This is a genomic window from Oliverpabstia intestinalis, from assembly GCF_009696065.1.
Lineage (GTDB): Bacteria > Bacillota > Clostridia > Lachnospirales > Lachnospiraceae > Oliverpabstia > Oliverpabstia intestinalis.
Genome location: NZ_VUMS01000004.1, coordinates 57,672 through 115,006 on the forward strand (window position 1 = coordinate 57,672; position 57,335 = coordinate 115,006).

A 57,335-nucleotide genomic window follows, 5' to 3' on the forward strand; every position below is an offset into this window, starting at 1 on the left:
CCTGACTGTGATAGCAGTCTCCTTTTTCCGTATAGTAAACCAGGGCACTGTCACCGCCGCACCGTTCACAGACATGATATTTTCCTCCATATTCATTCCGTTTTTGCTCCACCTGTGTTTTTATTCCCCGATGAACCGAGAGATCCAGATGGGTACAAGATTCTGATGTATGATATACGCTCTCATACTCTGTCACATAAACCATTTCTCCGCCATCTGTTCCCTCGTTGTCTGTATTTTTCGGGTCATATCCGGTCCAGGCATGCACCACACTGCTGTTCGTCACCTTAAGTTTTGATACCGGAAGGATTGAAAATGGCAGTTGATACAACACTGTAGCTTTCAGTTGAATCTTATGATTTTCATATCGGGATCCGATCAGACTCACTGCTGCGCCATCCCCGAGCTCCGGAAGATGTGCTTTTGCGTAAGCGATGCAGACACCGGAAGAAAGTACTCCTGTCGGCGTGTTCACCCCGGAATCCCCGCTTTCCACACTGGCATACATACCAAGCTCCTGTGCGCTCTGATGCAGAGATGTTTTCACAAGTGCCTGCACCCGGTACAGATCCATTATTCCAAGCAAGGTACAGATTCCAAGCAGAAATAAAGGGATAACCAGAGCTGCTTCCACAGTAAGCACCGCCGGGATCTGCTGCTTTTTCCCCCGGGTCTTCCGAAAGAAACAAAGAAATACTCTCCGCTTGTTTTTGCAGATAGCCTGAAGAGATCCTTTACCTTTCTTTTGTTTTTTTATTTTCGGAGAGTATATCTTTATTCCTTTCTTTATGGCTGTCTTCATTCCTGTCCTTTCCATATCTGTATGTCCGTCTTTTTCAGACACCTTTCCATCAGTCACTTCCCATTGCATATCCGTAATCTCTTTGCAAAGAAAATCTCTTTTCCGCAAAAGTCACTCCCATGTCAACTTCCAGATAGATCACTCCCTGATCCAGACGAAAATTTTCTTTTCCTGACATTCCCCGTATCACCGCTTCCACTATATCCATCGTCCGCTCAGTCTGAACCTCTGACTTCCCTGTCATCAGTAAAATCCCAAGATATTCCTGATATGTCATGCCGTTTTGCTCCACAGCCCTGCTGTTTTTCAGTAACTCTGTAATCTTCGCCAGCTGATGAATCGATACCATCCAGGTGCTCCCTGTTTTTACCAGAGGAACCTTACCGCCCGCCAGCAACTGTCTTACATCCAGCAGACTCTCTCCGAAAGCCCAGGCTGCCTGCAGTGCAAGACTTACGATTCCTTCCAGCGCCGGAAATCCTATGGCAGCACAGATGACAAGTGCCATTTCATGAATCTCTGCCTGTCTGGTCGGATCCTGTAAAAGATACATCATATTGGCAGCTTCCCTGGCTGCCAGAAGACGGTATACCACCGCTTTCAGATTTTCCTGATCGGTGTTCTTTCCACCAATCACATACTCCAGCTGGTACCGCAACGGGTCTGTCGCATGCTCCATACTGGTATAATCAGTAAGATGCTGCATCATATACGCCTGAAAAATCCCTCTTGTCAGAACCGTATCCTCCTGCGCCCCATAAAACGGTATCCCCATACCGGTCTGCTTTTTCCGTCTGCTGAGTCGTTTTTCTTTTGGCAGTCCCTTCTGTGACAGCTCTTTTCCCGCCGGAACCACCAGTGCCAGAATGCTTTTTTTCTGTAACTGCCGGATCACATCCAGCGGATTGACAAAATCAGCCGGAACCTGGACCACGGCTGGTTGTTGTCCTGTATTGTCCGGATCCTGTCCCTGATTTTGACCGGCTTCTTTCCTGGCTTTTTCATAACTGTCCATAGACTGTTTTACATCGATGTCACTCCCTCTCTTTTCCTGTTGTTCAAAAATATCTTTCTGTTGTTCATATTTTTTCATAAGAAGCTGTATCCCCTGAATACCAAGTGTCTCCTTCATGTAGTCCACCGCCTGCGCACAATATCCGCGTCCATGCTCATCTGACATCAGTGTGTATGCAGTAATTGCCCCCGAGACAGACGAACATTTCCACAGATTTTCCCCACGAACACCTGATATTGCTCCATCCGGACGACAACTCTCTTCCATACATTTTTTTACCGTTTGATACATACACTCCGGCTTCCACACTCCGGTTCCATAACTTCCATCCACCATAAAAACATGATACCTTTCCAGCAGTTCCCGGTCATACCCGGCAAATACCGAATACAGACCTTCTTCCACACCGGTTTCCGCCTGTACGCGTCCTCCTCCAATCTGTACCGACTGTAGAAGTACCTGAAAGACCAGCAGAAAGACTGCCAGAAAAAGACTGGTGAATACCGTTATACTTCCTGATTTTTTCAAGGGATACCTTCTTTCTTTGGGAAATATGTCGTAACTGATATGTTTTCGTTGACAGATTACTTTTTAGATGCTGTTACTTTGCTTTGTTATTTTTGCAAGAATATTATTCACCAGACTGACCAGCTGTTTTTTAAAGATGGCAACCAGCCCGACGAGAACGACAATGATCAGAATCAATTCCACCGTTCCCAGTGCGTCTTCTTCCTGCATAAATCTCTGTAAGAGTGTCATATTTTTCCCTCCTTTCCGGCCCGGAGATATTTCTGATCGCCGAAACATCACAGATAAGACATGTTTCTGTTCTCCACCGTCAGACTGCGAATGTCAGCCATGCCGGCACCAGCAAAATCACAAACACCACGAGCAACATTAAAATCATCGGGAACAGCAGCCTGGCGGATGCCTGCTCCCCAAGGATCTGCGCCTGCTGCCTGCGAAGCCGCTGCGCCTGTTCTGCCTCTTTTGCCAGAATCTGCTCCACTCCAACGCTTCCTTTCTGCAGGCACTGTACCAGAATGGAAGACAATGTACGATAAGACAACAGTCCCCAACGCTCTCCCAGCTGTTCATAAGCCTCTTTTTCTCCAAGACCGCGTTCCATCTCTCCGCATACTTCCACAAGTATCTCATAAGCCTTTCTCACCTCCTCCCTGCGCATATAGGAAACATAATCACCGGCAATCCGTTCTACAGATTTTCGAAGATTCATCCCTGTACTTAACAGTAGCTGCAGTTTTGTCACGATCTCCGGATAGTCCTGCTGCATCTGTTGCTGTTCTTCCTTTTTATGCTCTTTTTCTTTCTGCTGCCGATGCAGAAGTACCATAACCGGAAGGGCGAATGCCAGCAGGGCTACTCCGTACTGCATGCCATCTCCTACTTTTTTCCATACCAGCTTTTCTCCATGCAGTGTTTTCGGAAGCTGCATCCACTCTGAACCTTTTTCTGTATCTGCATTTGCCTTTTCCACCATATCTTCTACCTGCCTTTTTTCATCAGATATTTCAGGAAATACCAGAATATCCCAGCTTTCATTCCGTTCCTGCCCCTGAAGTCCTATGATTGCTGTCAGCGTTACCGCTTCCCCATCTTCCCTGATGTTCTCTCCATGCTTTCCTTCCCAGTCAAGAATCTCCGGACGACTGCTGAACCATCGAACAGTCACCGGGTACTCCTGCAGTTCTTCCCGAAGATACAACGGATGATCTACATGCTTCAGCGATTCATTTTCTCCAAGTATCTCTTTTTCAATCGCGCCGCGCACCTTGGAAAAAATGGTTTCTATCTCCTTCTCAGACAATTGTTTTTCTATTACATCCACTGTCATGGATTCCTTTTTCCGGTTTCCCTGCTCATCTCTCCATTCTACTTCGAGATTTTCTTCCTGTATCCCCTGACCATATGCCGGCCGTCTTAACTGTGAAATCTCCTGACCGTTCTCTGCCTGCTCTGTCACTCCCGCTGCAATCAGAAGCACTCCTGCCACCAGCACTGCCAGCTCCGTCTGCCAGATACACTCCTCTGTCATCCATTCCGGAAGCTGCCAGCCATGTTTTCTTCCCCACCGTTGAATCCACCTGGCACCTTTTTGCTTCCGGTTTCCTTTCTCTCCGGAAACCACTATATAAAATATCCCTGTCAGCAGCAAAAAAGCACTTCCCAGTACTATATTCATACCTGAATCCTCACAATCTTTCTTCCCATTCGGAAACTGAAGAGATACACACCCAGACACCCTGTCATCACCAGTACTCCCGGCAGATTATGATATAAGACATCCAGAAATCCGCGGGAAGTCACCTGCATATAAAGGATCATCACTCCCGGAACCATACTCATCACCAGCTGTTCCAGCTTCTTTCCTGCGATCGCTACCTGAATCTCCCCGGTGACCCGTATCTTCTCTCCCAATACTTCTGCCAGATTCCCAAGAATTTTCCCGAGATTTCCACCGGAACGCCGCGCAATCAGAAAGATATCCCCAAAATTACGGATTTCCTCCACACCGGATCGCTGACCCAGATTCCAGAACAGCTGCTCCACCGGTACACCCACCTGCATCTGACTTTCCATATAGCGCAGTTCTCTCACCAGATCATCTCCATTCCCAAAAAGCCGTTCCATCTCTCTCCTGCATTCCGTCACCCCCTGTTCCATCGAATATCCTGCCCGCACCGCTGTCTGCAGCCCCTGCAACACCTCTTTAAAATGATTCCGGAGAATCCGCCGTCTCCGCTCTGCCAACTCCTTTTTTCTCCAGCGGACATACCAGATTCCAATCGGAATTCCCAGTCCCCATGCCCACCAGGATCGATAACAGAAAAAATTGATGATCCCTGTAATCCCGATACTCTGCAGGATACACAAGATCCATTCCTTCTCAGAAAGCACATATATTTTATAATTCTGCCTCACCGAAACAGCGTTCCAGTTTTTCCCTGTGCTGTAATTCTCCGATCTTTTTAAGCTGATCTTTTTCCCTTCTATACAGTCCATGCATCCGTACCTCTCCATCCTCATATCCCAGAATCTCTGCAATCTCTGCTACCTGTCGTTTTCCGTCTCTTGCCCTTTCCATATGCACCAGAAGTTCTACCCCGGAAGCAATCTGTCTTCGTACCGCTTCAAGTGGCAGTTCCATCCCCATCAGCACCATCGTTTCCACACGAGAAATCATATCTCCGGTACTGTTGGCATGTGCGGTTCCAAGGCTTCCGTCATGGCCGGTATTCCATGCCTGCAAAAGATCCACTGCCTCCTCACCGCGAATCTCACCCACGATGATTCTGTTTGGTGCCATACGAAGAGCTGTACGGATCAGATCCCGGATCGTAATAGCCCGGTTTCCTTCCATATTGGCAGGCTTTGCTTCCAGACGAACCAGATTTTCCACACCCTGGATCTGCAGTTCTGCCGAATCTTCAATTGTGATAATTCGTTCTTCATGGGGAATCGCGTTGGATAACGCATTCAGAAATGTCGTTTTACCGGAGGAAGTCCCTCCGCCGATCAGGATCGAATACCCTGCTTTTACCATCTGTTCCAGAAATGTTGCCGCCTCTCTTGTGATACTTTCTTTCGCGATCAGATCTTCCATCGTGATCGCATGCTCCGGAAAACGTCGAATCGTCAGAATCGGTCCATCCAGCGCCACCGGATAAATCACCGCATTCACACGGGATCCGTTTTCCAGCCTGGCATCTACAATAGGGGAATTTTCATTGATCACGCGGTTACATTTTCCGGCAATCTGCTGTACCACATCCTCCAGTTTTTCCTTTGACACAAATGACTTTTCCCATCTGCTCTTTTTTCCTTCCCGCTCCACGAAAATATTCTGATAGCCATTTACCATAATCTCCGTCACCCGGTCATCGTCCAGAAGTTCCTGCAAGATATCCAGCTTTCGCACCGAATAGAACAACTCTCTTCGGATCTCCTCTCTCTGCTTCACCGTCAGGCGGTTCTCTCTTGCCGTCTCCGATACAAGAAGATCGATCCTTTCCAGAATTTCTTCATCCGACCATTCTGCGCCCTGCCGCAGCTGCTCCATCAGCTTTACCCGTATACGGATAAATTGTTCCTGCTTCATTACCCGTCCTCCCTCTCTGTCCGAAGCATTTCTCTCACATAATCACCCAGTTCACTCCATACCAGATCATCCATATATCCGATCCCGGTTTTGGAGTTGCGGTGATAGGGAAGTTTAATCTTTCGGATCCGATCCAGCACCATCTGTTTCTCCCAGACCTGCAATGTGTGTTCAAACTGATGAATCTTCGCCTGTGAAACCGGATCTGCCCGGATCGGCATATAGATTCTGGTACACTGTTCCAGTACTTTATAAAGCTGGCTGACACTGTCACTGAGATCCAGAATGACTACATCATAATTACTGTAATCAATGATCTGCTGCAGAAGACTGATCCACTCCTGTGCCGTGGTACTCTGGATATCCTCCATGGAAAGTACCGGCGGCAGATAATCCAGATTGTTGACACTCTGTACAATAGATCCCATCTTCGTGATCAGCTGTTCCGATCCCAGACGCTGATAGTACAGCAGATCGCCAAGTGTCTGATCGAAGCTGCGTTCCAGAAGATATTCAAAACCGGAACAGGCTTCCAGGTTCAGATACAGGCAGGCTCTTTTCTTTGCCAGAATCTGCCCCAGCGTCAGTGCAAATGTTGTCTTCATCGTTCTGCCAACCGGTGAATACACTCCGATCACTTCCATTTTTTTCTTCTCCAGCTTCAGCGTCTGCGCTGTTGTTCCAACGCCGTCCCCATAGTGTTCCAACGCTTCCCGGATCACTTGATTAGAAGACTGATATTTGTAAATTGACGGATACTCTTCATACCCCTTTGACACCACTCCATCCGATAAGATCAGAATCTGCCCGATCTTCGCCTCACGGATCTCACTGTTCATCGCCTTTTCGGAAATCAAAAGCAGCTCTACCGGATGCTCCTTTACATATTCCCGGAAACCTGCGGCACTGGTAAATACCCGCACTTCAAAAGGGATATTTTTCTTTTTGCTCAGATACTCCATAAAATGATAGGCGTAATCCACATCCAGATCACACACTGCAAAAATATTGCGTTCGCTCATCCTTATCCTCCTAGATACAACAGCAGCACGCTGCCTAAAATTGGTATTGTAAAATGAATATTTTCCGGTCTTTTCCCCGGCACCAGATACGGTGGAAGTGATCGTTCAACGTATGCCCGCTGAAGATACTGAAAGAAATATAAGAACCGCTGCCGCCAGTCACAGCGAAAAAAAAGAAGAAAAAGGGATTCCACGGCACCCAGAAGAAATGCCGTCACGACGCAGAACAATATTTTCCGGGGTCCCAGTACGCTGCCGAGTACCGCCAGCACCTTGATATCTCCGGTTCCGATCATCTTCCCCAGAAACAAAGGAAAGAAAAGAAAAAGGACCAGAAATATTCCTCCCCAGAAGCGAATGACCGCACTGCCAAGCCCCTGTATCACCTCTCCGGACAGATGCTCCGCCATACTGATCTGAAGCCCGGCTATAATCCACAGATTGGGAACTTTCTCCCACTTACAGTCGAAAAACACTGCTCCCATGGTAAATACAATGCAAAAAAGCATAGAAAAACTCATAGCAATCTCCACTTGTCTGTATTTTATTAAACTTATATTTTGGAAATCTGCAGCTGAACCGCTGCATCTGGATTTGTTATGGGCTCATTATATCCACACTCTTTAGATTTGTCCAGTGTATTTTTCTGATTTTCTTCTTTTTGTCAAAAGTTGCTAAAATTGACGGGAAAATTTCAGTGGATATTGCCCTGAAGAAAAAAAATGTGTATAATCCTGTTGAGGTGATGAACATGAGCAAAGAAGTAAAAACAAATGCCATGCGTATGCTGGACAAACACCATATCCGGTACGACATGATTCAATATGAATGTGATGAATTTATCGACGGTCTTCATACCGCAGAAAAAACAGGTGCACCTGTAGAGCAGTCTTTCAAGACACTGGTGGCACAGGGAAAGAGCAAACAATATTATGTTTTTGTGGTTCCCATCGCTGAGGAAGTACAGTTAAAACAGGCTGCCAAAGTAGCCGGCGAAAAGTCCGTGGAACTGATTCCGGTAAAAGAAATCACAAAGATCACCGGCTATGTCCGGGGCGGCTGCAGTCCGCTGGGAATGAAGAAACTCTTCCCTACCTTCATCCATAACAGTGCGGAAAACTTCGATAAAATCTATGTCAGTGGCGGCCGAATCGGTACTACCATCTGCCTGGATCCAAAAGAACTGGCGGAAGTAACCCGGGCACAGTTTGCGGATATTATTGTCCACGAAGCCTGAGATAGTCTCTGCATAATATACCACACAATAAAATGCCTGAACGCTTGATTTACACCAGACGTTCAGGCATTTTTATTGCACTGCATATCAATAACCGATCCGGTGGACCAGTTTTGATTCTTCACTTATTCTTTATGATCAGCCAAATTCATATCCCGGAACGTTATTGTTCACATAGGAATTTCCTTCCAGAACATCCATGCCGCTCACCTGCATCTCTACAACCTTCGGCAGAGCATTCCAGTTATCCGGGAATGTAAATACAAGGTTTGTTCCGTCTTTTTCGGATACAGCCTTTGTTCCATCTTCCACAAACGTAGCCGTTCTGGTATCCAGAATCATCTGTTTGTTACCGTCTGTCAGCTGATATACAGCAAAATCAAAGGTCTGATCTGTAATATTTGACACTTCAATCTGACAATAAGAATCGCTCTCTCCACCCTCTGCAGTTGCCTCATAGATATTCATGTCATAATATGTTCCTGCATACACCTGATACTGTGCATTCACCGGTGTTACATCCTGCGGAGCTTCCTGCACTGTATCATTTTTCTGTGCTTCCTCATCCTCAGGAGTCTCTGTCACGGTCGGATCCTGTACTTCCTCTGTTTCCTCCTGAGACTCCTCAGGTGTGATCGTATCTGTATTTTCCTCTTCCTGTGTGGTATCTTCTTCCGCTTCCGGGGTATCCTCCTGTACAGTCGCAGCATCTTCCTGCTCTACCTCTGTAGATGCTTTGGAACCACATGCAGCAAATGTCATGCTCATCGCAAGCAGACATGCAAACCATATTCTTTTTCTCATAAATCTGTATCCTCCTCTCTATGATAAAAGATGTTTTTTATGTGCGTTCTTTTTTTCATTATCCCACAAAACCGTCCATATGGAAAGTATATTTTGTAAAATCCTTATTCTGCACATAATTGTTTTTATTTTTCCCGTTATTATGAGGCAAAATCCGGGCAGCAGATCCATTCCCCCTGGATCTGCTGCCCGGACTTTCCGACGCGGAAGTACTCCCCTCTTCTTTGCCGTTCATACTTTTGATTATGCAATTATCTGCCTTTTTTATTTACAACTATTATAACATCCCTTATTATACTATCCCTTTTCTTCTATCCTTGCCACTATCCTATGCTCTTATGCCTATAAAACAGATTCACATCCCATCACTCCAAAACATATTTTATAAAGCTATAACAATAGCATAATCCCTATCTTTCTTACTGCTCAAGCGAATCATAATAATCTATAATATCACCTTCCGGCCAGTTATTCAGATACCAGTTGCTTACATTTCCGTTGCCATCAATGCCAAACTCCAGACAATATTTATTACCACCGATGATTGTGATAAAAAGACCTCCGCCTTTAGTCTCACAATCCTTCCATCCATTGGCTGTCAACGTCTTTCCGGCTTGCTCCAGTCCATCACCTATTGAAATTCCATACACCTTAACAGATGGATTGCCATCGTTTCTCATGCTGTATATGTCTTTGTCCCATTCCAGATAGAAATTATTTGACACATAAGAATCACTTGTTCCGAACTGCCATGAAGTTGTGGATTCCATATTCAAAAGACTCTTCAGGCTTTTATAATCGCTCAGATAATTACTTACATCTACTTCCGGTGTAGCCTTTTCCTGACTTTCTGTTTCAACTGATTTTTCTTCTTTTATATCTGTACTCTCCGGTTTAACTGAACTATCTGTATTATTTGTTTTACCTGTGGCTGCGGAATTATCTGTAGCCCCCTTGGTCACTTCCGCACTTTCTTCTGTCTTGGTATCATTACCTGCAGGTTCTTCTGCTTCCAGTGTTGCCTCCTCTGTCGGCGCTTCTGTCACTACCGGATCTTTCTCCCCATTCGTCTCTGCCTGTTTCCCGCAGGCTCCCAGTAACATACTTGCCATCAGCACTGCTACGATCATGCTCTTTCTCTTCATAGATTCCTCCATTTCTGCCACCTCTCCCCGTGGCACCTGACTGTACTGTCTGCTCCCAGTCAGTGACGGGCAACCGGGTATTTTTCCTTCCTTTTCGGCTGCCTGAATTACATGTTCCCGCAGGTTCAACCCTCCGTTTTTTACCGGTTCTCTCTCCCCTGCTCCGGCGTTATTTACCCGCCTTTCTTGCAAATAATTTGTATATCAAAGTATTTAAGCGGATTATAGCACCCGGATATCCCACTGTAAATAGGATCTCGGAAACGTAAAGAAAACTTAAATATTTTGCATATCAAACTAACATTCCTTATTAAATTGTAGCATGTTCTGTCATAACTCGTAACAAATCGGCATAAAATGCAATCTAACTTCTTTAACGCCTCATTCTTATATTCCCCGCTCACCGGAAGTTTTTCTCCTGTCAGGAGTTCTGCCTCGGTGGAGCTGAGGGATTTGATGTAGTAATAGTTCACCACATAGGAACAGTGTACACAGATAAACATATTTCCGGTATGGCTGATTTCTTCCAGGAGATCCTTCATTTTTTTATAAAAACGATATTCTTCTCCGTTTCTTCCAAACAGATGAATGACTCTTCTTCTGCTCTCCATATAAACGATATCGCGGTAGGGAATCTGGTACAATCGTTTGTTGAATTCAAAGTGCAGGCGATCCTCGAGGCTGGTCAGTTTCGTATATGCAACCAGGAAATATTCATCGAATTTTTCCGGATCTATCGGTTTGTGGAGGAAGCGCAATGGTTCGACTTCAAACAACTGTTCGTAATAGCTGTCATAACTGGATATAAAGATCAGAATGGCATATGGATCACGCTCCCGGATCTTTCTTGCCACGGTAATCCCATCCATATTTTTCATCTCGATATCCAGATAGACTACATCATAGGAACCGTTTTTCTCAATTGCTTCCCATAGTGTCTCACCATCAAAAAATATATCTGTTTCAAAAGAAATACCCGTTTTTTCACGGATTTTCTGTAATTGGCTGTCGATTTCTCCTGTCAAAAGCCTGTCGTCATCACATACAGCTATTTTCATTCCTTTTTCCTCCGTTTGGTCATGTATTTTATAGTAACACATGCCTACGGACAATTCTATATATATCTTTGTTACCTGTAACATAAAACAGTCCCACCGGAAAGTCATGATTCCTTCCGGCAGGGCTGCCTGTTCTCTTTTTCTCTATCTCATAATCTTTTTCCTTTTCTCTCCCACAACCCGTTCCACTCGCTCCTTATAGATCCGGCTCACCGGTATGCGGGTTCCGTCCATCAGGCCGGCTTCCTGATTCCAGAACCAGGACAGGTAGCGGCTGTTGACCAGATAATCTCTGTGAACTCTGATAAATCTCTCCTGGATCCCGGTAAGTTCCTGCTCCATATCTGTCATTGTAACAGGGATCCTGTATGATTTTTTCATGGTATCAATGACCACGGAACTGCCACTTTTTCGAATATATTTGATATCACGATACAGAATACGTCCTTTCTCCTCCTGTACGGCAAAAGAAAGATAGCGATGCCCCAGTCCCAGATGGCTGAGCGCGCGGTAGAGTTCTTTTCGGAATTCGTCTTTCTGTAATGGCAGATGAAGCTGCGATATCGGTGCGATGTTCTGTGTCTGGTCCGGTGTCAGCCGGTTCCAGCCCAGAAGGAAGAATATGGTTTCCCTGTCTGTCGTACGGATGCTGGAAGCTAAGGTATAGCTGTCAATATCCCACAGTTATCTCCCAAGACAAATGATATCATAGTATTCCCGGCGCAGAATCTTTTTCGCCAGTGGATAGCAGTTTTTCATTACTTCCACTTCTATCTCAACATTTCCTCTTATCTCAAAACCTGCCGCATATTCCCGGATCTGATTCCCGATATGAGGATCCTGCGTGCAGACTGCTATTTTTATGTATGGCACATTTCTTTTCATCCACTGTTCGCCTCTGTTGCTAGAGCGTGCCTGAAAAATCATTTCCGCAAACTGGGACTCGCAGCTCACGAAAAGCGTTTTTCAGACACGCTCTGGAGTATTTCTTTGATTATATCTGATTTTGTGGATCAACTTTGAAATATGACATTTTTTACAGTCTATTTGTAATAAGACAGGAAAAAATAACCCGGCAGCTTACGAACATTTCTGTCCGCAAGCTGCCGGGTTCTGGTTTATACAATATTCTTTTTGTTCGTCGCACTCAGTCTGGTCATCGCACGGGCGAGGGATGCTTTGGACATGTAGTATTCCTGCATGCTCTGCTTCTGACGAAGCTGTTCCTCGGCTCTTGCTTTCGCTTCTTCCGCACGCTTCCGGTCGATGTCTTCCGGGCGTTCTGCGGTGTCTACCAGAATGGTCAGACGGTTATTGATCATCTCTGCAAAGCCCAGACCTACGATCGCCTCATGCCAGTTTCCTTCCTCATCGCGGAAACGAAGTTCGCCCTCTCTGATGGAAATGATACTGTCTGCATGATGGGCCAGTACGGTACGTTCACCATCATCACCCGGGAGAGTCACTGCTTCTACCCTTCCCTGGTAAAATACATGGTCACTGGCAAGAACTCGCATATAAAATCCACTCATGCCGGTACCTCCTTATCTTAAGCCTCCTGTGACTTTGCTTTCTCGATAACATCATCGATGGTTCCTACATTAAAGAATGCCCATTCCGGATATTCATCCATCTCACCGTCAACGATTGCTTTGAAACCGCGGATGGTCTCAGCCAGCGGCACGTATTTTCCGGGAACACCGGTAAAGGTTTCTGCTACGTGGAACGGCTGGGACAGGAAACGCTGGATCTTTCTTGCACGGAATACGGTCAGTTTATCGTCTTCTGACAGTTCTTCCATACCAAGGATCGCGATGATATCCTGCAGTTCTTTGTATTTCTGAAGAATCTCCTGCACTTTTCTTGCTACGCGGTAGTGTTCTTCTCCTACCACATCCGCTTCCAGAATACGGGAAGAAGATTCCAGCGGATCTACTGCCGGATAGATACCCTGTTCTACGATCTTACGGGAAAGTACCGTAGTGGCATCCAGATGGGCAAAGGTAGTCGCCGGAGCCGGGTCTGTCAGGTCATCGGCAGGCACATAAACAGCCTGTACGGAAGTTACGGAACCGTTCTTTGTGGAAGCGATTCTCTCCTGCAGTTCACCCATTTCATTTGCCAGAGTCGGCTGGTAACCTACTGCGGAAGGCATACGGCCAAGCAGTGCGGATACCTCGGAACCTGCCTGTACAAAACGGAAAATGTTATCAATAAACAGAAGCACGTTCTGATGTTCTTCATCACGGAAATATTCTGCCATGGTCAGACCCGTCTCTGCTACACGCATACGGGATCCCGGTGGCTCGTTCATCTGTCCGAATACCAGAGCAGTTTTCTCCAGTACACCGGATGCTTTCATCTCACTCCACAGGTCATTACCTTCACGGGAACGTTCTCCTACACCGGTGAAGATGGAATATCCACCGTGTTCTGTTGCGATGTTACGGATCAGTTCCTGGATCAGTACGGTTTTACCTACACCGGCACCACCGAACAGACCGATCTTACCACCTTTGGCATAGGGTGCCAGAAGATCGATTACTTTGATACCTGTCTCCAGGATCTCTACAACCGGGCTCTGCTCCTCAAAGGTCGGGGGATCTCTGTGGATTACCCAGTGCTGTTCTTTCTCCAGGCTTTCTCCACCATCGATGGTGTCACCCAGTACATTGAACAGACGACCCAGTGTCTTTTCTCCTACCGGCACCTGAATACCTGCGCCTGTAGCTGTTACTTCCATATCACGGTGAAGTCCTTCACTGGAATTCAGCATAATACAACGAACCATATTGTTTCCGATGTGCTGTGCTACTTCCATGACACACTTTTTCCCACCGTTGTCAACTTCCAGAGCATCCTTGATGGACGGGAGAGTCTGTCCTTCGAAAAGGACGTCTACTACAGGTCCCATGACCTGTACGATTTTTCCTGTCTGCATATGGATTCGCTCCTCCTCTCTTATCTCTTCTCTATATTTTTGCCTCTATTTGTGTTTGTTTTTCTGTGCTTTCGCACCTGCGATAACCTCGGTGATCTCCTGGGTGATCGCTGCCTGTCTTGCCCGGTTATACTGAATCGATAAGGCTTTCAGCATCTCGCTGGCATTCCGGTTCGAGGCATCCATGGCTGTCATACGGGCGTTCTGCTCGCTGCAGTAGGATTCTACCAGACAGCCGTATATCGTTCCCACTACATAGTTCGGAATGATGGTATGTAACACTTCATCTGCGGACGGTACCAGCATGATCTCCTCATGATGTACATCCGACGGAATTCCCATTTTCAGTTCGGTATGGAACGAAGCTTTCTTTAACGGAAGCAGCTGAAAAGTCTGTGTCTCATTGGTCACAGCATTTTCCATGTTGGTGTAGATCACATGGATCTCATCCAGTTTTCCTTCCAGATATTCCTCTACCATACGCAGCCCGATCATACGGGCACGGTGCATGGAAGGCTTCTGAACCGTAAAGTGGAAATCCATATCCACAGACACGTCCGGCAGTGTTTTCTTTGAAAAATACTGCCGACCCAGTTCTCCAAGAACAAACAGACTGTGTTTTCCTTCCCACTGCAGCTGCTCTTCTGCCATCTTGATCACGTTATGGTTATAAGCACCTGCCAGTCCTTTGTCTGCTGTTACGATGATGTGACCGATCTTCCGGTCTTTTTTCGGAATCTCCGGTCTCTCATCGAAGAAAGCATGCTCAATATCCGGCACATGACGCAGGATACGGCGGATCGCGGACTGCATCTCAAAGAAATAGGGCTCTGTATCTGACAGCGCTTTCTTTGCTTTCTTCATCTTGGATGATGAGATCATGTACATCGCATTGGTGATCTTCATGGTGTCCTGGATACTCTTGATCCGGTCCTGTATCTCTTTTACATTTGCCATATTAACACCTGCTCTTCTTGAATTCCTCTGCCACTTCTACGATCTTTTCTGTCAGTTCATCGCTGAGAACTTTTTTATCATTCAGTTCATCGATGATCTCTTTATGCATATCTGCAAAATACTGCAGCATATCCATCTGGAATGCTTTCAGTTTGCTTACTTCCACATCTACCAGAACTTTATGTGTTGCAGCTACCAGAGTAATAACCTGCTGTGGCATGGAAAGCGGATTACATAATGGCTGTTTTAACAGTTCCATCAGACATTTTCCATACTGTAACTGCGCTTTGGTTGTCTCATCCAGATCGGAACTGAACTGGGTAAATACTTCCATCTCACGGTACTGGGCCAGGTCGATACGGATACTTCCTGCTGCTTTCTTCATGGCTTTTGTCTGTGCCGCACCACCTACACGGGATACGGAAAGACCAACGTTTACGGCCGGACGCATACCGGAGAAAAACAGATCACTTTCCAGGAAGATCTGACCGTCTGTGATGGAAATAACGTTTGTCGGGATATAGGCTGACAGGTCACCCGCCTGTGTCTCGATGATCGGCAGTGCTGTGATAGATCCGCCGCCTTCTTCATCGCTCAGCCGGCTGGAACGTTCCAGCAGTCTGGAATGCAGATAGAATACGTCACCCGGATAAGCTTCACGTCCCGGAGAACGCTCCAGCAACAGGGACAGGGCACGGTATGCAACCGCATGTTTGGACAGATCATCGTATACGATCAGTACGTCTTTTCCTTTGTGCATAAAATATTCTGCCATAGCGGTTCCCGAATAAGGTGCAATGTACTGTAACGGTGCACAGTCGCTGGCTGTAGCAGAAACGATGATGGTGTAATCCATAGCATCATGTTTGGTCAGTGTATTTACCAGTTTTGCAATCGTAGATGCTTTCTGACCGATGGCAACGTAGACGCAGATTACGTCTTTGCCTTTCTGGTTTAAGATGGTATCGGTTGCGATCGCTGTCTTACCGGTCTGACGGTCACCGATGATCAGCTCACGCTGTCCACGTCCGATCGGGAACATGGAGTCGATAGACAAGATACCGGTCTCCATAGGAACACTGACAGATTTTCTCTCAATAATACCAGGTGCTTCTCTTTCTACCGGATAGTAGTCGTCTTCTTCTACAGCTCCCTTTCCGTCGATCGGCTCACCCAGCGCATTGATAACTCTGCCGACAAATCCTTCACCGACCGGGATTCCGGCTTTCTTTTTCGTACGTACCACACGGGTACCTTCTTTGATTCCTGTATCTTTACCGAACAGGATACATCCGATGGTATCCTGACGGATATCCTGAACCATTCCTTTTTCGCCATTTTCAAAAGTTACGATCTCGCCGTACATCGCATGATCGATTCCATAGATCGTTGCGATTCCGTCACCGACACTGATAACCTTACCGGTTTCCTGTTCCTGACACATGGCATCGTAATTTTCGATTTTCTCTTTCAGAATGGAAATAATTTCTTCTGAGCTGATTGTGCTCATTTCTTTCACCTCCGGATCAATCGTTGTTGCAGCTGACGGACTCTGCCGCGCAGACTCCAGTCAAATTCCCGGTCCCCCACACGAAGAACAAATCCTCCGATCAGGTCCGGCTGCTGTTCAACAGTCATTTCCACGCCATTGACGCCATAGGTTCTCCTGACGAACTGTTCCATCTGAGCTTTCTGATTCTCATCCGGCTCATGGACACAGTACAGCGTAGCGGCCACAATTCCCTTTTCCTTTCTCACACAGGCCCTGTAGCTTTCCAGCATGTCATCGATCTGATCACATCTTCGCCGGTCACTGACTGTCTTTAAAAAGTTGTGTAAGCTCTTCGGGAATATTGTTTCTATAATCTCATGCTTTACCTCTTTGGTAAGAGTCGGATCATTGAGAATTTTCACCAGCTGAGGCGCCGCACACAAAGCCGCTTTCATCTGTTCCACATCTTCTGCGGGAACTCTCAGATCATAAAGCACTTTTCCATAACGATCAGCGGTCTGTGTCATTGGCCTCACCTGCTTTTTTCAAAAATTGTTCATACAGCGCACCGTCACTCTGTGGATCAGTACCTTCCTGCAGGATACGGGATACTGCGGTAAGAGCAAGTCCTGCAACTTCGGACTGCATCTCTTTCATTGTTTTTTCCCGATCCAGTTCCACATCCTTTCTGGCCGCTTCTTTTATCTTTTTCGCCTGTTCATCCGCTTCACCCAGAATACGGTCATATTCCACCTGGGCATTTCCTCTGGCTTTCTCAACCAGTTGGAGAGATTCTTCCTTCGCAGATGCAAGGGCTTCTTCATATTTAACCTTCAGTTCCTTCGCCTGGCTCTCCTGGGCTCTGGCACTTTCCAGACCCTGTTTCACCATCTGCTCTCTCTTATCCATGATCGCAGTTACCGGTTTGATCAGGAACTTTTTCAGTAAAAGGTAGAGAATGATGACGTTGATAATGGTCCAAACCAGATTTAAGTCTATCCGTAACACCCTTTACTCACCTGCCTTTCTCGTTTTTCTCATGTTTCGGTAATGGTGATTAGCCAAGGAAGAAGATGATCAGCAGACCGATAACGAAACCGTAAATAGCGGTTGCCTCTGCCAGTGCACAACCAAGAAGAAGGGATTTGCTGATTTTGCTTTCTGCTTCCGGCTGTCTTGCGATTGCATCTACTGCTTTACCTGTTGCCAGACCGATTCCCAGTCCTGCTCCGATACCTGTTAATACTGCTACTGCTGCTCCGATTGCTACTAACATAATGTTTTCTCCTTTTCTCTTTTCCAATTAAGTTTACTCAATAGCTTCTTTGATAAACAGTGCTGTCAGAAAGACAAACACATATGCCTGGATCAGTCCGTCGAAAATATCAAAATAACAGGTCAACGGTACAGGCACCAGTACAGGGGCTACTGCTTCGATCAGTTTCATGACAACGAAGGAACCCAGTACGTTACCGAATAATCGCATACAAAGGGATACCGGTCGGATGAAGATTTCCAGGATGTTGATCGGCAACACCACCGGTGTAGGTTCTGCAAAACTCTTCAGCCACTTTTTTCCGCCTTTTGCATGGATTCCGGCAAATTCAATTAATACAATGCTCATGATTGCCAGAGCTGCTGTTACATTCATGTCTTTAGTTGGTGGTTTAAATCCCAGAATACCAATCAGATTGGCTACGCCAATATAAATGGCCACCGACATCAGATAAGGAATATACATTTTTCCTTTTTCTCCAAGAATATCTTTGAAGAAATCCTGTATGACACCGATCACTGTTTCCAGTGCCAGCTGGCGTTTACTGATGTTTTCAGGTTCCACCTGGAGATTGCGTGTAAGTAATATGGAAATTATTACCAGTGCAGCCATAATGATCCAGGTTACAACCACCGACTCTGCGATTTCAATTCCTCCAAACAGGGGGATCGTAAAGGCAGTGTCACAGTTCAGCTCTTCCAGTAATTTACTTGCTAAATCCGTTTCTCTCCCTCCCTTTCCTTAACTTTTAATAAGCAAAACGTAACTGTTCAGTACCCTCGTGGGATATTACCTACTGAATAGTCACTTAAAACTTCTGAATTTATATCCTCTCCATAAATCCAAAGTTTTACAAATTTTACTTCTGAATTTTTCATTTGTCAACATTCCTATTTTTCATGTTTGTTTTTGTCAATTTTTCTCGTATTTTAGCGAAACTGACCATTAGTCGTTTTATTATTCACAAAATCCTGTGTATTTTTTATGCTATTTTTCATTTTTCCAGGTTTTCTTAAAATTTCCCGGCTCGAAACCTGTCTTTTTTAGATATTTTTTATATCTTTTTTAGTTATTTTTATCATTTTGTGAATTCGTAGATACCGATGCCGGTAGCCAGGGCCAGGTTTAACGAATCGATATGATCGGTATGACGGATCACCACACTTTGGCCTTCATCCGCAAAACTGTCCGGCAGTCCGGTGGCTTCATTTCCGAAGATCAGGGAGTAGGTCTCAGTGGTGTCTCTCTGAAGCTCCTGCAGCGGCACAGCTCCCTTTAGCATAAACGGATAAAGGCTTCTGTTACCCGCCTGTTCTTTGTAGGCTTCGAAGCTTGGGAAATAACAGAAATTCAACTGAAACAAAGATCCCATCGAGGCCCGTACTACTTTCGGGTTAAATACATCCACACCCGGCTCTATGATCGCAAGATTTTCGATACCAAAACCGATGCTTGTCCGGATGATCGTTCCCATATTCCCCATATCACTCGGGTTGACAAGAACAATATGATCCGCTGTTGGATCCAGCTGGTTCGTGTATTTTTCAAACACACCGACAGCGAAGATGTTCTCTTTGTCTCTGAGCTTTTCAACCACTTTTGCGGCCCGTTCGATCGGTATATTGTGCCGGTTACACAGGTCAGTGATGATCTCCAGTTGAGTCTCACTGTTCATATCCGGGTGAAGCAGGACTTTCAGCACATGTTCCGGCTGATTTTTCAGCAGTTCGATCGTCGGGAAAGCGCCGAAGGTGTAGGAGTGGTTCATTTTTTTTGCGTATTTTTTTAACGGTACATCTCGGTTCATAAGTTTTCTCCTTTTCTTTGTTTATTCAGAATGTCTTTTTCGACCTATAGATTTTGAATTTTCGTATCAGACATTAAAAAAGCACCGTCCCCGATGCTCCATGTCATCGAAAACAGTGCTTTAAGTGCGCCTTCAGGGATTCGAACCCTGGACAAATAGATTAAGAGTCTACTGCTCTACCAGCTGAGCTAAAGGCGCTTGTATCTGTAACGCAAGAACTATTATATCATCCGTATAGAAAAATGCAAGTCTTTTTTTACAATTTTTTTCGTTTTTTTTCACTTTTCTTTCTCGCACACAGGATATCGTCCAGTTCTGACAGACGTTTGTGCAGATCAGTCAGTTTGCGGTCGATCCTGGGGTTGTTGTAGCTCCAGTCGTAGAAGCGGTTGCGGCAACAGCATTTTTTTCCCATCTTCTCACGGATCCTTCAAAGTTCTGTTGTTATAATATGATATGAAGGAGAAAGAATCCGGTCCACAGCGGGTTATTCCGCTGCGCCGGATCATTTTCTCTTCTTATCGGTGAATGATCATTTTATGGATCGGGTTTCCCGCCCGGGAGAATTTTTCTTCGTATTCGGTCATTACATTTCCTTCCATCAGCTTTGCATCATGATGAAGATCAAAAGTCGAAGCGTCCAGAACCCAGCCTGCTTCTTTCACTTCTTCCAGTGAGAACTCAAACAGTGGGCGGTTATCGGTCTTGAACTCTACCGTTCCCTCCGGTGCCAGGATCTTGTCGTAACGCTCCAAAAACTGGCAGGAAGTCAGACGGCGTTTTGCATGACGCTCCTTCGGCCATGGATCCGAAAAATTCAAATAGATCTTATCCACTTCTCCTTTCTCAAAGACATCCGGCAGATTTCGTGCATCCATACGGATAAAATACAGGTTTGGCAGATCTTCTTCGAGCTGTTCTCTCTTCTGCACCGCACGGAGCAGTACACTGTCATACATCTCGATCCCCACAAAATTACGGTCCGGATGCAGGCGCGCCATATCCATGATAAAACGTCCCTTTCCCATTCCCACTTCAATCTGTACCGGCTGCTCATTGCCAAAAAGCTGCCCCCATGTTCCCTTGTGTGTCTCCGGTTCCTGTACCACATAATCGCTGGCTGCAATCATCTCTTTAGAGCCGCGTATATTCCTTAACCTCATATATTTCCCTCCAGGTATTTTCTTGTGTAAAACAGCTATGTCGCGCTTTATTCTACTATAAAAGAGGCATACTTGGAAAGGACTATTTTTCATTATGAATATGAATAAATTTGTTATACATTTCCAATAATTTGTATACATATAGACAGTTCTGATTTACTTTTTGATTGAATAGGTGTATGATAATGATAAATTTTAAACAAAGGAGTAGGGAAAAATGGAATCTGTAATCGACAAATTGTCTGAAATCGAGACAGCCGCTTCCCGTATTATGGAATCTGCTGTCGAAGAAACCCGACGTCAGGACAACGCGGCCGAGGAACGTACCTCTACTTATGATAACGATACGGATGCTCAGGCTGCCAGAGCACTGGAAGCTGCCAAACGCACTTTGCAGGAACAGGCGGATCGGGAACTGGAACACCTGAAAACCTCCACCGAACGTTCCCTTAAGCACATGGATGCTTATTATAAGGAACATAAAGATGCATTATGTGACAAGATTTACCACAAAATAATCAGGATGTGAAGTATATGGGATCATTATTATCTTACAGTGGTCTGACCACGAAGATCCGAGCCATGCAGAGCAGACTGCTGACTGACGATCAGTACCGGGAACTGGCAGAACTCAAAAGCGTTCCCCAGGCAGTTGCCTATCTGAAACAGCAGCCCGCTTATGAAGCGATCCTGGACTCTCTCTCAGAAGAGGCTCTGCACCGTGGAAAGATTGAACAGCTTCTGGTGAATTCGATTTATCGCGATTTTACCAAGATTTATCAATTTTCCAACATGGAGCAGCGCAAATTCCTCAATCTTTATTTCGGACGATACGAAGTGTCCATCATGAAAGAATGTCTGAATAAGATCTTTGACCACAGAGATGTAAATCTGGATCTTTCTTTATTCAAACCATTCTTCGATAAGCACTCACAGCTGGATATCAACCTGCTGACCGCGTCCCGGTCCATTGAAGAATTTGTCAGTCATCTGCGGGGAACCAGTTATCACCAGCCGCTGACAGCGCTGTCCGGTCTGGAAACACCAACGCTTTTTGACTACGAGATGGCACTGGATCTTTCTTATTTTTCTGCCATATGGAAGACAAAAGACAAGATTCTCTCCAAAAAGAACCTGGAAGAGATCACCAAAGCCTACGGGAACAAATTTGATCTGCTGAATCTTCAGTGGATCTACCGTTCCAAACAGTATTACCATATGACCGCTGCCGATGTCTATGCACTGCTGATTCCTGTGAATTACAAGCTGCATAAGAAAGATATCGCCGCTCTGGTAGAAGCTGAGACGATGACAGCTTTCGAATCGCTTCTTGACCGGACCTACTATGGACGACGTTACGAAAAACTGAACTCACATACGCTTGAAGAGATGTACAGCAGCATCATGAAACATGTCCTTTCCGGAGAAAGCAAAGCGGATCCTTATTCGGTATCCACGATCTACTGCTACCTCTATCACAAAGAACATGAGATCGACCGGCTGACAACGGTACTCGAATGTATTCGTTACAGTATCCCGCCGGAAGACACCATGCGCTATATCTCGAAATCGTAAGCAAAAAAACACCGGGGGATGTAACTATGATTGAAAAAATGCAATTTGTAAGCATCACCGGACCAAAAGCCGATATTGACCGGGTGGTGGATCAGTATCTTTCCCGATACGAGATCCATCTGGAAAATGCTCTTGCACAGCTGCAGACGTTAAAAACACTGACTCCTTATCTGCAGATCAATCCCTACAAAGGACTTCTGGCAAAAGCACTGGAATATGAAAAGCTTTTGGACTCCGGAAACATCCAGAAGAATCTCACCATGACACTGGATGAAGCGGTCGCATTGATCGAATCCTTCGATCAACAGCTGACCCGAATCAACGAACAGAAAAAAGAACTGGAAGATCAGAAAAAAGAACTGGAAGAACTCCTGACACAGCTGGAACCCTTCCTCTCACTTGACTTTGATATTTCCCGTTTTCTGCAGTTCCGCTATATGACCTGCCGCTTTGGTCGTATCAGCAGGGAATATTACAACAAATTTGAAACGTATGTGTATGGCAGTGAAGAGACGCTCTTTTACCCCTGCCAGAAAAATGACCGGTATATCTGGGGCTTTTATTTCTGCCCGACCAAAGTGACTGACCGGATCGATGCAGTCTACGCATCCATGCATTTTGAACAGCTGGATGTTCCCGAAAAGCTTTACGGCATTCCGTCTCAGGTACAGGCACAGTTAGCCGGACAGTTGCAACAGACAGAAAAAGAGCTGGCAAAACTGCAGGATACCATTGCCGAACTGCTGCAAAAGCAGGGTGAAAAGCTCTATGCAGCCACACGGAAACTGGAAAGTCAGTCCCGCAACTTTGATGTCCGCCGGCTTGCCGCCTGCACCAAAGAGGATAACCGGGAAGTCTTTTATATCCTGTGCGGCTGGATGTCTGTCACAGATGCCACAGCTTTTCAGAAAGAAATCGCGGATGATCAGAATCTCTACTGTTTCGTAGAGACAGATCCGTATTCCACAGCACACGGCGAACCGCCGACCAAGTTAAAGAATCCGAAGATCTTCCGTCCCTTTGAAATGTTTGTGAAAATGTACGGTCTGCCGTCCTATCACGAGATGGATCCTACGATCTTCGTGGCACTGACCTATATGTTTATCTTCGGTGCGATGTTCGGTGATGCCGGTCAGGGAGCCTGCCTGGTGATCGGCGGATTTCTTCTATATAAGTTTAAGAAGATGGATCTGGCGGCCATTATCGGCACTGCAGGTATTTTCTCCACTTTCTTCGGTCTGATGTTCGGCAGCATCTTCGGTTTTGAAGATGTGATCCCCGCGCTCTGGCTGCGTCCAGTGGAGGCGATGTCCAATCTGCCGTTCCTTGGTACGTTAAATACGGTATTTGTCGTTGCAATCGCTTTCGGTATGTTCCTGATCCTGATTACAATGATCTTTCATATTATTAATGCCGTTCGCATGAAAGATGTAGAAGGCATCTGGTTTGACCAGAATGCTATGGCAGGACTGGTGTTCTACGGTTCCCTGGTTGCTGTGATCTTCCTGTTTATGACAGGTCACACCCTTCCCGCGGGTGCGGTTCTCGGCGTGATGTTCGGTATTCCGTTAGTGATCATTATGCTGAAGGAGCCTCTGGCAAGAATGGTGAAAAAAGAAAGTCCCGTCATCGAAGGAAGTAAGGGCATGTATTTTGTACAGAGCTTTTTTGAACTCTTCGAAGTCATGTTAAGTTATCTGTCCAACACCCTTTCTTTCGTCCGTATCGGCGCTTTCGCCGTCAGCCATGCCGCTATGATGGAAGTCGTACTGATGCTTGCCGGTGCAGAAGCCGGAAGCCCGAACTGGATCGTCGTGATCCTCGGCAATATTTTCGTTACCGCGATGGAAGGCCTGATCGTAGCTATCCAGGTTCTCCGTCTGGAATATTATGAGATGTTCAGCCGTTTCTATAAAGGAAACGGAAGAGCTTTTCAGCCATTTTTAAAAAAATCCAAAAATAAATAAGCAGGAGGATATTATTATGTCAACTATTATCGAAATTCTTACCGCCGCAGCACTGATTCTCAGCATCATCATCCCGGGAGGCGCATTTCTTCTGGGTGAGAGAAACAAAAAACGTTACAAAAAGTCTCTGGCAGTCAACTGTTTCTTCTTCTTTGGCACACTCCTTGTAGGAACCATCGCCATGTTCGCCGGTGCGCAGAACGTACAGGCTGCTACTGACGCAGCCGGAAGTGGTCTTGCAACCGGTCTTGGTTATCTCGGTGCCGCTCTCGTAACCGGCCTGTCCGGTATCGGTTCCGGTATCGCCGTAGCAAGTTCTGCAAGTGCAGCCCTGGGTGCTATCAGCGAAGACGGTTCCCTGTTCGGTAAATCCATGATCTTCGTAGCCATGGCAGAAGGTATTGCTCTGTATGGTCTGATCATTTCCTTCATGATCTTAGGTAAACTTTAATCCTTACAAAGAGGTTTTGCTTTATGAAAATGTATCTGATCAGTGACAACATCGACACCCAGACGGGCATGCGGCTCGCCGGGGTGGACGGTGTGGTGGTGCACGAAAGAGAAGAACTGCGCACCGCTCTGGAAACGGCTCTGGCTGATAAAGAAATCGGGATTCTTCTGCTTACAGAAAAGTTCGGCAGAGAATTCCCGGAAATTGTGGATGAGGTGAAACTCCATCACAAGGTACCTCTGATCGTGGAGATCCCCGACCGTCACGGTACCGGCCGGAAACCGGATTTTATCACCTCTTATGTCAACGAAGCCATTGGACTAAAACTATAAATCAAAGAGGGTGAATACATTGACTATCGAAGAAAAATTACAGCATTTTTATACAGCCTCCATCGACAGTGCCATGCAGGAGGCACAGCAGGTGCAGACACAGCATCAGGAAGCCCTGGATAAGATTTTCCAGGAACATAAAGAGACCAAAGAACGGCAGATTCAGTCTCATATTCAGGCGGAAACCGACAATCTCAAACGCGAAATCAACAAAACCGTCTCTGCCAGACAGCTGGAATACCGCCGTCTTCTTTCCGATAAGACCGAAGAGATCAAGCAGCAGCTGTTTCACGATGTGGCGGAGCGTCTTGCACAGTTTCGCTCCACACCGGAATATCTGGAATATCTCTCCCAGCGGATCCAGGAAGCCCGCGACTTTGCCGGAGAAGATGCCCTTGTGGTTTATCTTGATCCCGCAGACCAGAACTGGATCCCGGAACTTGCCGCACGCTTCGGCTTTGCCCCGGTAGTATCCAGAGAAGCTTTCATGGGCGGTATGCGCGCCGTGATCCACTCCAAAAATATATTGATAGACAACTCATTTGCTACTTTACTCAGGGAAGCAAAAGAAGAATTTGTCTTTGCCGGAGGTATGACAGATGAATAAAAAAGGAATCATTTATGGAATCAACGGACCAGTTATTTACCTGAAGGGAAATACTGGTCTTCGTATGTCTGAGATGGTACATGTGGGTGAGGAGCATCTGGTAGGGGAAGTCATCTCCCTGTCAAAGAAAGCCACCACTGTACAGGTCTTCGAGGAGACCACCGGTCTGAAACCCGGCGCGGAAGTTGTGGGAACCGGTGATGCCATCTCCGTAACACTGGGACCTGGAATCCTGAACAACATTTTCGACGGTATCGAGCGTCCGCTAAGTGAGATTGCTGCCCGCTCCGGCAAATATATCACCCGTGGTGTCAGCGTCGATTCTCTGGATACCTCCAAAAAATGGAATGTTCATGTAACCGTATCCGAGGGCGATCATGTAACCGGAGGAACCGTCATCGCGGAAACCCAGGAAACCGCAAGTATCCTTCATCGATCCATGGTTCCTCCGGATGTGGAGGGAACTGTTATCAAAGCAGCCCCTGATGGTGCTTACACGATCGTGGATCCGATCGTCACACTGGAACTTGCCGACGGAACCACAAAGGAACTCTCCCTGTGCCAGAAATGGCCGATCCGTGTTCCCCGTCCGACCAAAAGACGTTTCCCGGCATCCAGGCCGCTGATCACAGGTCAGCGTATCCTGGATACCATGTTCCCGATCGCAAAAGGCGGCACCGCCGCTGTTCCCGGTGGTTTCGGTACCGGAAAAACCATGACCCAGCACCAGATCGCCAAGTGGTCCGATGCAGATATCATCATCTATATCGGCTGCGGTGAACGTGGAAACGAGATGACTCAGGTACTGGAGGAATTCGGAGAACTGGTGGATCCGAAGACCGGTCATCCCCTGATGAATCGTACGGCCCTGATCGCGAATACCTCCAACATGCCGGTGGCTGCCCGTGAGGCTTCCATCTACACCGGTCTGACGCTGGCGGAATATTACCGTGATATGGGTTACGATGTGGCTATTATGGCAGACTCTACCTCCCGTTGGGCAGAAGCCCTCCGTGAACTCTCCGGCCGTCTGGAAGAGATGCCGGCAGAGGAAGGTTTCCCGGCTTATCTGGCTTCCCGTCTGTCTGCCTTCTATGAAAGAGCTGGCATGATGGAAAATCTTAACGGAACCGAAGGAAGCGTATCGATCATCGGGGCTGTATCCCCGCAGGGCGGTGATTTCTCCGAACCGGTCACGATGAATACCAAACGTTTTGTCCGCTGCTTCTGGGGACTGGACAAGTCGCTGGCTTATGCACGACATTTCCCGGCGATCCACTGGCTGACCAGTTACAGCGAATATCTGAACGATCTGGCACCATGGTACCAGGCCCATGTAAATAAAAACTTTATCGATCTCAGAAACCAGATCATGGCTCTTCTTAATACGGAAAGCAGCCTGATGGAAATCGTAAAACTGATCGGCAGTGACGTTCTTCCGGATGACCAGAAACTGATCCTCGAGATCGCCCGTGTGATCCGTCTGGGATTCTTACAGCAGAACGCATTCCACGCAGATGACACCTGTGTCCCGCTGGAAAAACAGTATAAGATGATGGAAATCATTTTATATCTGTATAAAAAAGCAAAAGCCCTGGTAACCATGGGTATGCCTATGTCTGTCCTGAAAGAGGACAATATTTTCGAAAAGATCATCGCCATCAAATACGATGTGCCAAACGACAAACCGGAAATGTTTGACGATTATAAAAAAGCTGTTGATATCTTCTACGATAAAGTACTGGAAAAGAACGGATAAGGAGGATGGAAATATGGCAATTGAATATCTTGGCTTAAGTGAAATCAACGGTCCTCTGGTAGTTCTGGAGGGAGTAAAAAATGCAGCATATGAGGAAATCGTAGAATTTACCATCGATGGAAAAGAAAAGAAACTGGGACGAATCGTGGAGGTCTATGAGGACAAAGCTGTGATCCAGGTTTTTGAGGGATCCGACAATATGTCTCTCGACAACACCCACACCCGTCTGACCGGGCATCCCATGGAAATCGGTCTTTCCGAGAAGATCCTGGGACGTACCTTCGACGGTATCGGCAACCCGATCGACGGTCTGGGACCGATCGTGGCAGACACCAAAGCAAATATCAACGGTCTGCCATTAAATCCGGTCACCCGTGAATATCCGCGTAACTATATCCGCACCGGCATCTCCGCCATCGACGGTCTGACAACCCTGATCCGCGGACAGAAGCTTCCGATTTTCTCCGGAAACGGTCTTCCCCATGACCAGCTTGCCGCACAGATCGTACAGCAGGCTTCTCTTGGTGACAATACCGATGAAAAATTCGCCATCGTTTTTGCGGCGATGGGTGTCAAATATGACGTGGCTGAGTTCTTCCGCCGTACCTTCGAGGAAAGCGGTGTTTCTGACCACGTAGTCATGTATCTGAACCTGGCAAATGATCCGGTCGTTGAGCGACTGATCACTCCGAAAGTGGCACTGACCGCCGCCGAATATCTGGCTTTTGAAAAAGGTATGCATATTCTGGTCATCCTCACCGATATCACTTCTTTCTGTGAGGCGATGCGAGAGGTATCTTCCTCCAAGGGTGAGATTCCTTCCCGTAAAGGTTATCCGGGTTACCTCTACAGTGAACTGGCCACCCTTTATGAGCGTGCCGGTATCGTACATGGCGGCACCGGATCGGTTACGCAGATTCCGATCCTGACCATGCCAAACGACGATATCACCCACCCGATTCCTGACCTGACCGGGTATATCACCGAAGGTCAGATCGTTCTGGACCGACAGCTTCACGGACAGGCGATCTATCCACCGATCAACGTACTGCCGTCTCTGTCCCGTCTGATGAAGGATGGTATCGGTAAGGGATATACCAGAGAAGACCATCAGGACGTGGCAAACCAGCTGTTTTCCTGCTACGCAAAAGTAGGAGATGCCAGAGCACTTGCTTCCGTTATCGGTGAAGATGAACTCTCTCCGTTGGATAAGAAATATCTGATTTTCGGAAATGCTTTTGAACATGAATTTGTCGGTCAGGGACCGATGGAAAACCGTACGATCACAGAAACGCTGAATATCGGCTGGAAACTGCTCGGTCTGCTTCCGAAAGAGGAACTTGACCGTATCGATACGAAGGTGCTGAATCAATATTATCAGCCGACCGACATTGATCTTGTGGAACAGGCTGTCGCTGACGCGAAGTCTATGATGGAATAAAAGGGGGGTTTTTATGGATCCAAATACCTTCCCTACCAAGGGAAATCTGATCCTTGCCAAGAATTCTCTGGCTCTTTCTCTCCAGGGATTTGACCTGATGGATAAGAAGCGAAATATTCTGATCCGTGAAATGATGAACCTGATTGATGAGGCGAAGGGTATCCAGTCGCAGATCGATGTGACCTTCCGTGAGGCGTATGCGGCGTTGCAGAGGGCAAATATGGAAATCGGTATTAATACCGTACAGACGATTTCTTATACAGTTCCCATTGAGGATTCGATCCGTATCAAGACCAGAAGCATCATGGGTGCGGAGATTCCGTTGGTGGAATCGGAACCTTCCGGGGATGCCCCGACGTATGCGTTTTACAGTACGAAGGAGTCTCTGGATGCGGCTAAGCAGGCGTTTGAAAAGGTGAAGGAACTGACGATCCGACTTTCCATGGTGGAAAATGCAGCGTACCGGCTGGCAGCGAATATCAAGAAGACACAGAAGCGGGCAAACGCGCTGAAGAATATCACGATTCCTCATTACAAGCAGCTGACGAAGGATATCAGTAATGCGCTGGAGGAGAAGGAGAGAGAGGAATTTACGAGACTGAAAGTGATCAAGAGAATGAAAGGAGCCGGGGGCTGAACCCTGGCTTCTTTTTTTAATTCCCGCAAATTGTTTGAAAATTCACTGCATTTTTTTTTACTATTTGACTATAAAAAAGTCAATAGTTTTTCCACACTCTTTTTGTCGAAACATCGATTTATCACTTATTCACAAAACATTTGTTTCCTTTTTCGTTATGTAAATCACGGTTGTCCACATGAAAAAATGTGGATAAAGTGGATAACTTTGTGTATAACTTGATTTTACGGCATTTCCAGTATTTTCCTATGTGGATAACCGGAGTATAACTTTTTCACTATCCACCTTAATTGTGTGAATTTCAGACACAACTTAGTACTTTTTAACAAAAGCCCCTTTTTATCGCTGTTTTCACAGGTTTCTCAGCAGTATTTTCACATAGGACATACTCATGGTGATTTCCATATTCATTTCCGCTTCTGTTATCTTTTATACAGATCCTGCTGCGCAGAATTCACACAGTTTGCCCCGTCTGCAGCTGCTGTAATAATCTGGCGCAGTTCCTTGGTTCTGATATCTCCCGCTGCGTAGATACCCGACACATCGGTTCTTCCATCCTCGCCGGCTTTGATATATCCATGCTCATCCAAATCTACCAGTTCCTTTACAAACCCGGTATCCGGTACGGTTCCCACTGCAATAAAGACACCATCCACATCCAGCTGATACTCTTCTGCGGTCTTTGTCTGTTTCAGAGTTATCCACTGCACCTGCTGCTCTCCGCCAATTTTTTCCACCGTGGTATCCCAGATACAGGTAATATTGTGGAAATCTTTCAACGCATCCTGTAACACCTGTGCCGCCCGCAGCTGATCCCTCCGGTGAATCAGATACACCTGTTTACAGCCTCTCGCCAGGAAAATTGCATCTTCCACAGCCACATCCCCGCCGCCGACAACAGCCACTGTCTTATCTTTAAAGAACGCCCCGTCACAGGTTGCACAGTAAGAGACTCCCATCCCTGCCAGTTCTTCCTCACCGGGAACTTCCAGCTTCCGGTGAACTGCACCCGCCGCCAGAATAACCGCCTTACCACGATAATCTGCCTTCTTTGTGTGCACGATCTTCCACTCTCCGTCCAGTGAAATTCCTTTCACCTTCCCTCTCGCAATCTCTACGCCAAGCCCGGTCACATGCTCCTTCAGCTTTTCTGCCAGTTCCAGTCCACTGATTCCCGGCATCCCCGGATAATTATCCACCTCATACGTATTCACGATCTGACCGCCCTGAATAAAACCACTCTCCAGGATAACCACCTTCAACCCGGCACGTTTCCCATAAATCCCCGCCGTCAGCCCCGCCGGTCCAGAACCTACAATAATCATATCATACACATTCTCACACATACACTTCGTCTCCTTTCTGTCTGAAACAACTATAACATATTTTGGCATTGATTCCCATACACTGATAGTAATTCCCGCCCTCATGGAGTCCTATGCATAATCCGAAACTTTCCAAAAAATTCTTCATCCCCCTTCTGTTTCTGATCTGTTTTCTGACCTTTCTTGTGGTGCGCACGCTTACCTACTCCTACTTCATCAACCGCCGCTTCCGCGCCTGTACCAACACCATCTTTACCACCGACATATCCGGCAATCCGCTTAACCTTCACTACACACTTGCCTACCCTGAATCCTCCGGCATCAAAGATTATTCCCTCTCTCTCGGAACCTTCGATCCCACACAGCTCTCCGGTCAGAAGATTCTCCTTGAAAACAGACGAACCATGATAAATGCCTTTCCCGCCAGAGATCTCAGTCCCGATAACCGGCTGACTCAGCAGATTCTCTCTCTTTACTACGAAACACAGCTTCTTCCTGCCAGACAATATCTTCTGGATGAAGCCCTAAGTCCCTCCCTCGGGACCCAGGCTCAACTCCCCATTCTTCTCGCAGAATACACTTTTCGAAAAGAAGACGATGTCCGGAATTACCTGAAGCTTCTTACGTCTGTGGACAGCTATCTCGAAAGCATCCTTTCTTTTGAAAAACTGAAAGCACAAAACGGTACTTTCATGAGTGATGCCACTGCAGACCGCATCATCAGTCAATGCAGCACATTTATCAAAGACCCGGACGATAATTACCTGGCCTCCGTCTTTTCCGAAAAGATCCAGTCTCTTTCCGGTATCTCTGAGCAAAAAAAAGCCGCCTATCAGAAACTGCACAACCAGATTCTCACCGGTCAGGTACTTCCTGCCTATCAGTCTCTGATCGATGGTCTGTATCTGCTGAAAGGAAGCGGGAAGAATCCCGGAGGACTCTGTCAGTTCGCCGGTGGTAAAGTCTACTACGAATACCTGATCAAAAGCAGCTGCGGTATCTACGACACCGTACCTGAGATCCAGTCCCGCCTGATTCACCAGTTTCAGACCGATCTCTCCCTTGCCACAAAACTTATGGGAAGCAGCACTGCCACACCGACCTTCGCAAAGGATGTATTTCTTCCGATATCCAAAGCGCAAACCGGGACACTCTCCGGGATATTCTCATTTTCTGCCGGGCTGATCGATGCTGCTTCCGGGCTTTCCTTTACTTCTACACCCTCTGCCGCCGAAACTTCTCCCGAACAGATTCTGGAAGATCTGCAAAAACAGATACAGACCGATTTTCCGGCTGTTCCTTCCACCTCCTACGAAGTCAAATATGTGCATCCGGATCTGGAGGAACATCTGAGTCCGGCATTTTATCTGACACCACCCATAGACACTTTAAGTCCCAATGACATTTACATTAACCGACACGCAAATATGAGTGGTCTGGAACTATATACCACTCTGGCGCACGAAGGATTTCCGGGTCATCTTTATCAGACAATCACATTCGCTTCTTCCGCCCCGGATCCCGTCCGATACCTTCCGGCCATGGGTGGTTACGTGGAAGGATGGGCAACTTATGCAGAATCCTTTGCCTATACTTATTATCAGCCCGATTCCACCGACGGACAGCTTGCCTGGCTTAACCGCTCTCTGAATCTTTGTATGATGTCTCTTCTCGATACCGTAATCCACTATAACGGCTGGAATCAGGAACGCTGCGCCACCTTCCTGTCGCAGCTGGGGATTACAGACAACACCATTCAGAAAGAGATCTACCAGGTGATCGTGGAAGATCCCGCCAATTACCTGAAATATTACCTTGGCTATCTGCAGTTTCTTGATCTGCAACAGGAAGTCCGTGAACTTGCCGGTGACACCTTTCATCTTCACAGTTTTCATCAAAAGGTACTCTCTGCCGGTCCCTGCCAGTTCCCGATTCTGAAGCAATGGATACTCACTCAATATAAAACCTGATGCATTCTTCCCCAAAAAATGCTATACTAAAACCAGTCATCATATCCTCCCGGAATTTTTCTGTATCTGATTTCTGAAAAAGTGCAGAAAGACTCCGGGAATACATAACAGAGGAAAGGAGTTTACAGGCGATACAAATGATAACAAAACAGCGTACCCTTTATCTGTTGCTTCTTTTTTTGCTGACTCTTTTTCCTCTCTCCGGCTGTTCTTCCGGCTCCTCACCCGGAAAACAGACTGCTGATGAAACAAAAAGTGACACAAAGACAACTTCCCGTGAAACTTACACTGATGTCTGTACACCGCAAGCCAGTCAGACTGTTGTGTACGGAGACAAAACCACATCTCTGGATGCCTCCCACACTGAAAACGGCTATCTTATGCTTTGTTACAACGGCAAAGTTTCCAAAGTAAAGTTACAGATCACCACTCCGGATGGCACGGTATACACTTATACACTGAACCCGGATTCCTACGGAAGTTATGAGACTTTTCCATTATCCGGAAGCAACGGCACTTATCAGGCAGACCTCTACGAAAATGTCACTGATGATAAATATGCACTGATCTTTTCTCAGAGCCTTAATGTTACCCTGAAAGATGAATTTCAGCCATATCTTTATCCCAACCAGTATGTCTGGTTTACCAAAGACTCCAAAGCAGTCAAAAAGGGGCAGGCACTGTCTGATGACTCTGCAGACGATCTGGACTATGTACAGCAGGTTTACCACTATGTAATAGAAAATATTACTTACGACAAACAGAAAGCAGAAACAGTGGCATCCGGCTATATTCCGGATCCCGATGCCACAATGGAGTCTGGGACAGGTATATGTTTTGACTATGCCTCCCTTATGACAGCACTGCTTCGTTCCCAGCATATCCCCACAAAACTGGAAGTGGGATATTCGGGAGAAGCCTATCACGCCTGGATCAGTGTATATCTGCACGAGGTCGGCTGGGTGGATAACATCATAGAATTTGACGGAAAGGACTGGTCCCTGATGGATCCCACCCTGGCCGCCAGCAACAGTGCCTCTTCGGTAAAAAAGTACATCGGCGACGGCAGCAACTACACAGTAAAATATTCCTACTGATACAGGGAGGTTTTTATGAATAAAAAACAACAGCCATTTTTCAACCCGGAGCTTTCCGGTTTCTGTTCTCAGATGGCCATGATCCTTCACTCCGGTATCTCACCACTGGAAGGGATCACCATCATGCTGGAAGATTCCACATCCGACCGGGAAAAAGATATTCTTCAGCAAATCCTGGATATCCTGCAGGAAACCGCAGATTTTTCTCTTTCCCTGAAAGAAACCGGTTTATTTCCTTCTTATCTCGTCCATATGGTACAAATCGGTGAGGAAACCGGCACACTGGATGAGGTAATGTCCGCACTAAGCGAACACTATGAACGGGAAGACAGCATCGCAAAAAGCATCCGCAACGCTGTGACTTACCCGATGATCATGATCGGTATGATGCTTGTCGTCATTCTGGTACTTCTCGTAAAAGTCATGCCGATCTTTAACCAGGTATTTGTTCAGCTCGGTACCGAGATGACCGGATTTTCCGGTGCACTGATGCATATCGGTAACGCTATCAGCCGTTATTCTGTCGTTTTGGTAATTCTTCTTGCCGCCATCGCCGCTGCGTTATTCTTCGGAAGCCGCACGGAAAAAGGAAAGGCTGTACTTGCGAGATTCGCGAAACATTTTCGGTTTTTTTCGTCTATGGCACAGCAGCAGGCGGGCTGCCGGTTTGCCGATGTGATGAATCTGGCACTTCGAAGCGGACTGACTCCGGAGCGCGGCCTGGAACTTGCCGCCATGTTGAATCAGGATCCTGATTTTCAGATAAAGCTGGAGGCTTGCCAAAAACAGGTGAATGAGGGCGAAGATCTTTCTCATGCTTTGTTTTCCTCCGGAATCCTCACCGGTACTTACGCCCGCCTGGCATCGATCGGGCAAAAAACAGGTTCTATGGATCAGGTCATGAAACAGGTGTCAGATATGTATCAGGAAGAAATCGATACCCGGATCTGCAACACACTGGCGGTTCTGGAGCCTTCCCTGATCATCGGACTTTCTCTGATCGTCGGTATCATTCTGTTATCGGTCATGCTTCCTCTGATGGGCATTATGTCCGGTATTTAACAGGAGGAACTGCTTATGTATCGATTTCAAACCTCCCCGCAGAGGATACCCGGAAAAAAGCTGTGGGTTTCTCTGTTGCTTTTTCTTTTTCTGATCCTGTTGTTTACACTTGGAACTTCTTCTCTCTCAGAGAATACGGTCCGCAGACAAAAGGAAAGTCTCACCCAGGCCCTGAACCGGGATATCACCTACTGTTATGCAACAACCGGTCGCTATCCGGAAAGCCTGGAAGCTATCAAAAAAGACTACGGGTTGATCTATGACGATTCCCTCTTTTTTGTGGACTACCGGACCCAGGGCTCCAATATTTATCCGGAAGTTACGATCATAGAAAGGGGACGATAAACGATGAAATTATTATCCCAGAAGCGCCATGCCATTGATTTTCTGTTTCCGGTCACAGTATTTTTTGTTTTTACAATCTCGGCTCTTACTGTGATCCTGCTGGCAGCGCGGATCTACCAGTCCACAGCAGATGACTCTCAGAGAAATTATACCTCCGGCACTGCCCTTTCTTATATAACGGAAAAGCTGCATCAGAACGACCTGGAAGACAGCATCTTTCTGGACGAACTGGATGGCACGCAGGCGGTTGTCCTGCGGCAGGAAACAGAGGATGCTTTCTACCTCACTTATCTGTATGTCTGGGACGGACAACTCCGGGAACTGTATATAAAAGAAGGAACACCCCTTTCTCCTTCTGCGGGGAAAAGCATCCTTCCCATAAAAGAATTCTCTGCTGAGGAGACAGAGAATCGGGTAATCACCTTCCACTGCACTGATACTTCCGGAGAAACCGCAAGTGCAGTCTATACGATACGATCTGTTTCCCGGTAGTCCTGTATTTTATATCTGATAATTAGTTACTGCACAGCAACAAAGGAGAATCTATGAAACGAAAACCAACGGCCAATCCATCCGGTCTTTTTCTTCTGGAACTGATCTTTGCCATTCTGTTTTTTTCTGTGGCAAGTGCTGTCTGCGTACAGGTTTTTGTAAAATCTCATACCCTCAGCACCGAAGCTCACGATCTGATGCAGGCTTCCCGGAAAACGGAAGATGCAGCGGAGCTGATCACCGCTTCCACTTCACTGGATGATATGAAAAACATTCTGGAAGATACCTACAGCAACTCGCTGGAGATCTCATCAAAGGATTTCACCATCTTCTATGATTCCGATTTTATTCTCTGTTCTCAGGATACAGCTGCCTGGCAGTTATGTGGAACCTGGAATCTGAACGGACAGCTTCTGGATGTGCAGCTGGATGTCACAAAGCTGACATCCGGAGCCAACGCAGATTCTCTCTATCGGCTTCGTATACAGCATCATCTGCAAAGGAGGACATGACCATGAAGCAGAAGAAAAAAACATCTTTTTCTTTTATCCATATGGGCGCACCATCCCTGCTGATGATCTTTCTGGTGTTATGTCTGTTTACCTTTGCACTGCTTTCGTTATCCGGTGCCAAAAACGACCGGACGCTCAGCCAACAGTCTGCTGACCGGATTCAGGCATATTATCAGGCATCTTCTCTGGCAGAACAGGCACTCGACCAGATCGATACGATTCTTTCTGATGCTTACAAAAGCTGTGGCGCAGACTCCGCAGATGCCGCGGTTTATCAGAGAGAAATAAGGAAACAACTGAAGAACTGCTCCGTGGACGGAGTTTCTGATCTCACCATCGATTTTGCAAAAAAAGAAGGGACTCTGAGCTTTCAGGTTCCTGTCAATAAGAGCCAGCAGCTTTCGGTGATTCTGACACTCCCGGCACCCTCCGACTGTCAGAATGGGTATTACCATATCACACAGTGGACAACCGAAGCTACGGAGAGCTGGGATGGAGACGATAGCTATCAGCTGTTTTCTCCTGTAGATTCCTGATTTTAAACTATATTTAGTATTAACCTTTTGACCCCGACATCCTATCAAAGGAGTAATATATATGAATGCACGAGCTATGTTAGAGCAGGCGGTTGCAGAGAATGCGTCCGATATTTTCCTGGTTGCCGGACGTCCGCTTTCGCTTCGGAAAAACGGTGTCCTTTCCATGGAGAATGAGGAACGTCTTTTACCGGATGATACCGCTGCTTTCCTAAAAGAAATTTATGAACTTGCTGACAACAGAGATATGAGATCTCTGCTTTCTCACGGGGATGATGACTTTTCTTTTGCCATCCCGGGCGTATCCCGTTTTCGTGTCAGTGCTTATAAGCAAAGAGGTACACTCTCTGCTGTGATCCGTGTGATCACTTTCCGACTTCCGGATTATCATATGCTGGGAATACCGGATGCGATCATCAATCTCGGTCTGGGCGGAAAAGGAATGACACTGATCACCGGTCCTGCAGGAAGCGGAAAATCAACAACCCTTGCCTGTATCATTGACCAGATCAACCAGAATCAGGAAAAACATATTATCACTCTGGAAGACCCTCTGGAATTTCTCCACCGGCACAACAAGAGTATCGTCAGTCAGCGGGAGATTCATGTGGATACTGACAGTTATGTAGCTGCCCTGCGCGCAGCTCTGCGTCAGAGTCCGGATGTGATTCTTCTGGGAGAAATGCGTGATTACGAGACGATCAATGTGGCAATGACCGCCGCAGAAACCGGCCATCTGCTTTTCTCAACGCTTCATACCATCGGCGCAGCCAATACCATCGACCGTATCATCGATGTATTTCCGCCTAACCAGCAACACCAGATTGCAGTACAGCTTTCCATGGTGCTAAATGCAGTTGTATCCCAACAGCTGATTCCTACTGTTGACGGTGGTGTTGCTCCGGCATTTGAGATTATGACCGTAACTCCGGCAATCCGTAATATGATCCGGGACAATAAGATTCCGCAGATCGACGGAATCCTCTATTCTTCTGCAAAGCCGGACATGATCTCCATGGACAACAGTCTGCTCGCCCTGTACAAGTCCGGAAAGATTTCAAAAGAAATCGCCTTGACTTATGCAACCAATCCGGATATGCTTATGAGAAAACTGTAATATTTTGCCACAACACAAAAAACGGAACGTTATAACACTTCATATAAGGAGGAACCACTGGGATGAACCCATTAGATATGATGAAATTCTCCAGTCTCTGGAGTACATTTACCGCAAACCATCCAAAATTCCCAAAATTTATTGCCGCCGCTTCCCGAAAAGGCGTACTGGCAGAAGGTTCTGTGATCGCAATGCAGATTACTACCCCGAACGGTGAAACACTGGAAACCAACCTGAAAATAACCGCTTCCGATCTGGAACTGGTTCAGCAGCTCAAAAAAATGCGCTAGAGAGTATCTGAAAAATCATCGTTTTATACGCAAAAAGAGAGATTCCGCCGTTTCTTACAAAACTATAGATGGCAAAATCTCTCTTTTTCTTGTATCTATGTAACTATTCAGTAGCCACTGTACCGCGAGGTGTTTTGGCATGAGTATGCCAAAATCCTGAGACATACAAGCCAAAATGCCATCACCGAAGGTGATTTTAAATGCATTTTGGCACGTAACTGTGAAGGTACTAAACAGTTACGTATCTATTTGTAATCCTGAAAAAAATCCCGCAGGTTCGTAAGTGCCGATACCAATGTCTTCGTCTCTTCTTCCGACAGGTCTTTAAGCAGTGACTGGATCATATCTTCATGGAACTTCTCATGGTGATGATATGCTTTCTCCCCTTTTTCTGTCAGCGACACCAGTACTACCCTCCGGTCAGCATCACTTCGCACCCGATGCACATAACCTTTTTTTACCAGACCGTTGATGGATATCGTCAGGGTTCCTACCGTAATCCCCAGTGTTTTCGCTACCGAAGACATATTCCTCGGCTCCCGGATCCCCACCGCCTCGATCACATGCATATCATTATTGGTGATATCTCTAAATTCCGGCGTTATAATTGCTTTTGCTTCGATATTCATAATATCATTGAACAGTTTTACCAACACCTCATGAAACATTTCATACGCCTGATCCATAAATCTCACCTCTCACATCCGGATTTTCTGTTGTATCTTAAAATATGTCAGTCGATGGACATCCATTTCTGTAATTATACCACACTCCCGTCGCATTCCTCAACAAAAACCGCTTGATTTCTCTTTATCACGATGATACGATATTTTTATAAAACATCGTAACTGTTTGACACTCTTACAGTTACGAGTCGCAATGTATTCCGACTATCTGATCATTACAAGAGTGCAATTTACAGATAACAGCTTCACTTTATTTTTACAGGAGGTAAAACTATGGCAATAACAGCAACCATGGCCGAAGCACAAAACGACTATTATAAAGCGATGCGCGCCGGCAAAAGAGAAGGCGAGATTCTTCCCAATCTTGATGATATATTAAAAGAAAAAAACATTGTCGCTGTCCGGGAGGTTCCTCTTGGACTGGTTCAGATCCCTTCTGAACTGATCGTAGGAACCAAAACTGCAGGCAGAAGTTCCGCATTCAGCAAAGGTTTCAAACCTCTGCTGAAAGAAAACACAGAATTTGCATACAAATGGATGGCCCTGTACAAGGCGCATCTGAATGAAGGGATCCGTGAACCCATCAAAGCATATGAATTCATGAACAAATTCTATGTGGAAGAAGGGAACAAACGGGTCAGCGTATTAAAGTTCTTCGATGCAGTATCTATTCCGGGCAATGTTACCCGTATCGTTCCCCCGAGAACGGAAGAAAAAGGAAATAAAATTTATTATGAGTTCATGGACTTTTACGCCCTGTCTCGTATCAACTATATCTGGTTCACCCAACTGGGAAGCTTTGCCAAACTGCAGCGTCTCGTTGGCAAACGCCCGGATGAAGCATGGAGCGATGACGACAGACTGGATTTTGCATCTGCTTACAACCGTTTCCGTGCCGAATACAAGGCAAATGGCGGTGATAAAATCCCGATTACTACCGGTGATGCGTTCCTTTATTTTATCGGTCTGTATGACTACCGTTCGCTTGACGATATGACTGCCGTGGAACTGAAAGAACAGCTGGCAAAATCCTGGGACGAATTCAAGCTTCTGACTACCGACGAATCTGTGGAACTGCAGATGGATCCTACCGCCGAAAGCGAAGTAAAGAAAAACTTCTTTGCCCGTCTGATCCCTACCAGCACCCCAAAACTTCTTGTGGCTTTCATCCACGAGAAAAACGCTGAAATATCCGGCTGGACTTATGCACATGAACTTGGCCGTATGCATCTGCAGCAGACCTTTGAGGATCAGATATCCACAACCTGCTACGATAACGCCACCGAAGAAAATGCTGACGATCTGCTTGTAAAAGCCATCGCCGACGGCAACAACCTGATCTTTACCACTTCCCCGCCGCTTCTGAAAGCCAGCCTGAAGGCAGCCATCGAGCACCCGGAAGTGAAGATCCTGAACTGTTCTCTGAACACCTCCCATCGCTATATCCGTACCTACTATGCACGTATGTATGAAGCAAAATTTCTGATGGGAGCTATCGCAGGTGCAATGTCCAAAAACGGTAAGATCGGTTATATTGCCGACTATCCGATTTTCGGTATGACTGCCAACATCAATGCCTTCGCTCTTGGTGCAAAAATGGTTAATCCACGTGCGAAAGTATACCTGGAATGGTCCACCCTGAAAGATCACGATATGGCAAAAAGTTTCGCCGAAAACGAAGTCCACTATATTTCCGGTCAGGATATGACGATTCCCGGAGAACCGTCCAGACATTTCGGTCTGTACCGTGATTCCGAAGATATGCCTCTGAACCTTGCGATGCCTATCTGGCACTGGGGTAAATTCTATGAACAGATGATTCGCAACATCATGAACGGGGCATGGAAAATCGACGACACCAACGATTCCACCAAAGGTCTGAACTACTGGTGGGGTATGTCCGCAGGCATCATCGATGTGATCTGCTCCCAGCACCTGCCGATCGGTACCGCCCGTCTGGTCGATCTGTTAAAAAAGAGCATCTGCGAAATGAATTATAATCCGTTCTCCGGTGTACTGTATTCTCAGTCCGGTATTGTTCAGAAAAATGCAGACGCTGTTATGGATCCGGAAGAGATCATCACCATGGACTGGCTGGCTGAGAATGTCATCGGTTATATTCCAAAGATGGAAGATCTGATTGAAAAAGCAAAACCTGTAGTGATGCTGCAGGGTATCGACAACCCGGAGATTTAGACAACAAAGCGCGGCTTACAAAAAGGTATTTTAATTATGAGGATATTAGCAATTGCAGATGAAGAATCCAAGTATCTCTGGGATTACTTCCAGAAAGAAAAGCTTGAGGGAATCGATCTGATTCTCTCAAGCGGAGATCTGAACCCCAACTATCTGTCTTTTCTCGCCACCTTTACCACGGCACCGGTTTTATATGTAAGGGGAAATCACGATGACAAGTACGAAAAGACACCGCCGGATGGATGTATCTGTATCGAAGATCAGATCTATGTCCATGAAGGAGTTCGTATTCTGGGACTGGGCGGTTCCATGCGCTACCGCCCCGGGATTAATCAGTATACTGAAAAAGAAATGAAAAAACGGGTCAAAAAACTATGGTTCCCACTGCTGTACCGCGGTGGATTTGATATTCTTCTGACTCATTCTCCCGCCTATCAGTTAAACGATGGTCTGGATCTCCCACACCAGGGATTTCAGGTCTTCAACACTCTGATGGACAAGTACCACCCGAGATTTTTTATCCACGGGCATGTACATATGTCCTACGGACGGAATCAAAAACGCTACGATCAGTATAATCAGACTCATGTGATCAATGCTTACGATCGCTGTGTATTTGATTATGAAGATGATAATCTGAGGGAACATTTGAGACGGTGATTCTTATCATGCCAGACAAAAAGCAGGAGCAAAACGGTATCGCATCCGTCTCTGCTCCTGTTTTTTATCTTCCTGTATCTCTGTTTTCTCACCGTTGCGTACTCTCTGCCGGTCAGATCTGTATACTCCGTCCTTATAGGTTTCTTCTCATGATTTACAGCATCTGTCCTTTCAGGATAACCCCTTTAATTTCCAGAGTTTCCTGGTCAAGGAGTACTGCATTTGCTACTTTTCCCGGTGTGATGCTGCCGTATTGGTCGTAGATACCGATGCTTTTTGCCGGATTGACTGCTGCACATTTTACCGCTTTTTCCAGAGGAATTCCCATCTGCTTCACAGCGGTACGCATACATTTCATCAGGTTGGTATTGGAACCTGCAATAGTTCCGTCTTCCAGGGTCGCACGGTTTCCTTTTACGATCACCGGCTGTCCGCCCAGCTCATACATGCCATCTTTCAGACCGGCTGCTTCCATGGTGTCACTGATGAAGATCACACGATCCTCTCCGAACATCTTGAATGTATTTCTCACGATTGCCGGGTGGATATGTACGTTATCGCAGATCAGTTCGGCCTCACAGTATTCGTCATCTGATGCCGCGATGATCGGTCCCGGTGCGCGGTGGTTGATCGGGTTCATCGCATTGTACAGATGGGTCATATGAGTGACACCTGCTTCGATCGCTGCTTTTGCTGTCTCATAATCCGCTGTTGTGTGCGCGATCGACAGCACGACTTTTCCTTTTTCCGCCCGGATAAATTCCATCGCACCTTCCTCTTCCGGTGCCAGATCTACCAGTTTGAACAGACCTCCTGAGGCTTCCTGCAGCCGTTCAAACATTGCCACATCCGGTTTGTGGATGTATTTTCCGTTCTGTGCCCCTTTTTTTGCCATAGAGATAAACGGGCCTTCCATATTGATTCCGCAAAGGATCGCACCTTTTTCATTTTTATGGGCTTTCGCCGCTTTCGCGATCCGTGTCAGCCGCTCCTCATCAAACGTCATGGTTGCCGGTGCGATCGTTGTCACGCCCTGGCTGGCCTCATAATCTGCCATTACCTGAATGGACTCTTCCGTTCCGTCACAGAAATCCTTTCCCATGCAGCCATGAAAATGAATATCTGTCAGTCCCGGAATCAGATAACAGCCGTTGCCGTCAACCACTTTTTCTCCGTCCCCACCGGTTTCTGTAAAAACTTCCCCTGTTATGCAGACCTCTTTATCCGCAAATGTTCCTTCTTCTGTATAGACTTTTGCTCCCTTGATGATCATTGTTTTCCTTCTCCTCCTTCGTCCTTATCCTGAATCTGTCTTGACTTTAAGAGCATGACAGAATTATCATGCCGTGCCTGTTTGACAGATGAATCGATCTCCAGATAATATCCGTATAAAATATCCGTCATCACAAGAATCGGATACTGCGGAGAGATGATATTGCCAAAGTCCAGGTTTTTCTTTGCCGCCAGACATACCACTTCTTCACAGAATTCACTGTATTCCGGGCGGTCGTTGGCTGTCAGCAGTACCGTGTAGGCTCCCTGCCGGTGCGCCTGTTTCAGACATTCCATCACTTCTTCCGTCCTGCCACTGATACTGATGCCGATCGCCATGCAGTCTTCCTGCACGATCGTCGAATGAAACCGCATCATATGGGTCTCATCTACCGCATCCATATCCAGTCCCAGCCGCATGAAACGAAACTGCATCTCTCTGGCTGCCAGGCTGGAACTTCCTTTCCCGTAAACAAAAACCCGCCGGCACTCTGACATCTTCCCGGCAATCCGGCGAAGCTGCGCCTCATCTGCCAGATTATAACTTTTGTTCAGTAACTCCTGATAAGAGTCAAATACTTCTCTCATCTGTCCTGTGATCTGGTGATCTTTTTCTCCGAACGATTCTTTGTATTTGAACACAAATTCCCGATAGCCCTTATAACCACATTTTTTCGCGAATCGGGACAGAGATGCCTCTGACACATACAGCATCGAAGAAATATGTCTGGATGAAAAATCCATGTCTTCCTCATTGGAAATAAAAAAATCAGCGATATTTTTTTCCACTGCAGACAGATTTTCATAATGGGCTTCTATGTTGGGTACTATTGTTTTTCTGTAATAACTCATCTTCCAATCCTTTCCGGCATCTGCTTGCAGCTGTTCCGGTCCTTCACAGCTACCTTTTCCTGTTATAAAATAGTTACTATATTTCTACATCCAGTATAACATGTTTTCTTTTACTTTCAAGTACTTTCATCTTCCCTGAAAATTCATAATTCCATACTTCCACCCATTGACTTTCCGGATGGTTTCGCTTATGCTGAACATAAGAGCGCTGCATGTTTCATGGGGGAAAATGCAGGGCGTTTTTTTACACAGGAGGGTTTTTACACAAATGAAAAAAGAAACTGTTACAACCAATCAGATCACCGAGGGCGTGATCTGGAAACAACTTTTATTGTTCTTTTTCCCCATTGTTCTGGGAACATTTTTTCAGCAGCTGTACAACACGGCAGATACGATCGTTGTCGGGCGTTTTGTCAGCAAAGAAGCTCTTGCCGCCGTCGGTGGTTCCGCCGCACAGATTGTGGGTCTGATCGTGGGCTTCTTCGTCGGACTGGCTTCCGGTGCTTCGGTTATCATTTCCCAGTTTTACGGTGCGAAGGATAGAGCGCAGCTGAACCGTGCCCTGCATACTGCCTTTGCATTCTCTATCGTTGGAAGTATTTTCATTACCGCTCTGGGAATTCTGATCGCTCCCTGGTTGCTTGAACTGATGCACACACCACAGGAAACCATGGCGGATGCCCTGCTCTATCTGCGGATCTACTTCGCCGGTATTATCTTTGTCTTTATCTATAACGTGGGATCCAGTATCCTTCGCGCGATGGGTGATTCCCGCAGACCGTTATATTATCTGATCGTCTGCTGTATCCTGAATATTGTGCTGGATATCGTGCTGGTGATCGTTTTTCACATGGGAGTTGCCGGTGTGTCAATCGCCACGATTTTTTCTCAGGGAGTCAGTGCCGTTTTGATCACCCGCGCCCTGATGCGTTCCGATGATCTGTATCAGCTGGAGTTCCGAAAGATCCGATTCCACAAATCTGCTCTGATCAGTCTGATCTGGGTGGGCTGTCCTACCGGCATCCAGTCTGTTTTATACAGCGTCACCAACATGCTGATCCAGACGTTCTTAAATAATCTGGGAACCGATACAGTGGCCGCCTGGAGTGCTTTCGGAAAGATCGATTCTTTCTACTGGATGGTCAATAGTGCATTCGGTATCGCCGTTACGACTTTCGTAGGGCAGAATTTCGGTGCCGGAAAATACGACCGCATGAAAAAGAGTGTCCGCATCGGACTTTGTATGGGGCTTTGTACAGCTCTGACATTGACTCTCATATTCTATAACTTCGGCACTCCGCTGTTTCGTCTGTTTACCTCCGATGAAAATGTAGTCTCTATCGGTATGCAGATGTTGCACCACGTTGCTCCGGCATACTGCCTGTTCGTCTTCATCGAACTGCTCTCCGGTGCACTCCGCGGAACCGGAGATGTTGTGATCCCAATGCTTATCACCTGTTTCGGTGTCTGCCTGCTGCGTATCGCCTGGCTCTTCTTCATCGTACCACTCGCTCCGGGCCTCAACACCATCGTCCTCAGCTACCCGGTCACCTGGGCGATCACGGCGGTGATGTTTATCGTTTACTACTGTTACCGGGTAAAGAAATGGCCGAAATCTTATGCGAAAAAAACGGCTTAATCTTATGCCGATAACATTCTTTAACTGTTTGTCCGTATAACGTAAGGAAAGGGACTGTCTGGAATGACAGTCCCTCTTTGTATACTCTTGTAAGCCGATATTTTCGTAACTATTCAGCAGGTAATATTTCGCAAGGTGTTTTGATGAATATGCCAAAATCCCGAGACATACAAGCAAACTGCCCTTGCCGAAGGTAATTTCAAATGCATTTTTGCTCGTACCTGTGAAAGTACTGAACAGTTACAAATTTTCATTTATCGTGTACATGTATAAACATATAGCATATCTTGTGAACTACTCATAAGCATGATTAGCTCAGCGTCTCCATTTTTTCTTCTTATGCAATAATCAATTTCAGAAAAAGAAGGATACATTATAGGATCAACATTCAAATTTTTTAAATATTTTATAATTTCTTCCTCCCAATACTTTGTTGGTATCTGCTTGTACAATGATGTTTTTAGAACCTTTTTGTCATTTTCTGAGCACAAATAAATATTATATGATTCCCACATGCCGTCAACCGTATAATAAGATTCAACAAATGGAAAGTTAATATCCCATTGAGTTTTAAACCATATACTATTCACAATTTTTTACCCATCAGTATGAAAACGAACATTATCAATGCAACCAGAACCCCAGTGATTAGAATTCTTTTCTTCATGTACTTTCCCGTCCTCCTTCCGCATATATTTACAAAGAACAATCCTTCCCGGAGCTTTGTATGCGTATCCTGCTTTTTCTTTCTGATCTGATGATCCCACTCCTCTTTTTCTACATCGTCGGCTTCGGTCTTCTGATGAAAAAGGACATCTACAACGACTTCGTCACCGGTGCTTTCGACGGTTTGAAAATAGTGGTAAAAATCATGCCCACGTTAATCGGTCTGATGACCGGCGTGGGGATCCTGCGTGCCTCCGGCTTCCTGGATGCCCTCGCATCCCTCCTCGAAAACCTCCTGAAACCCACCGGCTTCCCCTCCGCCCTGGTTCCCCTCTCCATCGTAAAAATGTTCTCCTCCGGCGCCGCCACCAGTCTCCTCCTCGACCTCTACAAACAACACGGCCCCGACTCCACCATCGGCCTGACCGCCTCCCTCATCCTCAGCAGCACCGAAACCATCTTCTATACCCTAAGCGTCTACTACATAGCCGCCAAAGTCCAAAACCCCCGCTACACCCTCCCCGGCGCCCTCCTCGCCACCCTGTCCGGAATCATCGCCAGCACCGTCATAGCAAACCTTATGTAAATCTCTATTCGTTTACTTTCTCACCTGGTTTACATAAAAACAACCATATGCCTATAATCTCTTACTTATACCACCAATTATCCCAAAAACCACTTCCGATACAACGTATAACGCACACATTTTCTCCTGTACTACCCCTATAGCATTCATTTTCCCATACCAATCAACCCCCTCCGCTCTCAACCACTATCTCCCCCACGCAAAAAACAGCGGCAGACTCCTGGCTTCCTGGTCTGGCAACACTTTGTGGGCGCTTAGGGCAAGCTTTGAGATCCGACGCCTACGCAGACTTTCGCGCGGGTCAGCCGACCCGCGTGAATATAGTCGTAGTTGGCGGCTAGCTCAAAGTTGCCCTGCCCACGTTGCCAGACCAGGAAGCCAGGAGTCTGCCGCGTCCCTTTTTACGACACTAACCTCTACTCCCGGAAATTCCCAGCCTTCTTATACTTATTCATAATCCCAAAATACATCACCAACAGCAGTGCAGACGCAAAAATCCACGCCACCGGGCTTGCCAGACAAATCCCCAGATAACTCTTATAATGCGAAGCAACTACAGCCGTCAGCCCTCTTCCTGCCAGCTCTGCAATCCCTGCCGTCATGGGAAGGAATCCATAGCCCATTCCCTGGATACCGTTTCGGTATACATTTACCACATTAAGCGGAATAAAGAACAGCGCCACGCATTTCATATAAATATCCACCAGACCCACGATCTGATCCAGATTCTCAGACACAAACAGTCCGGTCAGCATATTACCAAAGAAGAACACCAACACTCCGAACACCACCGAATAAATGCTACCCATGATCGTTGTTGCCCGGAATCCTCTGCTGATCCTCTTCACCTTACCCGCACCCATATTCTGTGCACAGTAAGTAGCCATCGTAGTACCCAGTGCCACATAAACCTGCGTTGCCACCTGCTCGATCTTATTTGCCGCAGTAAACGCTGCCACATGCACAGAACCAAGCACATTCAGCGCAGCCTGCACCATCATCGCACCGATCGCAGTGATCGAATACTGCAGTGCCATCGGAAAACCGATGGCCAGCTGCTGCCGTACCAGATGACCATCCAGTTTAAAATCCCAGCGATCCAGCTTCAGAATCGGCACTTTCTTAATAATATAGACCAGACAAAGCAACGCCGAAACTCCCTGCGCAATAACCGTCGCATACGCCGCTCCTGCTGCTCCCAGGTGAAACACAATGATCAGTACCAGATCCAACACAATATTCAGTACTGCGGAAAACAGCAGAAAATACAACGGCGTCTTACTGTTACCCAGCGCACGCAGGATACCCGCTAACAGATTATACATAACCTGTGTAAAAATCCCCGCACAGATGATCATAATATACTTATACGCATCCTGAAAAATATCTTCCGGTGTATTCATAAGAATCAGCAGAGGCTTCATAAACGCCATACTGATCACCGTCATCACCACGCTGACGATCACCGAAAGTACTGCCGCAGATCCGACCGTCTTTCGCATCCCCGGCATATCTCCGGCACCGAATCGCTGACTGGTCAGGACCGTAAAACCTGCCGTAAGTCCCATCAGGAATCCCAGGATCAGAAACCCGATCGTTCCGGTCGATCCGACAGCCGCCAGTGCCTTCGTTCCCACGAACTTACCGACAATGACCGTATCCACCATGCTGTAAAACTGCTGGAAAATATTTCCAATAACAATTGGGAGCGTAAAATTCAGGATAATCTTATACGGTGTTCCCACCGTCATATCTCTCTCCATAAAGTTCCTCCTCTCATAAAAACTCCTCATTTTGCGCGATAAAAATCCGGGGCCACAGCCCCGGGATCTTTATCACATTATTTACTTTCACCCATTATATGCGATGCTTTTTCATTTTTCAATACTATTTTTTGTAAAATCATCGGTAACTGTTTCACATATAAGTTCCTTCAAATTCTTCCTGTTCCAGCGCCTCTTCAAACTCACCGATGATCTTTCGCTCAGCAATGGACTGTTCCAGCAGATGCCGGTCATAATAAGCAATGCAGGTCTTGTAATCATTTTTTATCGTTTCACTGGCCAGATTTGCCTTATCACACATCTTACTCACCGGCTCTTCTCTGTTGGTGATTTCATATACTCCGATATACAGGTGAAGATGAAACAGACTGTTGGTAAATTCTTTCTGCATACTGCGGATCTGCTCAACAACCTTATCTTCGTTAAAATATGCTTTGGGAATACAGGTGGCAAAATGATCGTCCTGTATACGGGCACAGACAGTTTTTGCAAAAGATCCATGAATCTGTTTCATCTGTTCTGCCTGTTTACGCAGGATCGCATTTCCTTTTTTCATGCCGAAAAGTTCGTTTACAAATTTAAAGTCTTTCATATTACTGCATAATATGTAGAATTCTGTATCCGGATATTCTTTCAGCAATCTTTCAACCTGACGATAAAATTCCTCTTTGTTATACAGTCCTGTCAGGCTGTCATGAGATGCACGATAACGTTCCCATTCCAGTTTCTTCAGCTGCTCTGTTTTATCATGAAACATAAAGTAATCGCAGACATAATTTCCGCTCCTGCTGCAACGCCATATACCATTCTCATCTCATATTTCCCTGTCAAAAAAATGTGTCTTCCTGACACCTTTTTATTTTCATTTTTTCTTCTATCATAAAAGATAACGTATTCTTATCTATCTGTCAAACAGTTTCCTATATATGTATTTTCTTATTTTAATATAGAATATGGCAATCCCTGTGCTGACCGCCGTTGCGAGAATCGCCGGTCCCACGATCGCTGTGGGTGCCACGCTTCCGTATTCCGTCCGGAAGGCAATAATGCTGACCGGAATCAGTTGTAGGGAGGAAATATTCAGGATCAGGAAATCGCACATCTCGTTGCTGGCTGCACCGATCGGCACTGCCCGTTGCTTTTTCCTTCGCCGCTCTTCCTCCAGATCTGCCAGTTCTTCCATGGCCTTCAGTCCTGCCGGTGTCGCCGCCCAGCCGAGTCCCAGGACGTTCGCCAGCAGATTCGTGGCAATCGATTTCCTCGACGGGTGATTCCCGGGAATCTCCGGAAACAGAAAGTTCAGCACCGGCTGCATTCTCTGCTCCATCGCCTCCAGAAGTCCGGACTTCTCTGCAATCCGCATCATCCCCACCCAGAGTGCCGTAACCCCAGCCATCACCACGCACAGACTTACTGCCTCCTTCGAAGACTGAATCGCCACCTCTGATACTTCCTCCAGATGCCCGGTCACTGTCCCGTAGATAATCCCGATCAGAATCATACTGCCCCAGAGATAATTCATGAAAAGATACTCCGTTTTTATTGTATTCAGTTATGTATACGCTTTCCATCGTATAAATATGTAACAATCCAGTATCTTCACGCTTCCTCAAATCCCCGGTTCTTCAAGTATTCTTTATTTCTGAAACTTCTTTCTCCCCCATTATCTTTACTTTCCCCCCACCATTCGTTACAATAAATCATAAAGCAAAAGCTTGTCCGAAAACTTTTCGGAAGAAAGGAGAAGGTTATGAAATTTTCATTTTCCCCTTCCTCCACTGACCTGAAAAAAGTGGAAGAAGGAACGCAACTTTTATTGGGGGATATCAAATCAGAAAAGGAACTGGAGATTCAGGTGGAGTTTCAGGAAAATGTTCCGCTTACCATCGCACGAAACGGCGATCACCTGCTTATTACCTGTCAGGAACCGGCACATTATTATCGGGGACTGAACTGGGCGTTACATCATCCGGAGGATACCTGGAACACGAAAAGTGAACCTGTATACTTTTCAAAAAACGGAGTGATGCTGGACTGCTCCAGAAATGCAGTATTTACCGTAGAAAAGGTAAAATCTTTTATTCGTATCATGGCGAAACTGGGAATGAACACCCTGATGCTCTACACCGAAGAGACTTACACCGTACCGGATGAACCTTATTTCGGTGCCTACCGTGGCCGCTACAGCCAGGATGAGATCCGCGAGATGGATGCTTATGCAAGAACTTTCGGCATTGAACTTGTTCCGTGTATCCAGACACTGGCCCATCTTCACAATGCTTTGAAATGGCCGCTTGGAGAAACCGTCAAGGACACCGCCGACATCCTTCAGGTAGGAAAAGAGGAAGTCTACACCCTTATTGAAAAAATGCTTTGCTCCGTAAAAGAGTCCTTTTCCACCAACCGGGTACATCTGGGCATGGACGAAGCTGCGCAGCTCGGCCTTGGAAAATACCTCCGGGAAAACGGATATACCAAAAGTTCCGTCCTGATTCGCGAACACAGTGCCCGCGTTTTTGAAATCTGCAAAAAGCTGGGGCTGGAACCGATGATCTGGAGCGATATGTATATCACTGCCAACACCGGTGGCGGTTATTATGATGTTGCCGACGATACAGACTGCAGTGACTGGGAAAAACCGGATCCGGAACTTGGACTGGTTTACTGGGACTACTATAACCCTGATCAGAAAATCTATGAAAAAATGATCCGCGTTCATCAGCAGCTTTCTAACAAAGTCATCTTTGCCGGAGGTTCCTGGATCTGGAACGGAATATCACCAAACTATTCCAAGACCTTTACCTGCACCCGTGCGGGACTTGCCGCATGCAAAAAATATCATCTGCCGGAAGTCTTCTGTACCGCCTGGATGGATAACGGTGCAGAAACTCCTGTAGATGCCGTTCTGCCCGGTCTGGTGCTGTTCGCTCATCTTGGCTTCCATGAAGACTTCGATGAGAAAGCACTGGCAGAAGAATTCCACGACGTGACCGGTGCCAGCCTGAACGACTTCCTGGAACTGGATGCACTGGACTCCCTGTTCCAGAACGGACAGCCGAATCTGGACACCGATAATCCGTCCAAATATCTGCTGTATCAGGATCCTCTTCTCGGCATCTTTGACCGCCATATCGAAGATCTGGATCTGGACACTGAACGTTATTATCAGGATCTGGCAGACCGCCTGGAAATCTGCCGAAAACATACTCCGGCTTATGATACGCTGTTTGCTTTCTATCACAGTCTCGCCAGCACGCTCGCCGGCAAGGCCGACCTTGGCGTCCGCCTGAAAAAAGCATACGATGCCCATGACTTATCCACACTGGAGACCATCTGCGAAGAAGTTATCCCCGGAATCATCAACGATCTGTCCACAACCAGACTTCTGCGCGAACACCTCTGGATGCAGGACGCAAAACCTTTCGGCTATGAACTCGTAGACATCAAACTCTCCGGCGTCATCGCCCGCCTTACCAGCACCCGCTACCGTCTCCGTTACTATATCGACGGCAGAGTAAAGCGCCTGGAAGAACTGGAAGCCGACCGCCTCCCCTACTTCCTCCCGGGAACCCCCAAACGCGAAAACCTCTGGCACCGCATCATCAGCGGCGCAGACCTTATGGATACAATTTAACAACCTACCATTTCCAAAAGCCCCTCGGAACACATCTCCCGAGGGGTTTTATTATATGTCAATAAAATGCATTATCATTTTTAAACTATATTCATTCATGTACAACTTTCATCCATCCTTTCCCCGCCATCAGGGACTGCCACAACCAAACTCTACATTCAAATAAAGATTCAGCCAGTGCACAGCCCTGTGTGAGAACAACAAGGGGGTGGAGGCATTTTGCGTGCCGCTTAGAGTGAGCTTTAAGATCCTCTGCCTACGTAGACTTTTGCGAGGGTCAGCTGACCCTCGTAAATATAGTCGTAGTTGGCAGATAGCTTAAAGTCGCTCTGCACGCTGCCTCCGCCCCCTTGTTGTTCTCACACCGGGCGTCCCCTTGCAACTACTCTTAAGAATTTTCCAGCAGGCCCTGATAAACCTCCCGTTTCGAGATCCCCCGATCCTTCGCCACCATCTTCATAGCGTCCTTCCGTCCAATCCCCTGATCCTCATAGATCTTCATGTGTTCCTCCAGCGACATCTCTTCCCATGCCCGCTGCTTCTCCTCGATCATCTCTCTCCGGCTTCTGCCTTCCATCACGATCACACACTCTCCACGGGGATCCTCCTGCCGGTAATACTCCAGTGCATCCTCCAGCGTTGTAAGAAACGCCGTCTCATGTTTTTTCGTAAGCTCCCTGCAGATCGTCACCCTCCGGTTTCCGAGCGCAGCCACCAGCTCTTCCAGCGTCCGTACCAGCCGGTGCGGTGCTTCATAAAGAATCGTCGTTCTCGTCTCCTCTTTCAACTCCTCCAGAATCGCCTGTTTCTCCTTCTTATCCGTCGGCAGAAAAGCCTCGAACGCAAACCGTCTCGTCGATAATCCGGAGATCGTAAGCGCCGTGATACACGCAGCCGGACCCGGAAGCGAAGTGACCGGGATCCCTGCCTCATGGCACATCGCCACCAGTTCCTCTCCCGGATCAGAAATACCCGGTGTTCCTGCATCCGTGATCAGGGCGATCTGCTGTCCCTGCTGCATCAGACCGATCAGATAATGACCTTTATCGATCTTGTTATATTCATGATAACTGGTCATCGGCGTTGAAATCTCAAAATGATTCAACAGTTTGATACTGTTTCTCGTATCCTCCGCCGCGATCAGATCTACTTCTTTTAACGTCCGGATCACACGAAAGGTGATATCTTCCAGATTCCCGATCGGTGTCGCACACAAATACAATTTTCCTGCCATAGTATCGGTATCCTCCTATCTTCCATCCCCGTAAATTTCCCGGATTTCCTGTGTATACACGCCCGGCTTTTCATATACGATCAGCGGTTTTTCCACCGTGATCCTGGAATTACCTCCCAGAAGCCCTTCGATCAGAACCATATTCGGCTCCCGGTCCACATACGGATACACCAGACGCATCCGCTTCGGTTCCAGTTTGTATTGCATCATCAGTCCCATGATCTCTGCCAGACGAAACGGTCGATGCACCATATAGAATCGCCCCCGTGGCTTTAACAGCTGTGCCGTCTGAGAGATCACATCCTCCAACGTACACAAAACCTCATGTCGTGCAATTGCCTTGGGCAGATGAGGATTGGTCAGACCGTGATTGCCATGCATATACGGAGGATTGCAGGTAACTACCGAAAAAGAAGCCCTGCCAAAGATGGCAGTGGCTTCTTTGATATCTCCCGTTCTGATGGTAATCGCATCCTCCAGATGATTATACACCACACTGCGCCCTGCCATCTCAGCACTCTGCTCCTGAATCTCCAGACCGGTAAAATGCTCTCCCTGCGTCTTTGCTTTTAACAGAATAGGGATAATTCCCGTTCCGGTTCCCAGATCCAACGCCTGTTCCCCTTTCTTCACCCTGGCAAAGTCAGACAGCAGCACCGCATCGATACCATAACAAAAATCCCTGGTATTCTGGATAATATGATAGCCATTTTGCAGATCATCCAAACGCTCATTTTCCTTCAATGGGATATTCATCTTTTTCTCCTGTCATTATTCCAGTTCCTTCATCATCTTCTGCTCTTCTTTGGAAAGCTTCATCTTCTCTTTCCGGCAGCATCCTCTGGAACGGAATTTTAACTCTTCTACTTTATACTCACGGATCTCTTTCTCATCGTTGACATCCATGATCACTTTTACCAGCTGACGAAGTACATTGACACTCTGTACCTCACCCTTGATACCTTCCGGTGTCATTACCTGATCTCCGATATTCGGCAACTGTTTGTTCAGATACTCGTATGTCTCCTGCTCATTTTTCAGGCAGCACATCAGACGGCCGCAGACACCTGAGATCTTGGTCGGATTCAGTGACAGATTCTGCTCTTTCGCCATCTTGATCGATACCGGAGCAAATTCTGACAGATAGGTATGGCAGCACAGAGGGCGACCGCAGATACCGATACCTCCGAGAATCTTCGTCTCATCTCTCACACCGATCTGACGCAGCTCAATACGTGTTTTGAAGATCGCCGCCAGATCCTTTACCAGTTCACGGAAGTCGATTCTTCCGTCTGCGGTAAAATAAAAGAGAATCTTGTTGTTGTCAAAGGTATATTCCACATCGATCAACTTCATCTCCAGCTGATGCGCACGGATTTTCTTGACACAGACCTGATATGCTTCTTTCTCTTTTTTACGATTACTCTCTTCTTTGGCATCATCCTTCTGTGTAGCCATGCGGATCACATCTTTTAAAGGCTGTACCACCTGCCTGTCGTCTACTTCTTTCGGACCCAGTACCACTGTGCCGTATTCCACACCGCGGGCTGTCTCCACGATTACATGATCTCCCGGTTTCATCTGAAAACTCTTCGGATTGAAATAATAAATCTTTCCTACATTCCGAAACCGGACACCGATAATTTTTACCATTCTAGTTCTCCCTGATTGTCATGAAGAGCAGTTCCATAACCAGATCAAAATTTACATTGGAATGCAGACGCTCTCTGGCCTTTCCTATGGCATCTATAATATTCTCTATACCCTCATAGGAACTTTTCTTTGCTCTTTCTTTAATATAATTATACTGGTCTTTAAATATCAGACCATCTACTTCTTTTGTCGCCTTAAACAACAGTACATCCCGAAACCACATGGTAAACAGATCCAGATAATCGTAAATATTCTGTTTTTCCGCTGTCAGTTCTTTGATCATCTCCACCAGTTCGTACAGTTCCAGCTCATTGCTCTTTCTGAGAAGCCGGAAAGCTCTCTCCGCCATCTCGGCAAATTCCGTAGATTCTGCGATCTGTTTTGCTTTCCCGATATTTCCCTGGGCAAATGCCGCGTCGATCTGCGCCTGATAATCCGGCAGATGCATATGCTCCATCAGATATTCTTTCACATCACTCTCTTTCACCGGACGCAGATTCAAGGTCACGCACCGGGAAGAAATCGTAGGAAGCAGAGAATCCGCATTGCTGGTCAAAAGCAGGATCACCGCATAAGCCGGTGGCTCCTCGATGGTCTTTAACAATGCATTCTGCGCCTGCAGCGTCAGTTTTTCCGCTTCGTTCAGAATATAGATTTTATAAGGACCTGTATAAGGTTTGATGGATACATCATCAATCAGCTGGATACGAATATCCTCGATACCGATAGAATTCGGTTTCTCATGTGTGATCGTAATAATATCCGGGTGATTTTTGCTTAACGCTCTCTTACAGGAGTCACATTCCATACATGGATCTGTTCCATGCTTTTCACACTGCAGTGCCATGGCAAATGCAGAAGCCAACATCTTCTTTCCTGCTCCTACCTCACCGTTAAAAATATACGCATGTGAAACTTTCCCCATCTGAATGGCATTCTGTAAATGATTTACAACATCATCATGTCCAATGATCTCATGAAATCCTGCCATACAATCACCTCCTGTGTTCTTTTGTTTTCTGTGGTAATCTCCGGTTTTATCACCACAGGCTTCCACAGCTGCTTTTTTCACAATATCTCTGCGCAAAAGAATACTATATTATATTGTACTCTGTCTGCGGAATATCATTATTATAGCACACTCCTTAAATACTTTTCAATCTCAGAGTAGCCTCCCGCCCCGTCCATATTGGAAAATCTATGGGTGATTCCTGCCTGCCGGATCTTTTCCTCACTGAAATCCTGTGCATCTGCCAGAAATCTCCGGCACATTTCTTCGTATTTCGGTGCTTCCTGCGTCTCTTCCCTCGCGATCGCCCGCTTCAGGCGTTCTCCGTCTTCCACTTCTATATAAATGGGGCGGATCTTTTCCTCTCCATAATATGCCTTTAATTTTTCATAGGATTCCAGTGTTCCGATTCCCAGATAGCTTTTCTCTTCCAGATTCATATTATCCGCCGTAAAATACCGCCACAGCCCGTAAACCGTCTCATACCCCCGGTCTTCGATAATCTTTCCCTCTGCTTTCAGTTTCTGAAAATCCTCTTCCGTCACAAAATGGTACTCCCTGCCATCCAGTTCCCCGTCCCGGATCGGGCGGGTGGTGTAGATCACCAGACGTTCCAGAGAAAACTCCGGATTTCTTAAAAGGCGCTGATAAATCGTATCTTTTCCCGATGCGCTCTTTCCCATAATATAAAACAATTTGCCCATAATCAGCATTCTCTCTTTCTATTCACTCCCATCTATCTTACCAGACCACCGGAAACTCTTCCAGATATTTTAAACATTTCTTAAAAGAGTTTAGAAATCCTTTATCTCATTTCCATAAAATGGACACAAACTCCATGTATACTTACAGTATCAAAACAAAGAGGACGGCGGATACAGATGATGACAGCCAGAGCCGGTGACAAAGACTGAGCATCGTTGCCGGAATATTTTACAAACCCTGTGACTGTCGGACCTCGACAAAAAACAATTACCTTTTATATAGATTCGTGCAGCTGTTTGCACCAGCTGCCAAAACACTTTTTCATACTGCCGGGGCACTAAAACCCCGGCCCTCCCTTTTCTAATTATTGATATGCAATGCAAGTAAAACAAAATTGCCGCAGGA

General features: G+C 46.5%; 61 protein-coding genes and 1 tRNA gene (1 of these 62 only partly in view). 25 read left to right on the plus strand and 37 right to left on the minus strand.

Annotation, left to right across the window (positions count from 1 at the left end):
• The 8 genes from FYJ57_RS02790 to FYJ57_RS02825 form a co-directional block, all read right to left on the minus strand.
• Nucleotides 1-871, minus strand: the 5' portion of a protein-coding gene (locus FYJ57_RS02790; RefSeq protein ID WP_154431449.1) for a TadE/TadG family type IV pilus assembly protein. The gene continues 98 nt to the left of window position 1, outside the view; 871 of the gene's 969 nt are visible here — the first part of the coding sequence; its start codon is at nt 869-871; its stop codon lies off the left edge, out of view.
• Nucleotides 852-2,345: a DUF5702 domain-containing protein gene (locus FYJ57_RS02795; protein ID WP_154431450.1), complete on the minus strand. Its 1,494-nt coding sequence runs from the start codon at nt 2,343-2,345 to the stop codon at nt 852-854. Before FYJ57_RS02795 ends, FYJ57_RS02790 begins: the two co-directional genes overlap by 20 nt.
• A 63-nt stretch (nt 2,346-2,408) precedes the next feature.
• Nucleotides 2,409-2,576, minus strand: coding sequence for a Flp1 family type IVb pilin (locus tag FYJ57_RS02800; protein WP_022171485.1), 168 nt, complete (start codon nt 2,574-2,576; stop codon nt 2,409-2,411).
• A 79-nt stretch (nt 2,577-2,655) separates the two neighbouring features.
• Nucleotides 2,656-4,020 carry a type II secretion system F family protein gene (locus tag FYJ57_RS02805; protein WP_154431451.1) on the minus strand — a complete coding sequence of 455 codons (1,365 nt, stop codon included), beginning with the start codon at nt 4,018-4,020 and terminating at the stop codon, nt 2,656-2,658.
• A complete protein-coding gene (locus FYJ57_RS02810) occupies nt 4,017-4,712 on the minus strand; it encodes a type II secretion system F family protein (RefSeq protein ID WP_205839896.1) in 696 nt (231 codons plus the stop codon). Before FYJ57_RS02810 ends, FYJ57_RS02805 begins: the two co-directional genes overlap by 4 nt.
• A 31-nt stretch (nt 4,713-4,743) precedes the next feature.
• Entirely contained in the window at nt 4,744-5,937 is a 1,194-nt protein-coding gene (locus tag FYJ57_RS02815) for a TadA family conjugal transfer-associated ATPase (RefSeq protein WP_154431453.1), read from the minus strand.
• Complete coding sequence (locus tag FYJ57_RS02820) at nt 5,937-6,959, minus strand: P-loop NTPase family protein (RefSeq protein ID WP_154431454.1); 1,023 nt, start codon at nt 6,957-6,959, stop codon at nt 5,937-5,939. The genes FYJ57_RS02815 and FYJ57_RS02820 overlap by 1 nt, the downstream gene beginning before the upstream one ends.
• 2 nt (nt 6,960-6,961) lie before the next feature.
• Nucleotides 6,962-7,480 carry a prepilin peptidase gene (locus tag FYJ57_RS02825; RefSeq protein ID WP_154431455.1) on the minus strand — a complete coding sequence of 173 codons (519 nt, stop codon included), beginning with the start codon at nt 7,478-7,480 and terminating at the stop codon, nt 6,962-6,964.
• 230 nt (nt 7,481-7,710) lie between these two features.
• Between FYJ57_RS02825 and ybaK the strand changes: the two genes are divergently transcribed.
• Nucleotides 7,711-8,196: a Cys-tRNA(Pro) deacylase gene (gene ybaK / locus FYJ57_RS02830; RefSeq protein ID WP_106491231.1), complete on the plus strand. Its 486-nt coding sequence runs from the start codon at nt 7,711-7,713 to the stop codon at nt 8,194-8,196.
• A 138-nt stretch (nt 8,197-8,334) separates the two neighbouring features.
• Here ybaK and FYJ57_RS02835 read toward each other — a convergent pair whose 3' ends face one another.
• From FYJ57_RS02835 to FYJ57_RS02855, 5 genes are all read right to left on the minus strand, one after another.
• Entirely contained in the window at nt 8,335-9,000 is a 666-nt protein-coding gene (locus FYJ57_RS02835) for a hypothetical protein (protein ID WP_154431456.1), read from the minus strand.
• 419 nt (nt 9,001-9,419) lie between these two features.
• Nucleotides 9,420-10,145 (minus strand): hypothetical protein, encoded by a 726-nt coding sequence (locus FYJ57_RS02840; RefSeq protein ID WP_154431457.1) that lies wholly within the window; start codon nt 10,143-10,145, stop codon nt 9,420-9,422.
• A 173-nt stretch (nt 10,146-10,318) separates the two neighbouring features.
• Nucleotides 10,319-11,203: a LytR/AlgR family response regulator transcription factor gene (locus tag FYJ57_RS02845; RefSeq protein WP_205839897.1), complete on the minus strand. Its 885-nt coding sequence runs from the start codon at nt 11,201-11,203 to the stop codon at nt 10,319-10,321.
• Nucleotides 11,204-11,347: 144 nt separating this feature from the next.
• On the minus strand, nt 11,348-11,887 hold the full coding sequence (locus tag FYJ57_RS15770) for a LytR/AlgR family response regulator transcription factor (protein WP_154431459.1): 540 nt from the start codon (nt 11,885-11,887) through the stop codon (nt 11,348-11,350).
• On the minus strand, nt 11,888-12,088 hold the full coding sequence (locus FYJ57_RS02855) for a hypothetical protein (protein WP_154431460.1): 201 nt from the start codon (nt 12,086-12,088) through the stop codon (nt 11,888-11,890).
• Between the two features lie 40 nt (nt 12,089-12,128).
• On the opposite strand from FYJ57_RS02855, the gene FYJ57_RS16485 reads away from it, so the two are divergent.
• Complete coding sequence (locus FYJ57_RS16485; RefSeq protein ID WP_408636455.1) at nt 12,129-12,197, plus strand: DUF6783 domain-containing protein; 69 nt, start codon at nt 12,129-12,131, stop codon at nt 12,195-12,197.
• A 124-nt stretch (nt 12,198-12,321) separates the two neighbouring features.
• Here the strand turns inward: FYJ57_RS16485 and atpC are convergent, their stop codons facing one another.
• The 12 genes from atpC to trmB form a co-directional block, all read right to left on the minus strand.
• Nucleotides 12,322-12,735, minus strand: a complete 414-nt coding sequence (gene atpC / locus FYJ57_RS02860) for an ATP synthase F1 subunit epsilon (RefSeq protein WP_022171498.1) — start codon at nt 12,733-12,735, stop codon at nt 12,322-12,324.
• 17 nt (nt 12,736-12,752) lie between these two features.
• The gene (gene atpD / locus FYJ57_RS02865; protein ID WP_022398704.1) at nt 12,753-14,144 is read right to left on the minus strand and encodes a F0F1 ATP synthase subunit beta; all 1,392 of its coding nucleotides are present in this window, start codon (nt 14,142-14,144) and stop codon (nt 12,753-12,755) included.
• A gap of 45 nt (nt 14,145-14,189) precedes the next feature.
• The gene (gene atpG / locus FYJ57_RS02870) at nt 14,190-15,101 is read right to left on the minus strand and encodes an ATP synthase F1 subunit gamma (protein WP_154431461.1); all 912 of its coding nucleotides are present in this window, start codon (nt 15,099-15,101) and stop codon (nt 14,190-14,192) included.
• A gap of 1 nt (nt 15,102) precedes the next feature.
• Complete coding sequence (gene atpA / locus FYJ57_RS02875) at nt 15,103-16,611, minus strand: F0F1 ATP synthase subunit alpha (protein WP_106491206.1); 1,509 nt, start codon at nt 16,609-16,611, stop codon at nt 15,103-15,105.
• 5 nt (nt 16,612-16,616) lie between these two features.
• Nucleotides 16,617-17,120 carry an ATP synthase F1 subunit delta gene (gene atpH, locus FYJ57_RS02880; RefSeq protein WP_022171502.1) on the minus strand — a complete coding sequence of 168 codons (504 nt, stop codon included), beginning with the start codon at nt 17,118-17,120 and terminating at the stop codon, nt 16,617-16,619.
• Nucleotides 17,104-17,601 (minus strand): F0F1 ATP synthase subunit B, encoded by a 498-nt coding sequence (gene atpF, locus FYJ57_RS02885; RefSeq protein ID WP_277663290.1) that lies wholly within the window; start codon nt 17,599-17,601, stop codon nt 17,104-17,106. Before atpF ends, atpH begins: the two co-directional genes overlap by 17 nt.
• A 49-nt stretch (nt 17,602-17,650) precedes the next feature.
• Entirely contained in the window at nt 17,651-17,869 is a 219-nt protein-coding gene (atpE, locus tag FYJ57_RS02890) for an ATP synthase F0 subunit C (protein ID WP_022171504.1), read from the minus strand.
• A gap of 33 nt (nt 17,870-17,902) precedes the next feature.
• Nucleotides 17,903-18,571, minus strand: coding sequence for a F0F1 ATP synthase subunit A (locus FYJ57_RS02895; protein WP_106491207.1), 669 nt, complete (start codon nt 18,569-18,571; stop codon nt 17,903-17,905).
• A gap of 376 nt (nt 18,572-18,947) precedes the next feature.
• On the minus strand, nt 18,948-19,676 hold the full coding sequence (locus tag FYJ57_RS02900) for a TrmH family RNA methyltransferase (protein WP_022171506.1): 729 nt from the start codon (nt 19,674-19,676) through the stop codon (nt 18,948-18,950).
• Nucleotides 19,677-19,801: 125 nt separating this feature from the next.
• Nucleotides 19,802-19,874, minus strand: a tRNA-Lys gene (locus FYJ57_RS02905).
• 58 nt (nt 19,875-19,932) lie between these two features.
• Nucleotides 19,933-20,091, minus strand: a complete 159-nt coding sequence (locus FYJ57_RS02910; protein ID WP_022171507.1) for a hypothetical protein — start codon at nt 20,089-20,091, stop codon at nt 19,933-19,935.
• Between the two features lie 103 nt (nt 20,092-20,194).
• Nucleotides 20,195-20,839, minus strand: coding sequence for a tRNA (guanosine(46)-N7)-methyltransferase TrmB (trmB, locus tag FYJ57_RS02915; protein WP_154431462.1), 645 nt, complete (start codon nt 20,837-20,839; stop codon nt 20,195-20,197).
• Nucleotides 20,840-21,056: 217 nt separating this feature from the next.
• Here trmB and FYJ57_RS02920 point away from each other — a divergent pair, with 217 nt between their 5' ends.
• The 9 genes from FYJ57_RS02920 to FYJ57_RS02960 are packed head-to-tail and all read left to right on the plus strand — an operon-like array spanning nt 21,057 to nt 29,608.
• Nucleotides 21,057-21,368 (plus strand): hypothetical protein, encoded by a 312-nt coding sequence (locus FYJ57_RS02920; RefSeq protein WP_154431463.1) that lies wholly within the window; start codon nt 21,057-21,059, stop codon nt 21,366-21,368.
• A gap of 5 nt (nt 21,369-21,373) precedes the next feature.
• Nucleotides 21,374-22,414, plus strand: coding sequence for a V0D/AC39 family V-type ATPase subunit (locus FYJ57_RS02925; RefSeq protein WP_154431464.1), 1,041 nt, complete (start codon nt 21,374-21,376; stop codon nt 22,412-22,414).
• Between the two features lie 26 nt (nt 22,415-22,440).
• The gene (locus FYJ57_RS02930) at nt 22,441-24,381 is read left to right on the plus strand and encodes a V-type ATP synthase subunit I (protein ID WP_154431465.1); all 1,941 of its coding nucleotides are present in this window, start codon (nt 22,441-22,443) and stop codon (nt 24,379-24,381) included.
• Nucleotides 24,382-24,397: 16 nt separating this feature from the next.
• Nucleotides 24,398-24,832 (plus strand): ATP synthase subunit C, encoded by a 435-nt coding sequence (locus tag FYJ57_RS02935; protein ID WP_022171512.1) that lies wholly within the window; start codon nt 24,398-24,400, stop codon nt 24,830-24,832.
• Between the two features lie 23 nt (nt 24,833-24,855).
• Nucleotides 24,856-25,164, plus strand: coding sequence for a V-type ATP synthase subunit F (locus FYJ57_RS02940; RefSeq protein ID WP_022171513.1), 309 nt, complete (start codon nt 24,856-24,858; stop codon nt 25,162-25,164).
• 19 nt (nt 25,165-25,183) lie between these two features.
• Nucleotides 25,184-25,771, plus strand: a complete 588-nt coding sequence (locus tag FYJ57_RS02945; RefSeq protein WP_154431466.1) for a V-type ATP synthase subunit E — start codon at nt 25,184-25,186, stop codon at nt 25,769-25,771.
• A complete protein-coding gene (locus tag FYJ57_RS02950; RefSeq protein WP_154431467.1) occupies nt 25,764-27,530 on the plus strand; it encodes a V-type ATP synthase subunit A in 1,767 nt (588 codons plus the stop codon). Before FYJ57_RS02945 ends, FYJ57_RS02950 begins: the two co-directional genes overlap by 8 nt.
• 13 nt (nt 27,531-27,543) lie before the next feature.
• Nucleotides 27,544-28,971: a V-type ATP synthase subunit B gene (locus FYJ57_RS02955; RefSeq protein ID WP_154431468.1), complete on the plus strand. Its 1,428-nt coding sequence runs from the start codon at nt 27,544-27,546 to the stop codon at nt 28,969-28,971.
• 13 nt (nt 28,972-28,984) lie between these two features.
• Nucleotides 28,985-29,608 carry a V-type ATP synthase subunit D gene (locus FYJ57_RS02960; RefSeq protein ID WP_154431469.1) on the plus strand — a complete coding sequence of 208 codons (624 nt, stop codon included), beginning with the start codon at nt 28,985-28,987 and terminating at the stop codon, nt 29,606-29,608.
• Nucleotides 29,609-30,030: 422 nt separating this feature from the next.
• Here the strand turns inward: FYJ57_RS02960 and trxB are convergent, their stop codons facing one another.
• Nucleotides 30,031-30,954, minus strand: coding sequence for a thioredoxin-disulfide reductase (trxB, locus tag FYJ57_RS02965; protein WP_154431470.1), 924 nt, complete (start codon nt 30,952-30,954; stop codon nt 30,031-30,033).
• Nucleotides 30,955-31,046: 92 nt separating this feature from the next.
• On the opposite strand from trxB, the gene FYJ57_RS02970 reads away from it, so the two are divergent.
• The 9 genes from FYJ57_RS02970 to FYJ57_RS03010 all read left to right on the plus strand — a co-directional run bounded on the left by FYJ57_RS02970 (nt 31,047) and on the right by FYJ57_RS03010 (nt 38,354).
• A complete protein-coding gene (locus FYJ57_RS02970; protein WP_154431471.1) occupies nt 31,047-32,903 on the plus strand; it encodes a DUF885 domain-containing protein in 1,857 nt (618 codons plus the stop codon).
• Between the two features lie 137 nt (nt 32,904-33,040).
• Nucleotides 33,041-34,000 carry a transglutaminase-like domain-containing protein gene (locus FYJ57_RS02975; RefSeq protein ID WP_022171520.1) on the plus strand — a complete coding sequence of 320 codons (960 nt, stop codon included), beginning with the start codon at nt 33,041-33,043 and terminating at the stop codon, nt 33,998-34,000.
• A 15-nt stretch (nt 34,001-34,015) separates the two neighbouring features.
• A complete protein-coding gene (locus FYJ57_RS02980; RefSeq protein WP_154431472.1) occupies nt 34,016-35,062 on the plus strand; it encodes a type II secretion system F family protein in 1,047 nt (348 codons plus the stop codon).
• 15 nt (nt 35,063-35,077) lie between these two features.
• Nucleotides 35,078-35,407 (plus strand): hypothetical protein, encoded by a 330-nt coding sequence (locus FYJ57_RS02985; RefSeq protein WP_154431473.1) that lies wholly within the window; start codon nt 35,078-35,080, stop codon nt 35,405-35,407.
• Nucleotides 35,408-35,410: 3 nt separating this feature from the next.
• A complete protein-coding gene (locus tag FYJ57_RS02990; RefSeq protein WP_154431474.1) occupies nt 35,411-35,899 on the plus strand; it encodes a DUF4860 domain-containing protein in 489 nt (162 codons plus the stop codon).
• A gap of 53 nt (nt 35,900-35,952) precedes the next feature.
• Nucleotides 35,953-36,411 (plus strand): hypothetical protein, encoded by a 459-nt coding sequence (locus FYJ57_RS02995; protein ID WP_154431475.1) that lies wholly within the window; start codon nt 35,953-35,955, stop codon nt 36,409-36,411.
• Between the two features lie 2 nt (nt 36,412-36,413).
• Nucleotides 36,414-36,947, plus strand: coding sequence for a hypothetical protein (locus FYJ57_RS03000; protein WP_154431476.1), 534 nt, complete (start codon nt 36,414-36,416; stop codon nt 36,945-36,947).
• Between the two features lie 61 nt (nt 36,948-37,008).
• The gene (locus tag FYJ57_RS03005; protein WP_106491221.1) at nt 37,009-38,064 is read left to right on the plus strand and encodes a type IV pilus twitching motility protein PilT; all 1,056 of its coding nucleotides are present in this window, start codon (nt 37,009-37,011) and stop codon (nt 38,062-38,064) included.
• Between the two features lie 62 nt (nt 38,065-38,126).
• Nucleotides 38,127-38,354, plus strand: coding sequence for a hypothetical protein (locus FYJ57_RS03010; protein WP_106491222.1), 228 nt, complete (start codon nt 38,127-38,129; stop codon nt 38,352-38,354).
• Nucleotides 38,355-38,599: 245 nt separating this feature from the next.
• Here FYJ57_RS03010 and FYJ57_RS03015 read toward each other — a convergent pair whose 3' ends face one another.
• Nucleotides 38,600-39,040, minus strand: coding sequence for a MarR family winged helix-turn-helix transcriptional regulator (locus FYJ57_RS03015; RefSeq protein WP_022171528.1), 441 nt, complete (start codon nt 39,038-39,040; stop codon nt 38,600-38,602).
• A gap of 273 nt (nt 39,041-39,313) precedes the next feature.
• Between FYJ57_RS03015 and FYJ57_RS03020 the strand changes: the two genes are divergently transcribed.
• The gene (locus FYJ57_RS03020; protein ID WP_235904362.1) at nt 39,314-41,236 is read left to right on the plus strand and encodes a BMP family ABC transporter substrate-binding protein; all 1,923 of its coding nucleotides are present in this window, start codon (nt 39,314-39,316) and stop codon (nt 41,234-41,236) included.
• Nucleotides 41,237-41,272: 36 nt separating this feature from the next.
• Nucleotides 41,273-41,896 carry a metallophosphoesterase family protein gene (locus FYJ57_RS03025; protein WP_154431477.1) on the plus strand — a complete coding sequence of 208 codons (624 nt, stop codon included), beginning with the start codon at nt 41,273-41,275 and terminating at the stop codon, nt 41,894-41,896.
• A gap of 154 nt (nt 41,897-42,050) precedes the next feature.
• Here the strand turns inward: FYJ57_RS03025 and nagA are convergent, their stop codons facing one another.
• Nucleotides 42,051-43,169, minus strand: coding sequence for an N-acetylglucosamine-6-phosphate deacetylase (gene nagA / locus FYJ57_RS03030; RefSeq protein ID WP_154431478.1), 1,119 nt, complete (start codon nt 43,167-43,169; stop codon nt 42,051-42,053).
• Complete coding sequence (locus tag FYJ57_RS03035) at nt 43,166-44,020, minus strand: MurR/RpiR family transcriptional regulator (RefSeq protein ID WP_022171532.1); 855 nt, start codon at nt 44,018-44,020, stop codon at nt 43,166-43,168. Before FYJ57_RS03035 ends, nagA begins: the two co-directional genes overlap by 4 nt.
• Before the next feature lie 268 nt (nt 44,021-44,288).
• Here FYJ57_RS03035 and FYJ57_RS03040 point away from each other — a divergent pair, with 268 nt between their 5' ends.
• Both FYJ57_RS03040 and FYJ57_RS03045 read left to right on the plus strand, forming a co-directional pair.
• Nucleotides 44,289-45,659, plus strand: a complete 1,371-nt coding sequence (locus FYJ57_RS03040; RefSeq protein ID WP_154431479.1) for an MATE family efflux transporter — start codon at nt 44,289-44,291, stop codon at nt 45,657-45,659.
• 727 nt (nt 45,660-46,386) lie between these two features.
• Nucleotides 46,387-46,911 (plus strand): spore maturation protein, encoded by a 525-nt coding sequence (locus tag FYJ57_RS03045; RefSeq protein WP_154431480.1) that lies wholly within the window; start codon nt 46,387-46,389, stop codon nt 46,909-46,911.
• A 416-nt stretch (nt 46,912-47,327) separates the two neighbouring features.
• Here FYJ57_RS03045 and FYJ57_RS03050 read toward each other — a convergent pair whose 3' ends face one another.
• The 3 genes from FYJ57_RS03050 to FYJ57_RS03060 all read right to left on the minus strand — a co-directional run bounded on the left by FYJ57_RS03050 (nt 47,328) and on the right by FYJ57_RS03060 (nt 50,217).
• Nucleotides 47,328-48,674, minus strand: coding sequence for an MATE family efflux transporter (locus tag FYJ57_RS03050; protein WP_154431481.1), 1,347 nt, complete (start codon nt 48,672-48,674; stop codon nt 47,328-47,330).
• A 154-nt stretch (nt 48,675-48,828) separates the two neighbouring features.
• Nucleotides 48,829-49,452, minus strand: coding sequence for a GGDEF domain-containing protein (locus FYJ57_RS03055; RefSeq protein ID WP_154431482.1), 624 nt, complete (start codon nt 49,450-49,452; stop codon nt 48,829-48,831).
• Between the two features lie 144 nt (nt 49,453-49,596).
• Nucleotides 49,597-50,217 (minus strand): nucleoside recognition protein, encoded by a 621-nt coding sequence (locus FYJ57_RS03060; RefSeq protein WP_154431483.1) that lies wholly within the window; start codon nt 50,215-50,217, stop codon nt 49,597-49,599.
• A gap of 228 nt (nt 50,218-50,445) precedes the next feature.
• Here FYJ57_RS03060 and FYJ57_RS03065 point away from each other — a divergent pair, with 228 nt between their 5' ends.
• Nucleotides 50,446-52,329, plus strand: coding sequence for a beta-N-acetylhexosaminidase (locus FYJ57_RS03065; RefSeq protein WP_154431484.1), 1,884 nt, complete (start codon nt 50,446-50,448; stop codon nt 52,327-52,329).
• Between the two features lie 388 nt (nt 52,330-52,717).
• On the opposite strand, the gene rsmI is transcribed toward FYJ57_RS03065, so the two are convergent.
• From rsmI to FYJ57_RS03090, 5 genes are all read right to left on the minus strand, one after another.
• On the minus strand, nt 52,718-53,563 hold the full coding sequence (gene rsmI, locus FYJ57_RS03070) for a 16S rRNA (cytidine(1402)-2'-O)-methyltransferase (protein WP_118619220.1): 846 nt from the start codon (nt 53,561-53,563) through the stop codon (nt 52,718-52,720).
• A gap of 15 nt (nt 53,564-53,578) precedes the next feature.
• On the minus strand, nt 53,579-54,319 hold the full coding sequence (locus FYJ57_RS03075; protein WP_022171840.1) for a tRNA1(Val) (adenine(37)-N6)-methyltransferase: 741 nt from the start codon (nt 54,317-54,319) through the stop codon (nt 53,579-53,581).
• 15 nt (nt 54,320-54,334) lie between these two features.
• Nucleotides 54,335-55,216 (minus strand): PSP1 domain-containing protein, encoded by an 882-nt coding sequence (locus FYJ57_RS03080; protein WP_154431485.1) that lies wholly within the window; start codon nt 55,214-55,216, stop codon nt 54,335-54,337.
• Nucleotide 55,217: 1 nt separating this feature from the next.
• Nucleotides 55,218-56,207 carry a DNA polymerase III subunit delta' gene (gene holB / locus FYJ57_RS03085; protein ID WP_022171842.1) on the minus strand — a complete coding sequence of 330 codons (990 nt, stop codon included), beginning with the start codon at nt 56,205-56,207 and terminating at the stop codon, nt 55,218-55,220.
• Between the two features lie 140 nt (nt 56,208-56,347).
• On the minus strand, nt 56,348-56,929 hold the full coding sequence (locus FYJ57_RS03090) for a nucleoside/nucleotide kinase family protein (RefSeq protein ID WP_154431486.1): 582 nt from the start codon (nt 56,927-56,929) through the stop codon (nt 56,348-56,350).
• Nucleotides 56,930-57,335: the final 406 nt, after the last annotated feature.

Excerpts from the sequence above, each read along its gene's own strand:
- FYJ57_RS02925 (WP_154431464.1), top strand. The coding sequence starts at position 21,374 with ATGGGATCATTATTATCTTACAGTGGTCTGACCACGAAGATCCGAGCC.
- FYJ57_RS02980 (WP_154431472.1), top strand. The coding sequence starts at position 34,016 with ATGAATAAAAAACAACAGCCATTTTTCAACCCGGAGCTTTCCGGTTTC.
- rsmI (WP_118619220.1), bottom strand. The coding sequence starts at position 53,563 with ATGGCAGGAAAATTGTATTTGTGTGCGACACCGATCGGGAATCTGGAA.
- ybaK (WP_106491231.1), top strand. The coding sequence starts at position 7,711 with ATGAGCAAAGAAGTAAAAACAAATGCCATGCGTATGCTGGACAAACAC.
- FYJ57_RS03075 (WP_022171840.1), bottom strand. The coding sequence starts at position 54,319 with ATGAATATCCCATTGAAGGAAAATGAGCGTTTGGATGATCTGCAAAAT.
- FYJ57_RS02940 (WP_022171513.1), top strand. The coding sequence starts at position 24,856 with ATGAAAATGTATCTGATCAGTGACAACATCGACACCCAGACGGGCATG.
- atpH (WP_022171502.1), bottom strand. The coding sequence starts at position 17,120 with ATGACACAGACCGCTGATCGTTATGGAAAAGTGCTTTATGATCTGAGA.
- FYJ57_RS02805 (WP_154431451.1), bottom strand. The coding sequence starts at position 4,020 with ATGAATATAGTACTGGGAAGTGCTTTTTTGCTGCTGACAGGGATATTT.
- FYJ57_RS02985 (WP_154431473.1), top strand. The coding sequence starts at position 35,078 with ATGTATCGATTTCAAACCTCCCCGCAGAGGATACCCGGAAAAAAGCTG.
- FYJ57_RS02900 (WP_022171506.1), bottom strand. The coding sequence starts at position 19,676 with ATGAACCGAGATGTACCGTTAAAAAAATACGCAAAAAAAATGAACCAC.
- atpD (WP_022398704.1), bottom strand. The coding sequence starts at position 14,144 with ATGCAGACAGGAAAAATCGTACAGGTCATGGGACCTGTAGTAGACGTC.
- FYJ57_RS03005 (WP_106491221.1), top strand. The coding sequence starts at position 37,009 with ATGAATGCACGAGCTATGTTAGAGCAGGCGGTTGCAGAGAATGCGTCC.
- FYJ57_RS02995 (WP_154431475.1), top strand. The coding sequence starts at position 35,953 with ATGAAACGAAAACCAACGGCCAATCCATCCGGTCTTTTTCTTCTGGAA.
- FYJ57_RS03055 (WP_154431482.1), bottom strand. The coding sequence starts at position 49,452 with ATGTTTCATGATAAAACAGAGCAGCTGAAGAAACTGGAATGGGAACGT.
- FYJ57_RS03025 (WP_154431477.1), top strand. The coding sequence starts at position 41,273 with ATGAGGATATTAGCAATTGCAGATGAAGAATCCAAGTATCTCTGGGAT.
- FYJ57_RS02930 (WP_154431465.1), top strand. The coding sequence starts at position 22,441 with ATGATTGAAAAAATGCAATTTGTAAGCATCACCGGACCAAAAGCCGAT.
- atpG (WP_154431461.1), bottom strand. The coding sequence starts at position 15,101 with ATGGCAAATGTAAAAGAGATACAGGACCGGATCAAGAGTATCCAGGAC.
- FYJ57_RS02950 (WP_154431467.1), top strand. The coding sequence starts at position 25,764 with ATGAATAAAAAAGGAATCATTTATGGAATCAACGGACCAGTTATTTAC.
- trmB (WP_154431462.1), bottom strand. The coding sequence starts at position 20,839 with ATGAGGTTAAGGAATATACGCGGCTCTAAAGAGATGATTGCAGCCAGC.
- FYJ57_RS02855 (WP_154431460.1), bottom strand. The coding sequence starts at position 12,088 with ATGAAAAGAAATGTGCCATACATAAAAATAGCAGTCTGCACGCAGGAT.
- FYJ57_RS02820 (WP_154431454.1), bottom strand. The coding sequence starts at position 6,959 with ATGAGCGAACGCAATATTTTTGCAGTGTGTGATCTGGATGTGGATTAC.
- FYJ57_RS02955 (WP_154431468.1), top strand. The coding sequence starts at position 27,544 with ATGGCAATTGAATATCTTGGCTTAAGTGAAATCAACGGTCCTCTGGTA.
- FYJ57_RS02975 (WP_022171520.1), top strand. The coding sequence starts at position 33,041 with ATGATAACAAAACAGCGTACCCTTTATCTGTTGCTTCTTTTTTTGCTG.
- atpC (WP_022171498.1), bottom strand. The coding sequence starts at position 12,735 with ATGAGTGGATTTTATATGCGAGTTCTTGCCAGTGACCATGTATTTTAC.
- FYJ57_RS02825 (WP_154431455.1), bottom strand. The coding sequence starts at position 7,480 with ATGAGTTTTTCTATGCTTTTTTGCATTGTATTTACCATGGGAGCAGTG.
- FYJ57_RS03020 (WP_235904362.1), top strand. The coding sequence starts at position 39,314 with ATGGCAATAACAGCAACCATGGCCGAAGCACAAAACGACTATTATAAA.
- holB (WP_022171842.1), bottom strand. The coding sequence starts at position 56,207 with ATGGCAGGATTTCATGAGATCATTGGACATGATGATGTTGTAAATCAT.
- FYJ57_RS02960 (WP_154431469.1), top strand. The coding sequence starts at position 28,985 with ATGGATCCAAATACCTTCCCTACCAAGGGAAATCTGATCCTTGCCAAG.
- FYJ57_RS03065 (WP_154431484.1), top strand. The coding sequence starts at position 50,446 with ATGAAATTTTCATTTTCCCCTTCCTCCACTGACCTGAAAAAAGTGGAA.
- nagA (WP_154431478.1), bottom strand. The coding sequence starts at position 43,169 with ATGATCATCAAGGGAGCAAAAGTCTATACAGAAGAAGGAACATTTGCG.
- FYJ57_RS03050 (WP_154431481.1), bottom strand. The coding sequence starts at position 48,674 with ATGGAGAGAGATATGACGGTGGGAACACCGTATAAGATTATCCTGAAT.
- trxB (WP_154431470.1), bottom strand. The coding sequence starts at position 30,954 with ATGTGTGAGAATGTGTATGATATGATTATTGTAGGTTCTGGACCGGCG.
- FYJ57_RS03040 (WP_154431479.1), top strand. The coding sequence starts at position 44,289 with ATGAAAAAAGAAACTGTTACAACCAATCAGATCACCGAGGGCGTGATC.
- atpE (WP_022171504.1), bottom strand. The coding sequence starts at position 17,869 with ATGTTAGTAGCAATCGGAGCAGCAGTAGCAGTATTAACAGGTATCGGA.
- FYJ57_RS02935 (WP_022171512.1), top strand. The coding sequence starts at position 24,398 with ATGTCAACTATTATCGAAATTCTTACCGCCGCAGCACTGATTCTCAGC.
- FYJ57_RS02845 (WP_205839897.1), bottom strand. The coding sequence starts at position 11,203 with ATGAAAATAGCTGTATGTGATGACGACAGGCTTTTGACAGGAGAAATC.
- FYJ57_RS03045 (WP_154431480.1), top strand. The coding sequence starts at position 46,387 with ATGCGTATCCTGCTTTTTCTTTCTGATCTGATGATCCCACTCCTCTTT.
- FYJ57_RS02970 (WP_154431471.1), top strand. The coding sequence starts at position 31,047 with ATGCATAATCCGAAACTTTCCAAAAAATTCTTCATCCCCCTTCTGTTT.
- FYJ57_RS03060 (WP_154431483.1), bottom strand. The coding sequence starts at position 50,217 with ATGAATTATCTCTGGGGCAGTATGATTCTGATCGGGATTATCTACGGG.
- FYJ57_RS03010 (WP_106491222.1), top strand. The coding sequence starts at position 38,127 with ATGAACCCATTAGATATGATGAAATTCTCCAGTCTCTGGAGTACATTT.
- FYJ57_RS02910 (WP_022171507.1), bottom strand. The coding sequence starts at position 20,091 with ATGGGAAAAAAATGCTGTTGCCGCAACCGCTTCTACGACTGGAGCTAC.
- FYJ57_RS02920 (WP_154431463.1), top strand. The coding sequence starts at position 21,057 with ATGGAATCTGTAATCGACAAATTGTCTGAAATCGAGACAGCCGCTTCC.
- FYJ57_RS03000 (WP_154431476.1), top strand. The coding sequence starts at position 36,414 with ATGAAGCAGAAGAAAAAAACATCTTTTTCTTTTATCCATATGGGCGCA.
- FYJ57_RS02835 (WP_154431456.1), bottom strand. The coding sequence starts at position 9,000 with ATGAGAAAAAGAATATGGTTTGCATGTCTGCTTGCGATGAGCATGACA.
- atpA (WP_106491206.1), bottom strand. The coding sequence starts at position 16,611 with ATGAGCACAATCAGCTCAGAAGAAATTATTTCCATTCTGAAAGAGAAA.
- FYJ57_RS03035 (WP_022171532.1), bottom strand. The coding sequence starts at position 44,020 with ATGAGTTATTACAGAAAAACAATAGTACCCAACATAGAAGCCCATTAT.
- FYJ57_RS03015 (WP_022171528.1), bottom strand. The coding sequence starts at position 39,040 with ATGGATCAGGCGTATGAAATGTTTCATGAGGTGTTGGTAAAACTGTTC.
- FYJ57_RS03080 (WP_154431485.1), bottom strand. The coding sequence starts at position 55,216 with ATGGTAAAAATTATCGGTGTCCGGTTTCGGAATGTAGGAAAGATTTAT.
- FYJ57_RS02840 (WP_154431457.1), bottom strand. The coding sequence starts at position 10,145 with ATGAAGAGAAAGAGCATGATCGTAGCAGTGCTGATGGCAAGTATGTTA.
- FYJ57_RS02990 (WP_154431474.1), top strand. The coding sequence starts at position 35,411 with ATGAAATTATTATCCCAGAAGCGCCATGCCATTGATTTTCTGTTTCCG.
- FYJ57_RS03090 (WP_154431486.1), bottom strand. The coding sequence starts at position 56,929 with ATGGGCAAATTGTTTTATATTATGGGAAAGAGCGCATCGGGAAAAGAT.
- FYJ57_RS02815 (WP_154431453.1), bottom strand. The coding sequence starts at position 5,937 with ATGAAGCAGGAACAATTTATCCGTATACGGGTAAAGCTGATGGAGCAG.
- FYJ57_RS02800 (WP_022171485.1), bottom strand. The coding sequence starts at position 2,576 with ATGACACTCTTACAGAGATTTATGCAGGAAGAAGACGCACTGGGAACG.